This window comes from Chromobacterium aquaticum (genome assembly GCF_021129195.1).
Lineage (GTDB): Bacteria > Pseudomonadota > Gammaproteobacteria > Burkholderiales > Chromobacteriaceae > Chromobacterium > Chromobacterium aquaticum.
This window is the reverse complement of the sequence record NZ_JAJOHW010000053.1, coordinates 1-54,623: the sequence shown is the minus strand read 5'-3', so window position 1 is coordinate 54,623 and position 54,623 is coordinate 1. Positions and strand designations below refer to the sequence as shown.

Genomic DNA, 54,623 nt, shown 5'->3' with positions numbered 1-54,623 from the left:
TGACCGGGCCCATCGTGCGCGGCGACGCGTCGACGGTGGCGCTGCATCTGCAGGCGATGGACGATGCCGGCTTGCGCGCCGCCTATCAAGCCTTGGGTCGACAGACGGCGGCGCTGGCCGGCGAGCGCCTGTCCGAGCCGGCGCGCCGGCAAGTGCTGAACGCGCTGGAGCCCGCCGAGGACTCAGGCCGGTAGCGCCACCTTGAACACTTGGCGCAGATAGGCGAGAAAGGTCTCGTCGCTGCACATGGTCTTGCCGGGGCTGTCGGACAACTTGGCCACCGGCTGGCCGTTGCAACTGACCAGCTTGAGCACGATCTGCAGTGGCTCCAGGCCCATGTCGTTGGTGAAATGGGTGCCGATGCCGAAGCTGATCTGGATGTGCGGGCTGAAGTGGCGCTGCAGGTCCAGCGCGCTGTCCACGCTCAGGCCGTCGCTGAAGGTCAGCATCTTGGTGGCCGGGTCGATGCGCAGCTTGCGGTAATGCGAGATCGCTTTCTCGCCCCATTGATAGGGATCGCCGCTGTCGTGGCGCAGGCCGTCGAACAGCTTGGCGAAATAGAGATCGAAGTCGGCCAGAAAGGCATCCATGCCCACCACATCGGTCAGCGCGATGCCGAGATCGCCGCGGTATTCCTGCACCCAGGATTCCAGCGCCGCCTTCTGGAAATCGCGTAGCCGCACGCCCAGCGCCTGGAAGGCCTGGAAGAATTCGTGAGCCATGGTGCCAATGGGGGTGATGCCCAGCTTCCAGGCCAGGTAGACATTGCTGGTGCCGCGGAAGATGTCCGGTAGCGCGCTGTTCAGGCGCTCCACCACGTGTTGCTGCCATTCCCGGCTGAAGCGGCGGCGGGTGCCGAAGTCGGCGATCAGCAAGGGAAAGCGCTGCTGCGCGGCCTCGCTGTCGCGGAAGCGTTCCAGCACGGCGATCTTGGCGTCCAGCCGGCGCAGACCCTCGGCGCGGACTTCAGCCGAATCCAGGCGGCGGAAATACAATTCGTTGACGATGGCGAGCACGAAGATCTCGAAGAACATCGCCTGCACCAGCGGGCCCTTGATGCGAATCGCCAGTTCTCCGTCCTCGCAGGACACGGTGATGAAGCGCCGCTGCAGGTGAAACAATTCCAGGTAATCGACGAAGTCGCTCTTGATGAAGCGCAGCGTGCGCAGGTAGGCCAGTTCTTCCTGGGTGAAGTGCAGCTGGCACAGCCAGTCCAGCTGCGCTTCCAGTTCTTTCTTCAACTGGGTCAGCGGCATGTCCGGGCGGTTGCGGCATTTGAACTCGTACTCGCCGTGCGAGGCCGGGAATTGGTGCAGCACCACTTGCAGCATGGTGAATTTGTAAAGATCGGTGTCCAGCAGGGAGTGTATCAGCGGCGGAATCTTGGCCATGGTGGGTTCAGGCGGCGTGAATGATGAAAATGGCCGGGCGCTTGTGCAGGTCCGGCGCGTCCTTGGACCAGTCCTTGACCCGGCGGCTGACGATGGTTTGGCTCGGCAGGGTTAGGTCGCAGGCCACCGCCAGCCGGGTGGCCGGGGATAGCGTGTCGCGCAATTGCTGCAGCAGCGCGTTGTTGCGGTACGGCGTTTCGATGAAGACTTGGGTCTCGTTGCGCTGGCGCGAGCGCAGCTCCAGTTCCTTGACTATTTTGGCCTTGTCGGCGGCGTCCACTGGCAGATAGCCATGGAAGGCGAAGCATTGGCCATTGGCGCCGCTGGCCATCAGCGCCAGCAGAATGGACGAAGGGCCGATCAAGGGTTCCACCCGGATGCCGCGCTCATGCGCCAGTGCCACCAGTTGCGCGCCGGGGTCGGCCACCGCCGGGCAGCCGGCTTCGGAAATCAGACCCAGATCATGGCCGTCCAGCAGCGGCTGCAGCAGGGCGGCGACGTCGGTCGCGGCGGTGTGCTCGTTCAGCGTGCTCATGGCGAGTTCACGAATGGGCGTGTTGATGCCCAGCGCTTTCAGGTGTTTGCGCGCGGTTTTTTCCGCTTCCACCACGAAATGGGTGAGATGCAAGACCTTGGCGCGCTCGCTCTCGGGTAGCCAGGCGATGGACTCGTCGCCCAGCGGGGCGGGAATCAGGAACAGGGTGCCGCTCATTGCAAAATCTCCACGCCTTCGTTGGCAAGCATCGTGATCAGTTTGAACAAGGGCACGCCGATCAGCGCATTGGGATCGTCGGACTCCACGCGCTCCAGCAGCGCGCCGCCCAGGCCCTCGCTTTTGGCGCTGCCGGCACAGTGCAGCGCGTCCGGCTCGCGTTCCAGATAATTGCGAATTTGCGCTTCGCTCAATGGACGCAGGGTGACGCGGGTGATGCCCACCGCCTCCTGCAGCCGGCGCTCGGCGCTGTTGTACAAGGCCAGCGCCGAGTGGAACACCACGGTGCGGCCGCTCATCCATTGCAGCATCTTGACGCCGTTTTCAAACGATCCTGGCTTGCCGATCTGCTGCCCGTCAAGCAATGCCACTTGATCTGAGCCTATGATCAGCGCTTGCGGATGCTTGTCCGCCAGCGATTGCGCCTTGGTGCGCGCCAGGCGCACCGCGGTTTCCAGCGCGGTTTCGCCCGGCAGCGGGGTTTCATCGCACACCGGCGGTTCGGCGTGGAAGGGCAGGCCCAGACGGGCGATGATTTCTTGGCGGTAGCGGGAGGTGGAGGCCAGTACGATCTGCATGATGTGGACGTCGCTTGTTGCGGAGCCGGGGCGGCCTGGCGGCGCGCGCGGAGGGCCCCTTGTTTCTTTTGACAAATCAGGGGAATGGATTGTACCATGCGAGGTTTATGTCTAAACCGATTTTGATCGATCCGCTCAAGTTCGCCCGGGAAGGGCGTTCGCAGGCCGGCAAACTGCCGGTTGGCGAGCTGGATGAGCGTGTGCACAGCGATCTGTCCGACACCTCCGGGGATGTGGAATACACCCTGGATGGTTTTCGCGACAGCTTGAAGCGTTTGTCGCTGCGTCTTCATTTGTCGGCGGAACTCAAAGTGACCTGCCAGCGCTGCATGGATAGCATGCCGTACAGCCTGGACACCGATTCGGTGATCACTTTGTTTACCGACCCCGACAAGCTGGAAGAGGCTTGCGAGCAGGACGAGGAGCTGGACGCGGTCATCGCCGAACCGGAATTGAACCTGACGGCGCTGATCGAAGACGAAATCATTATGGGCTTGCCGCTTTCGCCGAAACACGACGACTGCGGCAGGGAAACTCTCTCGCTCGCCAAGGCTGACAAGCCCAATCCGTTTGCGGTGCTGGCGGCGCTTAAGAGACCCAAGTCCGAGTAAAACCCGGATTCGAACCGAATCTACTTGAATTTCTTAGGAGTCGACCATGGCTGTTCAACAGAACAAAAAGTCCCCGTCCAAGCGCGGCATGCATCGTGCACACGATTTTCTGACCGCTCCGGCCCTGGCAGTAGAAGCCAGCACCGGCGAAGCGCATCTGCGTCACCACATCAGCCCGAACGGTTTCTACCGCGGCCGCAAAGTTGTGAAGACCAAGGGCGAGTAATCTCCCCGTCTTCCTACTTTCCCCACTGATTAGGCAGCACTATTACCGCACTCGTTGATGACTATCACCGTCGCGGTTGATGCAATGGGCGGTGACGTTGGCCTCAAGGTTACCGTCCCTGCATCGATCCAATTCCTGCAAAACCATCCCGACACCCGTTTGATTCTTGTTGGCGACCAGCCAGCCCTAGAGGCGGAACTGGCCGCGCATCAAGGCGTCGCGCGTGAACGCATCCGCATCCAGCATGCCACTCAGGTGGTGGGCATGGATGAGGCGCCTCAGCTCGCCTTGAAGAACAAGAAAGATTCGTCGATGCGGGTGGCCATCAATCTGGTCAAGGAAGGCGAGGCCCAGGCCGCCGTGTCCGCCGGCAACACCGGCGCGCTGATGGCGACCGCGCGTTTCGTGCTCAAGACCATTCCCGGCATCGACCGTCCCGCCATCGCCAAAATGCTGCCCACCGTCAAGGGCTCATCTTGCGTGCTCGATTTGGGCGCCAACGTCGATTGCACCCCGGAACAACTGTTGCAGTTCGGCATCATGGGGTCCGAACTGGTGGTGTGCCTCAGCGGCAACGCCTCTCCCCGCGTCGGCCTGCTGAACATCGGCTCGGAAGACATCAAGGGCAACGACAATATCAAGAAGACTGCCGAACTGCTGCGCCAGTCCGAGCTCAATTTCCACGGCAACGTGGAGGGCGACGACATCTGCAAGGGCACGGTGGACGTGGTGGTCTGCGACGGTTTTACCGGCAACGTGGCATTGAAGACAGCTGAGGGGCTGGCTCACATGTTTGCCGTATTCCTGCGAGAAGAGTTCGGCCGCAGCTGGTGGACGCGCTTGTGCGCGCTGGCCGCGCTGCCGGTGTTGAAACTGTTCAAGAAGCGCATCGATCCTCGCCGCTATAACGGCGCCAGCTTGCTGGGGCTGCGCGGCATCGTGGTGAAAAGCCACGGCGGGACCGATGTCACAGGATTCCGTTACGCGCTGGAACAGGCTTGCGAGGAAGCCGGCTCCGACGTGATTGGTCACATCGCCGACCGGATTGCGCACCAATTAAATAATCTCAAGCAGTCCGAGGCGGAAGCGAACTGACAACCATGGGCTATTCCCGCATTCTAGGCACCGGCAGTTTTCTGCCCGAGCAGGTGCTCACCAATGCGCAATTGGCCGAACGCGTGGATACCAGCGACGAGTGGATAGTCTCGCGCACCGGCATCCACGCGCGCCATATTGCCGCAGATGAACACAAAACCAGCGATCTCGCGCTCAAGGCGGCGGAAGCCGCGATCCAGAGCGCGGGCATCGACAAGCACGAGATCGATCTGATCATCGTGGCCACCACCACGCCCGACATGGTTTTCCCCAGCACCGCCTGTTTGCTGCAGGAAAAGCTGGGTATTCCCGGCTGTCCGGCTTTCGACGTGCAGGCGGTATGCGCCGGCTTCATGTTCGCGCTGGTGACCGCCAACAACTATATCAAGAGCGGCATGGCCCGCCGCGCCTTGGTCGTGGGCGCGGAAATCATGTCCCGGGTGCTGGATTGGGACGACCGGCGCACCTGCGTGCTGTTCGGCGACGGCGCCGGCGCGGTGATCCTGGGCGATTCCGACGAGCCCGGCATTCTGCACGCCAAGCTGGCGGCGGATGGCCGCTACAAAGACATCCTCAATACCCCGGCCCAGATTTCCGGCGGCAAGATCCAGGGCATGCCCTATCTGCACATGGACGGCCCGGCGGTATTCAAATTCGCGGTCAAGGCCCTGTCCGACATCGCCGCCAAGACCCTGGCCGAAGCCGGCGTCGACAAGAGCGAAGTGGACTGGCTGGTGCCGCATCAGGCCAATCTGCGCATCATCGAATCCACCGCCAAGCATTTGGGGCTGCCGATGGAGCGCGTGATCGTCACATTGCCGCAACAGGGCAACACCTCGGCTGCGTCCATTCCGCTAGCGCTGGACTGCGCGCTGCGCGACGGACGCATTCGCCGTGGCCAGACTGTCCTGCTGGAAGGAATTGGCGGCGGTTTCGCCTGGGGCGCGGTGCTGTTGAAGATCTGATCCCTTATCCGGCGCAAGCGGCGGACGGCTGACCGTGGGGTCACTAGCCAAGGCGATATTTGATCGCTAGGCTTGGCAGAGGCCGCCGATTTGCGTCATTCTTGCGTCGAATTCTCAGGAGTCGACTATGTCGTTTGCTTTTCTGTTCCCGGGCCAAGGCTCGCAAAGCTTGAAAATGATGGACGGCTTCGCCGATCTGCCCGTGGTGAAACACACTTTTGACGAAGCATCGGACGCCCTGAGCGTCGACCTGTGGGCGATGCTGCAGGCGGACTCGGCCGACGAGATCAACGCCACCGTCAATACCCAGCCCATCATGCTGGCCGCCGGCTATGCCACTTATCTGGCCTGGCAGGAACTGAACGGTCGTCAGCCTTCGCTGGTGGCCGGCCATAGCCTGGGCGAATATACCGCCTTGGTCGCCGCGGCGGCGCTGCCGTTCGCGGAAGCGGTCAAGCTGGTGCGCTTGCGCGCGGAAGCGATGCAAGCCGCGGTGCCGGCAGGCATCGGCGCGATGGCGGCCATTCTGAATCTGTCCGATGACGATATCCGCGCCGCCTGCGCGGAAGCGGCTCAGGGCGAAGTGGTGGAAGCCGTCAATTTCAACTCGCCGGGCCAGGTGGTGATCGCCGGTCATAAAGGCGCGGTGGAACGGGCGATGGAGCAATGCAAGGCCCGCGGCGCCAAGCGCGCGCTGCCCTTGCCTGTGTCGGTGCCCTCGCACTGTTCGCTGATGCGTCCGGCGGCTGAGAAGCTGGCGGCGGCGCTGGAGCAAGTGCATATCGGCGCGCCGGCCATCCCGGTGTTGCATAATGCCGACGTCGCCAGCTACGGCGAACCGGCGCAAATCCGCGACGCCTTGACCCGTCAGCTGTACATGCCGGTGCGCTGGACCGAAACCATCCAGAAGCTGGCCGCCGACGGCGTGACGCAGATGGCGGAGTGCGGACCGGGCAGAGTGCTGGCCGGCTTGGCCAAGCGCATAGACGGCAACGTCAAGTGCCTGGCGCTGACCGATGTGGCGGCGCTGGAAGCCGCCCGCGGCGAACTGAACTGAATACAATGCGGTTGCGCCATGGCGCGGCCGCGATAAAGGCAAGGAGACAGCAATGAGCCTGCAAGGCAAAGTGGCCCTGGTCACCGGCGCGTCGCGCGGCATCGGCGCGGCGATCGCGGCGGCGCTGGCGGCCGAAGGCGCCATCGTCATCGGCACCGCCACCAGCGAGGCCGGCGCGGCCGGCATCCATGAACGCTTGTCCGCCCACGGCGGCGCCGGCCGGGTGCTGAACGTGACCGAGGCTGGCGCGATCGAGGCGCTGGTTGAATCGATCGAGAAAGAATTCGGCGCGATCGCGGTGCTGGTCAATAATGCCGGCATCACCCGCGACGGTCTGCTGATGCGGATGAAGGACGAGGACTGGGACGACATCATGGACACCAATCTGAAGTCGGTGTTCAAGACCTCCAAGGCCGTGCTGCGCGGCATGATGAAGGCGCGTTTCGGCCGCATCATCAATATCGCCTCGGTGGTGGGCGTGTCCGGCAACCCGGGCCAGACCAACTACTCGGCCGCCAAGGCCGGCATCATCGGCTTCACCAAGTCGATGGCGCGCGAAGTGGGCAGCCGCAACATCACCGTCAACTGCGTGGCGCCGGGCTTTATCGACACCGATATGACCCGCGCGCTGCCGGAAGCGCAACGCGCGGCGCTGGTGGAGCAGATCGCCCTGGGGCGCCTGGGTGATGCCAAGGATATCGCCGACGCCACCGCGTTTTTGGCGTCGGATCGCGCTGGCTACATCACTGGCCAGACGCTGCACGTCAACGGCGGCATGTTGATGCCGTAAACAGGCTTGCAGCCCTCCTGGAGATTTAGGTAGGCTGCTCTAATTTTTTTTTGTAGAATACCGGGGTTTTGTTATCCCGAATCAGAAAGGTCATGGGTTTAAACAAATGGAAAACATCGAAGCGCGCGTTAAGAAGATCGTTGCCGAACAACTGGGCGTGAACGAAGCCGAAGTCAAAATCGAGTCTTCCTTCGTGGACGATCTGGGCGCCGACTCCCTCGACACCGTTGAGCTGGTAATGGCTCTGGAAGAAGAGTTCGAGTGCGAAATTCCGGATGAAGAAGCCGAGAAGATCACCACCGTTCAGCAGGCCGTTGACTACGTCAGCGTTCATCTGAAAAAGTAATTCCTTCCCTTTCGAGGGGGTATTAGGACCTCTGCCCGGAGCCGTTCTGGTCTCTTTGCAGAGGTCTTTTGCCAAGAGGATGCCAAACGCGCGTTTGATCGTCGGTCTAAGAGCCAGCGCATCGCGGCGCGCGGGTGGTCTCTCGGGAGACTGCCCTCCCATCTCTCACGGAGATTCTTCGTGTCAAAACGCAGAGTTGTAGTAACCGGCCTGGGTCATGTGTCCCCGGTCGGCAATGATGTCGCCACCGGCTGGGCCAATTTGCTGGCCGGCAATAGCGGCATCACCAAGATTACCCGTTTCGACGCCAGCGACATGGCTTGCCAGATCGCAGGCGAAGTGAAGGGCTTCGAGATCAGCGACTATATCTCGCCGAAGGAAGCCCGCCGCAACGACCTGTTCATCCATTACGGCATCGCCGCGGCCTTGCAGGCGGTGGCGGACGCTGGGCTGGATGATATTCCGGGCCTGGACAAGACCCGCGTCGGCGTCAACATCGGTTCCGGCATCGGCGGCTTGCCGCTGATCGAGGACACCGGCGTGGCGCTGATGGAGGGCGGCCCGCGCAAGATCGGCCCCTTCTTCATTCCGGGTTCGCTGATCAATCTGATTGCCGGCCAGGTATCCATCCTGAAAGGCTATCAGGGTCCGACCTATGGCATCGTGTCCGCCTGCACCACCGGCGCGCACTGCATCGGTGACGCTGCGCGGATGATTCAGTACGGCGACGCCGATGTGATGGTGGCCGGCGGTTCCGAAGGCGCGGTTTCGCGCTTGGGCATAGGCGGCTTCGCCGCGATGAAGGCGCTGTCCACCCGCAATGACGATCCGGCCACGGCCTCGCGTCCTTGGGACAAGGGCCGCGACGGCTTCGTGATGGGCGAGGGCGCCGGCGTGCTGGTGCTGGAGGATTATGAGCACGCGGTCAAACGCGGCGCGAAAATCTACGCCGAGCTGATCGGCTTCGGCATGAGCTCGGACGCTCACCACATCACGGCGCCCAGCGCCGAGGGTCCGGCGCGCGGCGTGGCCAATGCGCTGCGCGACGCCGGCATCAACGCCGACCAGGTGCAGTATGTGAACGCGCACGGCACGTCGACGCCGCTGGGCGACGCCAACGAGACCACGGCGATCAAACTGGCGTTTGGCGACCATGCCAAGAAACTGGTGGTCAACTCCACCAAGTCGATGACCGGCCACTTGTTGGGCGGCGCCGGCGGCGTGGAAGCGATCTACACCATCCTGGCGGTGCACAATCAGGTTTCGCCGCCCACCATCAACCTGCAGGAGCAGGATGTGGAGGCTGGCTGCGATCTGGACTACGTGGCCAATACCGCGCGCGACATGAAGATCGAGGTGGGTATTTCCAACTCCTTCGGCTTCGGCGGCACCAACGGCACCCTGGTGTTCAAGCGCGTTTGATCGTCGTAGCCGGCGATTGACAGCCAAGACCGCTGCGTTACACTCGCAGCGGTTTTTCTTTATTGTCGCCTGGAGTCTTTCATCTTCTCGCCGACAAGGCTTTGAACCGCTTCTCAAGGTCGGCCGCGAGCATGGCGCAGGGCTTGGCTTTCGCGGCAAAAAATATTATCAATTCAGAATCAGCGCCGGGCCTTGCCGGCCCAGGATCATAGATGTTCACCCAGAAACTCGATTTCATCCCCGATCTGTTGGCATTGCACGCGGCGGATCGCGAGCATTTCCCCTACCTGATGCAGTCATCCGGCGACAGCGGCTGGGACCTGCTGCTGATGCAGCGCGAGCGGCGCGTGTTCATGGCGGGCGAGGGACAGGACTTCCTGGCCCAGCTACGCGCATTCCAGCCGCAGGCGGTGTCCAATCCGCACGGCCTGCCTTTCGTCGGCGGCTGGTTCGCTTATCTGGCTTACGATCTGTTGTCCGAGTTCGAGCCGCAAGTGCCGGCCGCGCTGGACGACAGCTTCCCGCTGGCGGTATGGGCGCGCACGCCGGCCGCGGTGCTGGTGGATAGAGCCAAGCAGGCGGCCTGGCTGGTAGGCGAAACCGCCGAGGACTGGCACGCGCTCGAGCAGCGAGTGACCGAACAGCCCGGCTTCCAGCCCAAGCCGGTGGTCTTGGCCGCGCTGGAGGAAGATCCGCCGCAGTGGTATACCGACGCGGTGCTCCGCCTCAAGCGCTATATCTACGAAGGCGATGTGTTCCAGGTGAATATATCGCGTGGCTGGCGTGCCGAACTGGGCGAGGGGCTGAGCGCGCCGGATCTGTTCGCCGCTCTGCGCCGCGCCAATCCGGCGCCGTTCTCGGCGCTGGCGGATTTTGGCGATGCGCAGATCGTCAGTTCCTCGCCGGAGCGGCTGGTGCGGGTGCGCGACGGCTGGGCGGAGACGCGGCCTATCGCCGGCACTCATCCGCGTTCACAGGACACGGTCGAGGACGCGGCATTGAAGAAGCGCTTGATCAGCAGCATCAAGGAACGCGCCGAGCACGTGATGCTGATCGACCTGGAGCGCAATGATCTGGGCCGCATCAGCCGGCCGGGCACGGTGGAGGTCAACGAACTGATGGCGGTGGCCAGCTACGCCTATGTCCATCACATCGAATCCAATGTCCGCGGCCAGCTGCGCGACGATGTGACGCCTGCGGATGTGCTGCGCGCGCTGTTCCCCGGCGGCACCATCACCGGCTGTCCCAAGGTGCGCACCATGCAGATCATCCGCGAGCTGGAAAACAGCGCGCGCCGCGCCTACACCGGCAGCCTGGGCTATTTGAACCGCGACGGCACCATGGACTTCAACATCTTGATCCGCAGCTTCATGCAAGAGGGAAGCAAGCTGCGCTTCCGTGCCGGCGGCGGCATCGTCGCCGACTCCGATCCCGAACGTGAACTGCAGGAAACCCGCCACAAGGCGCGCGGCCTGCTGCGGGCGCTGGGCGTGGAGCAGGGCTGATGGCGATGTTGATCAATGGCCGTCCCGACGAGCGCATCGCGGCGGCGGACCGAGGCCTGTCTTACGGCGACGGCGTGTTCCGCACCCTGGAGCTGCTGAGCGGCCGGCCGCGCTTGTGGGCCTGGCAGTTTGCGCGGCTGTGCGATGACGCGCGCCGGCTGAGCCTGCCGCCGCCCGAAGAGGCGCTGCTGCTGGCCGAACTGGCCGTGGCCGGACACGGTCTGCCGCGCGCGGCGGCCAAGATCGTGCTGACCCGCGGCGCGGGCGCGCGCGGCTATGCGATGCCGGAGGCGCCACTGTGCACCCGCATCGTCAGCGCCGCGCCCTGGAACGGCTATCCGTCGGAGCATGCCGAGCAGGGGGTGGCGGCGCGCTGGTGCGAAACCCGCTTGGCCTTGCAGCCGGCGCTGGCCGGCATCAAGCACCTGAATCGGCTGGAGAATGTGCTGGCGCGCTCGGAATGGCAAGATCCGGCCATCGCCGAAGGCCTGATGCTGGATATGGAAGGCTGGGTGGCGGAGGGCACGATGAGCAATGTCTATGTGCTGGAAGGCGAGGCCATCGCCACGCCCAGGCTGGACCGTTGCGGCGTGAACGGCGCGGTGCGGGATTGGTTGACCGTGCATTGTTTGGATATCGGACGCTCTTTTACTGAAACGCGACTTTCCATGCAGCGCTTGATTGACGCCGATGCGGTGTTTCTCTCCAATAGCCTGATGGGTATCTGGCAGATTACCCGCTTGGGCGAGCGCCGCTGGAGCCCTCATCCGCTGCTGCGCGCCCTGCAACACAGCCTGTCGCTTCAAGCCTGAAGCTAGACGTCGGGAGGGCAGTTCCCGGCGTCGACGACAGACCTGCCCAGACCGCGTCTGCATTTTTGCTCCTCGCCGCCCTGGCCGGGCGGATCTCCATTCTTCCGACTGGCGCCGTGCCCGGACCGGACATGGGGCAAGCGCATGCGCGGATCGCGAACAACATTAGACCAAAGCTCAGAGAGGTTGCCGTGAAATTGATTCTTAAACTACTGGCCGGCATGGCGGTGGGCCTGGCGCTGGGGCTATGGGCCCCGGACGGCCCGCTGGCCCTGCTGATGACTTTCAAAGCCCTGTTCGGGCAATTCATCGGCTTCATGATTCCGCTGATCATCGTGTTCTACATCATGAGCGGCATCGCCGCGCTGGAATCCAATTCCGGCAAGATGCTGGGCTGGACCGTGGGACTGGCCTATTGTTCCACCATCCTGTCAGGGCTGGCGGCTTTCGCCGTCGCCTCCGGCGTATTGCCGTCGCTGATCGCTCAGGGTGTGCACGCCACTGACAAGCCGGCGGCGATCAAGGCCTTGTTCACGCTGGAGATCAAGCCGCTGTTCGATGTGATGACCGCCTTGATGCTGGCCTTCGTGTTCGGCCTCGGCATCGCCGTCACCCGCGCGCTGCGGCTCAAGGAGGTGGTGGACCAGGGCAAGGACATCGTGGAACTGGTGTTGGCCAAGGTGCTGATTCCGCTGCTGCCGGCCTATATCGCCTGCGTTTTCGCCGAGATGGCGGCCGATGGCTCGGTGTTTTCCACGCTGAAGACCTTCGGCGTGGTGCTAGTGCTGGCCATAGCGATGCACTGGATCTGGCTGACCTTGCTGTACACGGTGACGGGTCTCGCCAGCGGCCGCAATCCCTGGTCCTTGATCCGCAATATGTTGCCGGCCTATCTGACCGCGCTGGGCACCATGTCCTCGGCGGCGACCATTCCGGTGGCGCTGCGCTCGGCCAAGCAGATGAAGGTATCCGGTCCGGTGGCGGATTTCGTGATGCCGCTGTGCGCGACCATTCACTTGTGCGGCTCCACCATCACGCTGGTTACCTGCGCCACCGCGGTGATGCTGATGACGGCCGGTCTGGACGTGCCCAGCTGGGACGTGATGTTCCCCTTCATCCTGCTCCTGGGCGTGACCATGGTGGCGGCGCCGGGCGCGCCGGGCGGCGCGGTGATGTCGGCGCTGGGCATCCTGGCCAGCATGCTGCATTTCCCGGAAGCCAGCCTGGCCTTGATGATTGCGCTCTACCTGGCGCAGGACAGCTTCGGCACCGCCTGCAATGTCACCGGCGACGGCGTGATCGCGTTGTGGCTGGACCGCATCATGGGCCGGTCGGCGGAAGAAGTGGAAGCCAAGCCGGCATCGCAGCAGGCCTGAGTTCGACTCTTAGATTTATGTGAACTATATAACGAGCATTTAATTATTTTTAGAGATAAAGAGAGCCGGGTATATTGAGCGGGTCTTTCTGGCGCAGTAGAGCGCTGGCGGCTATTGGCGGCGCTGCCGCCGGGAAGCCGGCCTCTTTCTGTCTGCCGGTTTTGCGGAACCGCATGCAGGTTTCTCTCGTATCTTGTTTGGGCCGAACGATGTTCGGCCTTTTTTCTTGTTTGCTTGGCGCAGGCCGGGAGGCGCGATGTCGGCGATGGCGGAGTGTGAAGTGGCGATGGCGAATCCAGGCGTGCAAGCGGCGCTGCCGGAGCTGAACCTGATGCTGGCGAGGCATGGCTTCGAGGCGGAGCCGCTATGCTGGCGTGAAGGCCGCGTGCGCGGCCGGCACGAGGATTGGCGCTTCCGCAGCGTGTTCCAGCCGGTGTACCGTCTGCAGGACGGCGAGCCGCGTTTGTGGTCGGTGGAGGCGCTGGCGCGGGTATCGGACCGCTTTGGCGGCCAGTTGATTCCCACGGTGCTGTTCGCCGCGGAAACCACGCCGCGCCGCACCGTCTATGTGGACCGGCAGCTGCGCTGTCTGCATCTGCTCAATTTCCTGCTGCAGTCGCCGCCACCGGGCCTGGTGCTGTCGCTCAACGTCAATGCCCAGCACCTGGTGAATGTCAGCGAGTCCCACGGGCAGTTCTTTGCCGAGGCGCTGCAACTGCTGGGGGTGGAGCCGCGCCATGTCTGCCTGGAAATCGTCGAGGACGCGGTCAGCGACCCGGTGCGGCTGCACGGCGCGGTGCAGCGCTACCGCGATCTGGGCTTTTTGATCTCCTTGGACGACTTTGGCCAGGGCGCGTCCAATCTGGAACGGGTGTGGCTGCTGGAGCCTGATTACGTCAAGCTGGACAAGGTGTTGATGCGGCGCGCGCTGATGCGGCCGGCGCTGCGCGATAAGCTGACCGAGCTGGTGGCCATCCTGAAGCTGCACGGCGCCAAGGTGGTGGGCGAGGGCATAGAGAGCGAGATGCAGCTGGACATCGCCCGCGCCGCCGGTTGCGACTTCGTCCAGGGTTTTCACTTGGCGCGGCCGGCGGACTGCTTGAACTGGCCCGTTTCTCAAGCCAGCGGCTGAAACCACTCTTCATGGCGGCTCAGCGCCGCCAGACCACATTCGACGCTGATCTCGAGCCAGGCGTGGAGGAACGCGTCGGCGTCGCTGATCCCTTCATACACTTCCATCCAGGTGCCGGCGTCGTCGCGACGGCGCAGCAGGCGGCCAGGGACGCCGGTACGCGCCTGCAACGCCGACTGCAATGCCCGCAAGCGGGATAGCAGCGCGGCGTCATCGGCGTCGGCCTTGAAATAGCAATACAAGCAGTGATTCATCGCTGGTCCTTGGAGGCGTGGGCGTCATCGCGCCGCAACGGAAGTGGTTGTCAGCCATCGTTAGGCAGGTATGATAACCGTTCTGTGTTCCAAGGCCATGGATGGGGAGAAGCGGTGCAGCAAGGGATAGAAACCCTGGTAGTGGTGGGCGTGGGTCTGATTGGCGGTTCGTTCGCCTTGTCGCTGAAACGCGCCGGGCTGGCGCGGCATGTGATCGGCGTCGGCCGCACCCGGGAAAACCTGGAGCGGGCGCTGGAGCTGGGGGTGGTGGACGAGATCAGCCAGGACTTGGCCGCGGTGGCCGTGCGAGCCGATCTGGTGTTGCTGGCTTCGCCGGTCGGCCAGATGGGCGGCTTGATGGCGGCGCTGGCGCCGAGGTTGCGGCCGGGAGCGATTGTCACCGATGCCGGCAGCACCAAGGGCGACGTGGTGGAACTGTACCGCCGGCATCTGCCCGGCCAATTAATGCATTGCGTGCCGGCGCATCCCATCGCCGGTTCCGATTTGTCCGGCGCCGCCGCCGCCCAGTACGGCCTGTACGAAAACCGCAAGGTGGTGCTGACGCCGCTGCCGGAGACATTGCCTGCCGCCGTGGAGCGGGTGGCGGCGCTATGGCGCGCCTGCGGCGCGGAAATCCACGAGATGACGGCGCAAGAGCACGACGCGGTGTTCGCCACCGTCAGCCATCTGCCGCATCTGCTGGCCTTCGCCTATGTGGACATGGTGGCGGGCAAGGCCGATGCCGAGCGCTGCTTCGATTTCGCCGCCACTGGTTTCCGCGATTTCACCCGCATCGCCGGCAGCCATCCGGAAATGTGGACCGATATCAGCCTGGCCAATCGCGACGCGCTGCTGCAGGAGCTGGACCGCTACCGCGCCGGGCTGGAGCAACTGCGCCAGATGCTGGACGCCGGCGACGGCGAGCGGCTGGCGGAGCGCTTCGGCGCGGCGCGTGCCGCGCGCACGCGCTGGCATCAGCAATTCATGCGCAAGGGTTGAAGATGGACGATAAGGTGGTGTTGATCACCGGCGCTTCGCGCGGCATAGGCGCGGCGACGGCGCGGCTGGCGGCGGCGGAGGCTTGGCGCGTCGCGGTCAATTACCGCAAAGACCTGGCCGGAGCGGAGGCGGTGGTGGCCGAGTTGCGGCGCGCGGGCGCGGACGCCGAGGCGTTTTGCGCAGATGTCTCGCTCGAGGCGGACATTGTGGGGCTGTTCGACGCGGTGGCGGAGCGCTTCGGTCGTATCGACGCCCTGGTCAACAATGCCGGCGTGACCGCGCCTATCGGCCGGTTGGAGGATTACTCGGCGCAACGGGTGGAGCAGGTGCTGCGCAGCAATGTGTTGGGGCCCATTCTCTGCTGCCGCGAGGCGGTGCGCCGGATGTCCACCCGCCATGGCGGCAGTGGCGGCGCCATCGTCAATGTGTCTTCCGCCGCCTCGCGGTTGGGCTCGGCCGGCGAATACATCGACTACGCCGCCAGCAAGGGCGCGATCGATACCCTGACCCTGGGCCTGGCGCGCGAAGTGGCGGCCGAGGGCATCCGTGTCAACGCGGTGCGGCCGGGGCTGATCAATACCTCCATTCACGCCAGCAGCGGCGAGCCGGGCCGGGTGGCGCGCCTGGCCGACAGCGTGCCGATGCGGCGCGGCGGCGAAGCCGAAGAAGTCGCTGCGGCGATTCTGTGGCTGTTGTCGGATGCCAGTTCCTTCTGCACCGGCAGCTTGCTGGACGTCAGCGGCGGGCGTTGAGCCAGCGCTCGCGCATCAAGTTCAGAAACTGGATCACCAGCGGCGAGTCTTCGTCCAAGCGCGTGGCCAGGCCCATCGCCAGATAAGCGCCCTCGTCCAGCAGCGGCAGATAGCGCACGCCGGGAAGCCGGACGCATTCCAGTGGCGAGGGCAGGATGGCGATGCCTAGCCCGGCGGCGACCAGGCCGATCTGGGTGATGGCCTCGCCGGCCTCCTGCCGCGGCCGCCAGTCCATGCCTTGGCGGCTCGCCAGCTCGCGCAGCACCGTGTTCAAGCCGGTGCCGGCTTCCTGCGGATAGCCGATCAGGCTTTCTCCGCGCAATTGCCCCAGCCGCAGCGCCGGTTGACCGGCCAGCGGATGCTCGGCGCTGATCACCACCCGCAGCGCGTCCCGCTGCAATTCCACCACCGCGATATCCGCCATGGGCTCCAGGCCGTTGAAGCGCACGAAGCCGATGTCCAGCCGCCGTTGCTGCAAGGCCTGGTATTGGTCGGTGGTGAACATCTCGCACAGTTTTAGCCCGACTTCCGGAAAGCGCTGACGATAGTCGTGCAGGCCGGCGTGCAGGATGGGGGACAGCGGCAACGAGGAGGTGAAACCTATGCTCAGTTCGCCGATCTCGCCTCGCGCGGCGCGCCGGGCTTCCATCGCGGCCAATTCCGTGTCGGCGAGAATGCGCTGAGCGCGGCTCAGGAATTGGCGGCCGGCCTCGGTCAACTCCACTTTGCGCTGGTGGCGGCGCAGCAGCCGCACGCCCAGCTCGGCCTCCAAGGCCTGGATCTGCTGGCTGAGCGGTGGTTGGCCAATGTGCAGCCGCTGGGCGGCGCGAGTGAAATGCAGTTCTTCGGCGACCGCGACGAAGTAGCGCAGATGGCGTAGTTCCATGATTGATATTTTAAAAGTATCAAATGACGGTTAAATATATATTGGACTGCGAATTTGGCCAAGACTAAGCTCAAGCATATATTTCGTGTTGAAAGATTTTCATGTCCGCCGATTCGCCGTCTTCCTGCCTTCGCTCTGTGGTATCGCCGTCGTCCGCCTCGTCACTTTCTCCGGCCAAGCTGCACGCCGGCACCGCCGAATTCCGCGCCACCGCGTGGGCGATGTTCGCCGGTGGTTATTGCACCTTCGCCATGCTCTATGGCGCGCAGCCATTGATGCCGCTGTTTTCCCAGGATTTCGCCTTATCACCGGCCGAGTCCAGCGGCGTGGTGTCCTTGGCCACCGGCAGCCTGGCGTTGAGCCTGATTCCCGCCGGCCTGCTGGCGGATCGCCTGGGACGACGTCCGTTGATGAACGCGGCGCTGGCGCTGGGCGCGCTGCTGATGCTGCTGTCGGCGCTGGCGGACAGTTTCCAGCATCTGCTGTGGCTGCGCGCGGTTTTTGGCGTGGCCTTGGCCGGCCTGCCGGCGGTAGCGATGGCGTATCTGAGCGAGGAGGTGGACGCCAAGTCGCTGGGCCATTCCATGGGCTTGTACATCGCCGGCAATGCGCTGGGTGGGATGAGCGGCCGCTTCATCGCCTCCTTGCTGGCCGACCATTTCGGCTGGCGCTGGGCCTTGCTGACGTTGGCCTTGCTCGGCGTGCTTGGCGCGTGGTTGTTCTGGCGCAATCTGCCGCCGTCACGGCACTTCCAGCCGCGCCGGCATGATCTGGGCCGCATGTGGCGAGAGGCCAAGGCCTTGTTCGGCGATGCCGGTCTGCCCTGGCTGTTCGTGTCCGCTTTCCTGTTGTCCGGCTGCTTCGTCAGCCTATATAACTACCTGGGTTTCCGCCTGCTGGCGCCGCCGTTCAATATGAGCCAGAGCCTGTTGGGGCTGGTGTTCTCGCTGTATATCGTCGGCGTCTGGTCATCGGCCTGGGTCGGCAAGCTGTCCGACCGTCTGGGCCGACGCAATGTGTTGTGGCTGATGGTGCTGGCCATGTTGCTGGGACTGGCGCTGACCTTGAGCGATCGCGTCGTGCTGCTGGTGGCCGGCATCGCCCTGTTCACCTTCGGTTTTTTCGCTGGCCATTCGGTGGCCAGCAGTTGGGTGGGATTGCGCGCGCGCCAGGGGCGGGCGCTGGCTTCCGCCATTTACCTGAGCGCCTATTATCTGGGCTCCAGCCTGCTGGGCTCGCTGTCCGGCCTGATGTGGGGGCGCGGCGGCTGGAACGGGGTGGCGGGGGTGTTGGTGCTGTGCCTGACGGCGATGCTGGCGATCAGCCTGGGCCTGCGGCGGCTGCAACCCTTGCCGCAATCTTGATGATGACAATGGAAAAGCCCCGCGGCGATGATTCGGCGCGGGGCTTTTTGACTAGCGGTGGGCTTATTGAATGATGCCGCCGCCCAGGCAGATGTCGCCGTCGTACAGCACCGCGGACTGACCGGGAGTGACCGCCCATTGCTTGTCGCGGAAAGTCAGCGTGGCCTGGCCGTCGACGATGGCGGACAGATTGCAGCCGGCATCGGCCATGCGATAGCGGTTCTTGGCCGCGTATTCGCCGGCTGCCGGCGCCGATGGCAGCGTCCAGCTCAGGTCGGCCATCGCCAGCGTCGGCTTCAGCAGCAGCGGGTGATCGTGGCCTTGCACCACGATCAGCCTGTTGCCGGGGATGTCCTTGCCGGCGACGAACCACGGTTCGCCGGTGCCGTCGCGCGCGCCGCCTATATTCAGGCCCTTGCGCTGGCCCAAGGTGTAATACATCAGGCCGATATGCTCGCCCACCACCTTGCCGTCCGGCAGTATCATCTCGCCGGGCTTGGTGGGCAGATAGCGTTGCAGGAATTCACGGAACGGCCGTTCTCCGATGAAGCAGATGCCGGTGGAGTCCTTCTTGGCCGCGGTGGGCAGGCCGGCTTCCTCGGCCAGCTTGCGCACCTCGGTCTTGCGGATGTCGCCGAGCGGGAAGATGGCCTTGGCCAACTGATGCTGCTGCAGCCGATACAGGAAGTAGCTCTGATCCTTGGTGTGGTCCACCGCCTTCATCAGGTAGTGGGTGCCATCCTGCTCCAGCTTGCGCGCGTAGTGGCCGGTGGCGATGCAGTCGGCGCCCAGTTCCATCGCGTAGTCGAGGAAGGCCTTGAACTTGATTTCGGCATTGCACAGCACATCGGGATTGGGCGTGCGGCCGGCGGAGTATTCCTTCAAGAAGTAGGAGAACACGCGGTCCTTGTACTCCTTGGCGAAGTTGACGATCTCCATGTCGATGCCGACGATGTCGGCCACGCTCATCGCGTCCAGCGCATCCTGCTTGATCGAGCAGTACTCGTCGTCGTTGTCGTCTTCCCAGTTCTGCATGAAGACGCCGATCACCTCGTGTCCCTGCTGTTTCAGCAGCGAGGCGGTTACCGAGGAGTCCACGCCGCCGGACATGCCGACGACAATTCGTTTCTTACTACCCGTCACGGGGAAAATCCTTCCATCCAAATATCGAGGGCAATCACCACCGGGGCTTGCCCAAAGTCCTTGAACCAGCTGTCCACCGCCCAATCCCGGCCGGAAAGCATGTCGCGCAGCACCGCGGTGTAGTGCAGGTCCAGCAATAGCGGCGCGCGCCAAGCCGGCTTGCCCACCGTGTGGTATTGCAGCCAGCCGTGGTCCTGCAGATAAGTGAGGAAGGTGCTGACATTGCTGCTGTGGTCCACGCAGTCCATGCGGCCTTCGGCCGGCCCGTCGCGGAAATTGCCGCCCTTGTCCTGCCAGATCGGCAGCGTGCGCGCGGCGATGTGATAAAGCGCGGTGACGGCGTCGCTGACGGCGGAACGTTCGGTTTCCGGGCTGTTGGCGGCGGACAGGCGGGCGGCGAGCCAGGCATCGGCCTCGGCGGGGATGTCTACGTAGGCATGTCTGGAGCAGCCGTAATGGTAGCAGATATTGATGGCGCTGGCTTGTGCCGCCCACGGGAGGCCGGCCAGCAGCGCCAATAGGAAAGACAATAATCTCAAGGACATGCAGACTCCGGGGCCGCGGCGCTTAGCGGCCCAGATGGTGGATCATGGACAGAGGGTGGCGTTTGCCGGCGCGGAAATCGTCCAGGCACTGCTGCACCACCGGGCTGCGGTGCTGCGCGCGCAGCGCGACGATTTCCTCGTGGCTCAGCCATTGCGCCGACAGAATGCCGTCGTCCAGCCGCGGATAATCCTCGCGTCGTAGCGGGTGGCCGTAGAAGGCGAAGCGCAGATAAGTGATGTCGCTATTGGGGCGGTCCACCAGATAGATGCCCACCAGCCCCAGCGGGCGGAAGTGCCAGCCGGTTTCCTCCAGCACCTCGCGCTTCACCGCGTCTTCCAGCGTCTCGCCATACTCCAGGTGGCCGGCCGGCTGGTTGAAGCAGATGCCGTCGCTGGTCACTTCCTCCACCATCAGGTAGCGCCCGTCCAGTTCGATGACTGCCGCAACTGTCGCATTTGGTTTCCACTGCGTCATGGTCTGCGCTTTCTTGTTGACAATGATTCTTGTTTGAATCTATATTCTTGATAACGATTCTCGATTACTTTAACGCAATCCCGCGCCACATTACACCACCGGAACTGCCATGTACGTTTGCCTGTGCCATGCTGTAACTGACAAGCAAATCCGCGAAGCGGTGCACAACGGAGCCACCCGCATGTGCGATTTGAGCCGCGAGCTTGGCGTGGCGACCGATTGCGGCAAATGCGCCTGCATGGCCAATCAACTTCGCAAGGAGGCTGTTCAAGCGCTTGGTCCGGCTTCGACCGCGCGCAGCGCCGCTTGATCTCATCCTTCGTTTCCTGCTTAGTCTCGGCCAAGGCCGGGCAGACTGCAAATCCCCACGCGCCGTATTCTCGCGGCGCGCATATCCTCTTTTCGACCTTGATGCCTTGAGACTGGCGCGCGCTATGTCATAATGGAAGAATCATTTCTTCCGGAGAGCGCGATGCAAGGCGATAAAAAGGTCATCAAATACCTGAACCAGATTCTCAAGAACGAACTGACCGCGATCAACCAGTATTTTCTGCATGCCCGCATGTACAAGAACTGGGGCTTGAAGAAACTCAACGAACACGAGTATCACGAGTCCATCGACGAGATGAAGCACGCCGATGCGCTGATTGAGCGCGTATTGTTTCTGGAAGGGCTGCCGAATCTGCAAGACTTGGGCAAGCTGCATATCGGCGAGAATCCGAAGGAAATGCTGGAGTGCGATCTGAAGCTGGAAATGGACGCGCTGCCGGTATTGCGCGAAGCCATCGCCTACTGTGAGAGCGCCAAGGACTACGTGACCCGCGACCTGCTGGAAGACATCCTGGAGAGCGAGGAAGAGCACGTGGATTGGCTGGAAACGCAGTTGAGCCTGATTGAAAGCGTTGGCCTGCAGAATTATCTGCAAAGCCAGATGCACGACGAGGACTGAGTGTCGAGCTGAGGCCCGCACTGGTCGGCAAAGAAAAAGGGCTGTCGCGAGACAGCCCTTTTCACATGGCGAGCGCGTCGTTATTTCTTCTGCGTCGTGGCAGGCTGAGACGCGTCGTGCGGCGGCTCCAGGTCGATTTCCTCCCAGGGCAGCGCCACCTTTTTCTTGTTGATGGTCAGCACGCCGGCACCGTAGTTGAGCTCGGTGTTGATCTGGCCCTTGTCCTCGACGATGTACTGCTCGCTCTTCCACTGCGCCAACTGGCTGTCCAGCAGGTTCTTGGCCAGGTCTTCCACTTCCTTCATGTTCGGCTGGTCCTCGGCGCTTTGGTCGACGGTGAACAGCGTGCGCGCCTGAGCGATCACCAGGTCTTCCAGCGTCTGGCGCGGCAGGCTGAGCTTGGCGTCCACGTCAAAGCGCTTGAGGAATTGCGATGCGTCGTTGAGGTCGGCCGGCTGCAGGCCCTTGACGCCCAGGCTGCCTTCCAGCTTGGCTTCGCCGCTCGGCATCTTGAGATAGAACTCGTTGATCACCACTTTGGGATCGTTCTGCAGCAGCGGGATGCCATTCTTCTTGATGGTATCGATGTATTGCTTGCGCAGCAGCGCCGGGTCCACGCCTTCGAACGGGATCTGGCCTATGGCCTGGTCCAGCTTGACCAGGGTGGGGCCATGCAGGTGATTGGCGGAGATGTCCAGCCGCATCGGGCCGTAGCGGTGGTCGTTGAAGTTGAACTCGGCGAAGTTCAGCTTGCCGCGGGTATTGACGTAGTCGTCCTGCTCGCTGGTGACGATCTGGTAGCGGAAGTCCTTCAAGGTCACCGCGGACGGCTTGAACTCGCCGGACGGATTGATGAATTCGCCGATGCGCACGCGGGTCATCAAATAGACCAGTTCGTTCAGCTTGATGCTGTAGGGCACGCTTTCGCGCGAATTGAGGCGGACGTTGCCCACGGTCAATTCGCTGGTGCCCAGCTTGACGCCGGTGTTGCCGGGGCGGATGTCGGACAGGTAGCGCACGCCATCGAAGGCGATGCTGCCCTTGCTGGCGGCTTCCAGCAGGAAGCCGGGCGACAGCGCCTCGGTCTTGTATTCCTTGTAGCCGTCGGCGTAGTCGAGCTTGAGGTCGAAGCCCTTCCATTTCATCTTCACGCCGGACAGCGCTTCTTCATAGTCGAAGGCCGGCACCGTGACGCCTAGCTCGCCGCCGCCGCCAAAGCCCAGGCGGTTGACGATGGTGATGGGTTCCTTGTCGCCGAAGAAGCTGGCCAGCGTCTTGCGGGTGGAGTCGCTCATCGCGAACTCGGTGCGCACCAGCGCGCGGCCCGGGCGGAAGTCGAAATCGCCGATGCCGGGGAAGGGGCCGTGCTTGACGTGGTTGGTGAACTTGATGGTGGCGTTCAGCAAGGGCTTCACATTGTCGGGCAGCATGTTTTCATACGGGCCGGACAAATGGCGGTTGAACACCAGCTCGGTGGTTTCCGTGGAAGAGAACCAGCCGCGTTGATAACTGTGGGATTTGACTTTGAACAGCGGCAGGTCGGCCAGCATCTTGTGCTGTTCCTGCAAGGTCTGCTCCGCCTTGACGCCGGCCCACAGGGTCGCGCCTCCATACAGAACGAACAGGCCACCGAGGGTGGCGCCGGCAATGATCAGACGACGATTTGGCAACACTAGCGCTTTTTCTTAACTAGGATGGAATGAGGCCCTATGGTACACCATCGCCTGCTGCTTGCGTTACTGCCGGCGCGTGAACCGGGGGGCGTCGGCGGGGTCCAAGTTTGGCGTTTGCGGCGGCGGCTTGCCGGCGCAACAGCAAAACGGTCTGACATCGGCAGGCCGCTTGTATAGAATAGAGTCTTTCTTCTAGATTGCTTTACGAGGCGCGATTAGTACATGAATTGGATAAACGGCGTGCTAGACCTCCCGTGGTGGGGCTATATCGTGGTGGCCTTGGTGCTGACCCACATCACCATCGCATCGGTCACCATCTTCCTGCATCGTCACCAAGCGCACCGCGCGCTCGATCTGCATCCCATTCCCAGCCACTTCTTCCGGTTCTGGCTGTGGCTGACCACCGGCATGGTCACCAAGCAATGGGCGGCCATCCATCGCAAGCACCACGCCAAGTGCGAGACCGCGGACGACCCGCACAGCCCGCAGGTGCTGGGCATCAAGAAGGTATTGTGGGAAGGCGCGGAATTGTACCGCGGCGCCTGCAAGGACCAGTCCATCATGGACAAGTTCGGTCACGGTACGCCGGACGACTGGCTGGAGCGTAATGTCTACACCCGCCACAGCGCCAAGGGCATCGTGCTGATGCTGCTGATCAATCTGGTGCTGTTCGGGCCCGTCGGCCTGACGATCTGGGCGGTGCAGATGGTGTGGATTCCGTTCTGGGCGGCCGGGGTGATCAATGGCATCGGCCATTTCTGGGGCTACCGCAATTTCGAGAACGAGGACGCGTCCACCAATATCTTCCCCTGGGGCATCCTGGTGGGGGGCGAGGAATTGCACAACAACCACCATACCTTTGGCACCTCGGCCAAGCTGTCGTATAAATGGTACGAGTTCGACATCGGCTGGATGTATATCCGCATTCTGGAAATCCTGGGCCTGGCCAAGGTGCGCAAGGTGGCGCCGCGGCTGGCCGAGGACGCGTCGCGCCCGCAACTGGACCTGGAGCATTTGCAGGCCATCATCTCCAACCGCTACGCCATCGCTTCGCGCTATGCGCGCGAGCTGAAAGAGGTGTATCGCGGCGAGCTGGACAAGATCAATCTGCCGGACTTTTCCGGCAGCAAGCTGAGCCGCAAGATGAAGGTGTGGCTGAAGCAGGACGCCAAGGACACGCCGGAAACCGAGCGCATGCAGCTGGCCACCTTGCTGGAGCATAGCCAGGTGCTGGCCACGGTCTACTCCATGCGCCAGGAATTGACCCGTTTGTGGGAACGTTCCACGCTGAGCCGCGAGCAGCTGTTGAAGGAATTGCAGGACTGGTGCAATCGCGCCGAAGCTTCCGGCATTGCCGCGCTGCAGCGTTTCTCCATGAGCTTGCGCCAATCCGCGATGCTTTAAGCCTGTTCCAGGCTAAGCCGAAACCCGCAGCGTGCTGCGGGTTTTTTGCATTTGGCGTTAGCGGAGATTAGATTTGTTCTTTATATAAAAATAAGAAATAAAATTTATATTTTTAATAATGATTGGGAATATAATGCGGCGATGTTGATGTAAATCGTGAGATGAACATGGCCACATTGCAATTGACCGACGGGGCGAGCGAGCTGCCCTATATTCATGGTTTTTCCGCTAGCGAGCAGGCGCGCCTAGTGCGTCAGGCGCGTTTCTCCGAGTCCGTGGTGTATCGAGACATCGATTTCTCCGGCGTCGGCCAGTTGCTGGAAGTGGGCTGCGGCGTTGGTGCGCAGACCGAGATCCTGCTGCGGCGCTATCCCGATCTGGAAGTGACCGGCGTCGACTTCAGCCAACGCCAGCTGGCGGTGGCGCGGCAGCGCCTGCAGGGCAGCCCGTGGCAGGACCGTGCCCGGCTGTTGCATATGGACGCCGAGGACCTGGATTTCCAGCCGGCCAGCTTCGACGCCGCCTTCCTGTGCTGGGTGCTGGAGCACGTGCTGTCGCCGGAACGAGTGCTGGCCGAGGTACGCCGCGTGCTGAAGCCGGGTGCGCGGCTATACGCCACCGAGGCGATGAACGCCTCCTTCTTTCTATCGCCTTATTCCGCGAATCTGCAGCAGTACTGGCTGGCTTTCAATGATCACCAACTGGCGGTGGGCGGCGATCCCTTCGTCGGCGCCAAGCTGGGCAATATGCTGCTGCGGCTGGGCTTCCGTCATGTGGAAACCCAGGTCAAGACCTGGCATCTGGACAGCCGCGACCCGCATCGCCGCCAGCAGGTGCTGGACTATTGGACCGAGCTGCTGCTGTCGGCGGCGGATCAACTGATCGAGGCGGGGCGGGTGGACGCGGCGCTGGTGGCGGCGATGACGCGGGAGTTGAGGCAGCTGCGCAGCAATCCGGAGCTGGTGTTTTTCTATAGTTTTCTGCAGGCGACCGCCGTGGTGTGAGGCGGAATTTTTTTAGTTTCAATATAACAAAAAGTTTTTAAAAACAATATTTATATGTTGTAGCTAGGAGATTTCAATATGCAAGACCAATCCGTTCTGTCCTTGATCGGCAATACGCCGCTGGTGAGGGTGGCGCATCTGGACACCGGCCTGTGCGAGTTGTATCTGAAACTGGAAAGCCACAATCCCGGCGGCTCGATCAAGGACCGGGTGGCGCTGTCCATGATTGCCGCGGCCGAAAGCGAAGGCAAGCTGCGACCGGGCGGCACCATCGTCGAGGCCACCGCCGGCAATACCGGCCTGGGCCTGGCCTTGGTGGCCGCGCAAAAGGGCTATCGCCTGGTGCTGGTGGTGCCGGACAAGATGAGCCGCGAGAAGATTTTGCACCTGCAGGCGCTGGGCGCGGAGGTGGTGTTGACCCGTTCCGACGTGGGCAAGGGGCACCCGGAGTATTACCAGGACCTGGCCGCGCGCATCGCCAAGGACACGCCGGGCGCTTACTACATCGACCAGTTCAACAATCCGGCCAACCCGCTGGCGCATGAAATCGGTACCGCGCCGGAAATCTGGGCGCAAATGAACCACGAACTGGACGCGGTGGTGGTGGGCGTCGGCTCCAGCGGCACGCTGACCGGGCTGACCCGTTTCTTCGGCCGCGAGGCGCCGCAACTGGAAATCGTGCTGGCGGACCCGGTGGGCTCGGTGCTGGCCGATCATGTCGAGACCGGCCGTCACGGCGAGGCCGGCAGCTGGCTGATCGAAGGCATAGGCGAGGACTTCATCCCGCCGCAGACCGATTTCAGCCTGGTCAAGCGCGCCTACCGCATCAGCGACCAGGAAAGCTTCGACAGCGCCCGCCTGCTGCTGAGCCGGGAGGGCATTCTGGCCGGTTCCTCGTCCGGCGCGCTGCTGGCGGCGGCCTTGCGCTATTGCCGCGCCCAGACCACGCCCAAGCGCGTGGTGACGCTGGTGTGCGACAGCGGCAACAAGTATCTGTCCAAGATGTACAACGATGACTGGCTGGTGGACAACGGCCTGGTGGAACTGCCGCGGCTGGGCGATCTGACCGATCTGATCGTGCGCCGTCACGCCGACGGCAGCACCGTCTCCTGCCACCCGGACGAGCCCTTGAACGTGGTCTACCAGCGCATGCGCTTGCACGATGTATCGCAGCTGCCGGTGCTGGCCGACGACAAGGTGGTCGGCATCCTGGACGAATGGGATCTGTTGCTGTCGGTGCACGGCGAACCGGAGAACTTCCGCCAGAACGTGCGCAGCGCGATGACCAGCGAAGTGCGCACCCTGTCGCCGCAGGCCTCGCTGCAGGACTTGCTGCATATTTTCAACGATGGCCATGTCGCGCTGATGGTGGACGGCGAGCGCTATCTGGGCCTGATCACCCAGGCCGATCTGCTGGCGTTCTGGCGCCGCCAGCCGCGCTCGCGTTCCATTTAGCTCCACTCGATCCAGGCCGGTCCAAGCGGGACCGGCCATCCGCATTGCGAGAAAAGACCATGACTGATTTCAATACTTTGTCCATCACCGCCGGCCTGCACCAGGATGCGTTCGGCGCGGTGATTCCACCCATTTACGCCACCTCCACCTACCGGCAGCACGCGCCGGGCGAGCATAGCGGCTACGAGTATTCCCGCTCGCAGAACCCGACGCGCGAGGCATTGGAGCGCGCCTTGGCCGAGCTGGAAGACGGCGTGCGAGGCTACGCCTTTCCGTCCGGCCTGGCGGCCATCGCCACGGTGCTGGAGTTGCTGCCGGCCGGCAGCCATCTGATCGCGGTCAACGATCTGTACGGCGGTACCTACCGCTTGTTCGAGCAGGTGCGCAAGCAAAGCGCGCAGCTGGAGATCAGCTATGTGGCGTCGGAAGATCTCGCCGCCTTGCAGGCGGAGATCCGGCCGAACACCCGCATGATCTGGGTGGAAACCCCGTCCAACCCGCTGAACCAACTGGTGGACCTGGCTGCGGTGGCCGATTTGGGGCGACGGCACGGCCTGATCACGGTGGCGGACAATACCTTCGCCTCGCCGGTGGTGCAGCGCCCGCTGGCCTTCGGCTTCGACATCGTGGTGCATTCCGCCACCAAATACCTGAATGGCCATTCCGACGTGATCGCCGGCGCCGCGGTGGTCAGCCGCCAGCGGCCGGAGCTGGCCGAGCGGCTGGCCTTCCTGCACAACGCGGTGGGCGCGGTGCTGGACCCGTTCGCCAGCTTCCTGGTGCTGCGCGGCCTGCGCACGCTGGCCTTGCGAATAGAACGTCACAACAGCAATGCGCTGGCGGTGGCGCGCTGGCTGGAAAGCCAGCCGCAGGTGGAGCGGGTCTTGTATCCGGGCCTGACCAGCCATCCGCAGCATGAACTGGCGCGCAGCCAGATGCGGGGCTACGGCGGCGTGGTGTCCTTCTATCTGAAAGGCGACGCCGAAGAGACGCGGCGGGTGCTGGCGCGGCTGAAGCTGTTCACGCTGGCGGAGAGCCTGGGCGGCGTCGAGAGCCTGGTGTGCCTGCCGGCGGCGATGACGCATGCGTCTATTCCGGCCGAGCGCCGGCGCGCGCTGGGCATTGCCGACAATCTGATCCGCCTGTCGGTGGGCATAGAGGGCGAAGCGGCGCTGATCGAGGACTTGCGCCAGGCATGGCAATAGCCGGCGGCGCCGGGTTAGAATTCCGTCATCGCTTCGATACACACAGAAGGGGAGTCGCATGAGCATTTATCGTCACAAGCAGGGCGCGCGTCTGGCCGAAGCCGTGGTCACCAATGGCTTGATCTTCCTGGCTGGCCAGGTGCCGGAAAACACCGAGGCCGATGCCAAGGCGCAAACCGAGAACGTGCTGGGCCAGATCGACGCGCTGTTGGCGGAGCTGGATTCGGACAAGAGCAAGATCGTCGATGTCACCATCTTCCTGGCCCATCTCGCTGACTACGATGCGATGAACGCCGCCTGGGACGCCTGGGTGCCGGCCGGCAATGTGCCGGCGCGCGCCACGGTGGAAGCCAAGCTGGCCAACCCGGCCTGGAAGGTGGAAATCAAGCTGGTGGCCGCACGCTGAGCAAGCCCCCATTCGATGAAAAGCCCACGTCATGCGACGTGGGCTTTTTTTATCGATTTTCGCGGGCTGTCTGCTGGGCCAAAGGCCAGCAGGAAATAAGGACGGGCGTTTCTATAACCTTAGTGTTTGCGACGTAATGCTGATGGCATTGCGTCGCTTTGGTTTTTCCCCAACCCATACGGAGCCCGAAATGAAACAAGCAGCTTTAGCGATGGCGGTATTGGCGGTGCTGGCCAGCGGCGCGCAGGCGGAGTCGAAACAGCCCGATCCGATGCTGCGCCAGGCGGCGGTCAAGGCCTTGCAGCCTTTGTTGCCGCTGGCCAAGGGCGAGCAGCTGGACATGCTGGTGGAAATCAACCGCGACAGCGTGGACGGCGACTGGGTGTTGGGCTCGGTGACCCAGCCCTTGCCGGTGATGACGACGATAGCGGCGATGGATCATGTGCCCTTGTCGCGGCTGTTCCTGGCGCGGCGCGATGCGCAAGGCTGGACGCTGGAGCTGGAAAGCAGTTCGGGCTTCGCCGCGATGCTGGAGCAGGCGCCGGCCGGCTGGCTGAGCGCGGAAGAACGACAGGCTTGGCGCAGTCAGCTGGCCAGGCCGGGGCAGCCGTTCGCGCCCAATGCCACCAATCTGGGCCTGCCCTGGCGCCAGGGCGCGGCCTGGCGCATGACCGGGGGGCCCCACGGCTATAGCGGCGAGAGCCAGCCTTACGATTCCATAGACTTCGCCGGCGGCGACGGCAGGGTGCTGGCGCCTCAGGCCGGGGTGATCTACAAGAGCTGCGTGCGCGGCGGCAGCGGCTTGGTCAAGCTGGTGCACGACAACGGCTTCTCGTCCACCTATTACCACATGATCAATCTGAATACGCTGGCGGACGGGACGCGGGTCAATCCGGGCGCGTATCTCGGCACCATAGGCAATGGCCTGCCGTGCGGCGGCAGCACCACCGGCCCGCACGTGCATTTCTCCCTCTTGTATCAGGGTCGAGCCGAGCCGGTGAACGGCAAGCTGTTCGGCGGTTGGCAGTTCTTCGCCGGCAGCCGCGCCTATCAGGGTTATGCGCTGCGTAACGGCACACGGGTCAATGTCGGCGGCTTGCTGAACAATTACGGCGGCGGAGGCGCGCCGACCGGCGCCAGCGGCGTGGCGACGCCGGCGAAGGGAGAAGGGCAGGTGAATCTGCGCAAGGCGCCCAGCCTGAGCGCGGGCATCACCGGCTCCGTCAAGCGCGGCGACAGCGTCGCCTTGCAATGCCATGTGCGCGCCGAGGCGGTGGATGGAGTGTGGGGGCGCACCGATGTGTGGAACCGCACCCGCGGCGGCGACTGGATCAGCGACGGCTTCCTCGACACCGGCAGCAACGCGCCGGTGGTGCCGCTGTGCGCGTCGGCCAGCCGGCCCTGGTGAGTCGGGCGCGGCCGGCTTAGTAGGCGCCGTCGAAACGCAGGCCGGCGGGCAAGGGCTCGCCGGCCTGGAAGGCGGCGACGGCGGCGCACAGCTGCTCGGCCAGACCTGGCTGCTGGGCATTGATCGGCACCAGGTCCAGGCTGCGCATCCAGGTCAGTTGGCGCTTGGCCAGCTGGCGGGTGGCGGCAATGCCTTTGTCGATGAAGGCTTGTTCATCGCCGACGCCGTCCAGGTATTCCCAAGCCTGGCGATAACCGACGCAGCGCATCGACGGCAGCTCCAGCGTCAGCGCCGGATACTGTTCGCGCAAGCGCCTGACTTCGGCCAGGAAATCCTGTTCCAGCATCAGTTCGAAGCGCTGCGCGATGCGTTGATGCAGCCAGGCGCGCTCCGCCGGCACCAGGCCCAGCGACAGTAGGCGGAAGTCGGCCGCGGCTTCCTTGCCGCGCGCCAGCAGCCGCGACATCGGCTCGCCGCTGAGCAGGCAGACCTCCAGCGCGCGGTGAATGCGCTGCGAATCATTGGGATTGAGGCGGGCGGCGGTGTCCGGGTCCAATTGCGCCAGCCGCGCATGCATCGCCGGCCAGCCGGCTTGCGTGGCGTCGGCGTCCAGTTGCGCGCGCAGCGTCGCGTCGGCGCGCGGCAGATCGGACAAGCCTTCCAGCAAGGCCTTGTAATACAGCATGGTGCCGCCCACCAGCAAGGGCAGCCGGCCGCGGCCGTTGATCTCGCGGATCAGGCGGTTGGCGTCGGCGTGGAACTGGGCGGCGGAATAACTGTGCAGCGGGCTGATGATGTCGATCAGGTGGTGCGGGCATTGCGCCATTTCCGCCGCGCTGGGCTTGGCGGTGCCGATGTCCATATCGCGATAGACCAGCGCGGAGTCCACGCTGACGATCTCCACCGGAAAATGGCGGGCCAGCTCCAGCGCCAGGCCGGTTTTGCCGGAGGCGGTGGGGCCCATCAGCAGGATGGCGTGCGGGATGTCGTTCATGGGCGGGTCTTGCGGTTCAATCATCGGATTGTCGCATAAGCGGCCCATGCCCGGACAGTCCACCCAAGGTTCAGGAGCCGGACTCCGGCGCCGGCAGCGCCCGCCGCCGGCTGGCGCGCCACCAGCCGCCCAGGGTGATCAGGAACCACATGCACTGGTTGACGAAGGAGGCCAGGTTGAAGTGGTTGGACAAGGAAACCAGGATGCAGACCGGGCCGAGCAGATTGAGGACGAAATAGCGCGGGTCCGATGTGCGCAGGCCCAGCAATTGATGGCCGACATAGGCGGTCAGGTAGCTGATGACTCCAATCAGGCCGATGAAATCGTACATGGCGGCGGCTCCTGGGATAGGGGGGCGCTACAAGGACAGCGCTGGCGACGCGGCGGCGGCCTGGTGGAAGGGCGCGCTGGAGCGTGGCAATGGCGGCCGCCGGCGAATGTGATCGGCGATTTTCTCGGCGATCATGATGGTGGGCGCGTTCAGATTGCCGGTGACGATGCGCGGCATGATGGACGCGTCCACCACGCGCAGGCCGGACACACCGTGTACCCGGCCTTGATGATCCACCACCGCCATCGGGTCGTCGGCGGCGCCCATCTTGCAGCTGCCGGACGGATGTAGCGCGGTTTCGGCGTGGGTTTGGACGAAGCGGTCGATCTCCTGATCGCTGCGCACCGCGGCGCCCGGCTGGATTTCCCTGCCGCGGAAGGATGCGAGCGCGTCCTGGCCGATGATGTCCCGCGTCAGCCGCACCGCGGCGCGGAATTCGCGCCAGTCGGTGTCGTGCGCCATATAGTTGAATTGCAGCAAGGGTTTGGCGCGCGGATCGCGGCTGGCCAGCTTGACGTGGCCAGTGCTGGGCGAGCGCATCGAGCCGACGTGGCACTGGAAACCGTGCATCTTGACGGCGTGGCTGCCATCGTAATTCACCGCCAGCGGCAGGAAGTGGTATTGCAGATTGGGATAGGCGAAGTGTTCACCGCTGCGGATGAAGCCGCCGGCCTCGAAGTGATTGCTGGCGCCGACGCCGCTGCCGTCCAGATACCATTGAGCGCCGATGCGGGCCTTGTTCCACCAGCGCAGGGACGGGTACAGCGACACCGGCTGCCGGCATTCGTATTGCAGATACATTTCCAGGTGGTCCTGCAGATTGGCGCCGACGCCGGGCAGATGGGCGACGATGGCGATATCGTGGCGGCCGAGTTCGGCGGCGTCGCCGACGCCGGAGCGCAGCAGCAACTGCGGCGAAGCCACCGCGCCGTTGCAGACGATGACTTCGCGCAAGGCGCGGGCCTGGTGGCTGCGCTCGCCCTGAAGGTATTGCACGCCGGTGGCGCGCGCGCCGTCGAACAGGATGCGGTCCGCCAGCGCCCGGGTTTGCACCGAGAGATTGGCGCGGTCGCGAGCGGTGTCCAGATAAGCCAGCGACACGCTGCAGCGCCGTCCTTTAGCGGTGGTGGTGCGGTCCATGGGGCCGAAGCCCTCCTGGCGATAGCCGTTCAGATCGTCGGTGCGGCCGTGGCCGGCTTGTTCGCCGGCCTGGATGAAGGCTTCGAACAAGGGGCTGATGCCGGCCTTGGGCGTGGTGACGTGCAGCGGCCCGTCGCCACCGTGATAGTCGTTGGCGCCCTTGTCGTAGCTTTCCGCCTTGCGGAAATAGGGCAGGCAGTCGGCATAGCTCCAGTCGCCCAGGCCGGGCAGCTCGGCCCAGCCCTGGTAGTCCAGCGCATTGCCGCGGATATAGACCATGCCATTGATCAGCGAGGAGCCGCCCAGGCCCTTGCCGCGCGCCTGCGCCATGCGGCGCCCGCCCATATGCGGCTCCGGCTCGGTCAGATAGGCCCAGTTGTAGGTGCTGCCTTGCAAGGGATAGGCCAGCGCCGCCGGCATCTGGGTGCGCCAGTCCAGCCGCCAGTCCGGCCCGCCGGCCTCCAGCAGCAGCACGCGGACATCGCTGTCCTCGCTCAGCCGCGCCGCCAGCACGCCGCCGGCGGAACCAGCGCCGACGATGATGTAGTCGTATTCCTGAGTGGTGCTCATCTTGACTCTCCTAGGACGTGAACGAAGGCGGGATCGGGCGAAGCGGCGCTCAAGCGCCAAACCAGCCCATGGGCTTGGGCGCCAGATTGATGTAGCTGTGCTTGAGCTCGGTGTATTCTTCCAGGCCGATGCGCGACAGCTCGCGGCCGATGCCGCTGGACTTGAAGCCGCCCCATGGCGCTTCCGGGAAGTAGGGGTGATAGTCGTTGACCCAGACGGTGCCGAAGCGCAGCGCGCGACTCATGCGGCTGGCGCGCTCCAGATCCCGCGTCCACACCGCCGCCGCCAGGCCGTATGGCGTGCCGTTGGCGAGACGCAGCGCCTCGGCCTCGTCGTGGAAGCGTTCCACGGTAATGACCGGGCCGAAAATCTCCTCTTTGGCGATGAGCATGTCGGCGTGGACATCGGCCAGCAGTGTCGGCTGCAGCCAATAACCGTTGCGGTAGCGCTCGCCGTCCGGACGGCCGCCGCCGTAGACCAGGCGGGCGCCTTCCTTCACCCCGGCGGCGATCAGGCTCAGGATCTTGTCGTGCTGCTGGGCGGATTGAACCGGTCCCATCTGGCTGTCCGGCAGCTGGCCGGGGCCGATGACGATGCGCGGCAGCCGTTCCGCCAGCCGGCGCACGAACTCGTCATGAATCTCTTGCTGCAACAGCAGCCGCGAACCGGCGGAGCAGACCTGGCCGGCGTGGAAGAAGGCGGCGTTCAGCGCGTAGTCGACGGCGGTGTCGAGGTCGGCGTCGGCGCAGACGATGTTCGGGTTTTTGCCGCCCAGCTCCAGCCCTATGCGTTTGAAGTTGCCGCTGGCGGCGCGCATGATGCTGGCCCCGGCCTGGGCGCCGCCGGTGAAGGACACCAGGTCTACATCGGCGTGCTCCGCCAGTTCGGCGCCCACCTCGGCGCCGCCGCTGACCAGGTTGAACACGCCGGGAGGCAGGTCCAGCTCGGTCAGCAATTGGGTGAAGCGCCAGCTGCTCAGCGGGGTCAGGCTGCTGGGCTTGAGCACCACGCAGTTGCCGGCGCCCAGCGCTGGCGCGATCTTCCACGCCGCTTGCAGCAAGGGGTAGTTCCAGGGCGTGATCAGGCCGCAGACGCCCACCGGTTCATGCAGGGTGCGGCTGATTATGTGTTCGGGCGCGGCGTTGGCCTGGCCGCTGTCGGTGGCCACCAGGCCGGCGAAATAGCGGAAGGTGGCGGCGACATCGCCCATATCGGTGCGGCTTTCGGCCAGGGTCTTGCCGGTGTTCAAGGTTTCCAGCGCGGCCAGGTCTTCGCTGTCGCGTTCCAGCAACTGGGCGATGTCCAGCAGCAGGCGGCTGCGCTGGCGCGGAGTGCTGCCGCGCCAGGAGCCGGTGTCGAAGGCGGCGCGCGCGGCGGCGATGGCGTCCTGGGCGTCGCGGCGGTCGCCATCGGCGGCAAGCGCGATCACGGTTTCGTCGCAGGGATTGAGAATCTGGCGGGTTTGCCGCTTGGCGGCGTCGCGCCATTGGCCATCGATGAAGAGCTGAGTGTGGATCATGCTTGGCCTTTCGGATGCAGTTAATGTAATTAACCATTGGTAAATTAATTTACCTTTGGTTTAATTGTAGTGTTGCTTTGCCGCGAGCTGCAATCCGGAAACGGCTATGGTTATGACGAATCTATTTGCTTTGGCTATATCAGCTATGGTCAAGCCGGGATGGAGGCCGATGCCGGCTTGCCGGTATCGAGGGCAATGGTCCGCTTCGGGATTTTTCCACCCTGGGTTAACATGCCGGCTGACGGCCGCGGGGTTGCGGCTTGGGCGCGTCGCCGCGCCATCATCGTCATGCGTCCAACTAGCCAGGAGGCGCGGCCAGCCGCCGCGACCAGTTCCGTGTTGCCAAACCAAGTCAGTCAAGCCGCTGTAGCCGCCGGGGATGAAACTTTCGCCCTTCGCCTGAAAGAAGTGCTGGGGCGCAAGCGCATCATGCTCAAACAAGTGGCGGAGGCCTTGGGCGTGTCGTCCGCCGCCGTGCACAAATGGACGCGCGGTGGCGAAATCGAATATCGCAAGCTGCGGGTGTTGGCGGATTTTCTCGGGGTCAACTGGGTCTGGCTGCGCTATGGCGAGCAGGCGGTGCTGGATCTGGCCACGGCGGCGGGCAGCGATGAGCAACTGACCGAAATACGACGCAAGCATCTGGCGGAGATCATGGAAAACGAAGCGCGAATGAAGTTCGCGCAGAATGTGTCCGGCATCGTTACTTGGGAGTGGAACATCCTGACCGATGCGGTGGCCTATTCCGCCAATGCCGAGCAATTGTTTGGCCGCCCGCTGCGCCTGCTGAATGATTTCTGGGCCGCGCTGGAACCTGCCGACGCGCCGGCCTTGCGGGCGCGGCAGGAGGAATGCTTGCGTTCCGGCGCCGCTTACGAGGCGGAGTTCCGCGTGCGCTGGCCGGCGGGCGACACGCGCTGGATCGCGTCGCGCGCCACCTGCGTGCTGGATGCCGACCGCCGGCCGGTGAAGATGATAGGCGTCAGCTTCGACATCACCCAGCGCTGCCTGGCGGAGCAGGCCTTGCGCCAGAACCAGGCCATCCTGGACAAGGCTCAGTCCATCGCCCATCTGGGCAGTTGGTTCTGGGACGTGGGCAAGGACGATTGCATCTGGTCGGACGAGGCCTACCGGATTTTCGGCTGGCAGCCGCAAGCCTTCAAGGTGACGATGGAGCGCTACTTCGCCGCCATGGTGTCGGAGGACCGCGAGCGCATCGATGCCGCCATCCGGCGGGCGATAGGCGAGCGCCAGCCTTACCGGGTGGAATACAGCATTCTGTTGCCGGATGGCCGCCGCCGCCATATTCACGAAGAGGGAGAGGTGCTGTACGGCGAGGGGCGGGCGGAGGCGATGATAGGCGCGACCCGGGACGTGACCGACAGTCGCCAGGCCGCGGTGGCCTTCAGTGAAAGCGAGGAACGCTTCCGCGAGATTTTCGAGCAGGCGGCTCTGGGTCTGGCGCATTTGGACCTGGACGGGCGCTGGCAGAAGGTGAACCGCCGGCTGGCGGACATGGTGGGTTATGCGCCGACGGAGATGGAGGGCTTGAGCTTCCAGCAACTGACTCATCCGGAGGACCTGGAGGACAATCTGCTGCGGCTGGATCAGTTGTTGAGCGGGGAGATCGCCCATTTTTCGCTGGAGAAGCGCCTGCTGCGCAAACAGGGCGGCCATGTCTGGGTGAATGTCAGCGCCTCGCTGAGCCGGCATCCCGTGAGCGGCGAGCCCTGGCATCTGATCGCGGTGGTGGAGGAGGTGGCCGAGCGCCGGGAGGCGCGCCGCGTGTTGGAAGCGGCCGGGCAGCGCAGCGAACTGGCGTTGCAGTCCATCGGCATGGCCAGCTGGGAGTGGGATCTCGCCGCCGGGCGGCTGCGGCTGTCGCCGCCGGCCGCGACGCTATTGTTCGGCGCGCCCCAGGAGGAGGTGGCGGAGCAGCGCTTTCTGGACGGCTTGCGCGCCGCGTCGCGGCAGCGCTGGTTGGATAGCCTGGAGGCGATTTTCAATATTTCCAGTCGCGCGCAATTGGATGTGCTGTGGCATGGCGAAGGCGGCAAGACCCTGCCTCTGGCCCTGTCCCTGGTGGCGCAGCGCGATGAAGGCGGCGTGCTCTGCCGTCTGATCGGAGCCTTGGGCCCGCGCTGAGCAGTACTCTGCAGTCACGGAAGCCAGCCGTTTGTCGGCTGGCTTTTTTCATGGTCAGTGTAAATTTTATTTACTATTGGTAAAAAAATTAACTTGTGGTAATTTTTAGGCCTAGTCTGGCAAGGCCGATGAATGTCGTCTTGTTGCGTTCGAACCAAGAATAGGCGCCGCGTGTTGCTCTGCGGCGTCCGAAACCAGAAGCTGACCGCTATGAGCAGCATGCACAGACAGCAGTATCTGCGCCGCCGGACCCGCTGGGGTTATGGCTGGGCCTTATGGGCGGCGGTATTGTGGGGCGCGTGGTATGTGCCGGGCACCGCGATCTGGCACGAGACGCCGCTATCCGGCCTGAGCCAGGGCTCGCCGGCGAACTTCCTGATGGCGGCGGCGGTGCTGACCGCCTTTCATGCCTGCCTGGTGGTGGTGTTTCAATTGTTCTGGCTGGCGGCCTTGGGCAAGCTGGCCGACTTCTTTCGCACGCTATGGCGGTTTGGCGGCATTTCCAAATGGTATTTCCTGGCGGCGGTAATGGGCGGCTTGCTGGCCAATTTCGGTTCCTACCTGGCCATGGGCTATGTGGGCGCGGTGTTCGCCGCGGTGGCCGGCTTGTTGTATCCGGTGGTGGGCGCGACGCTGGCGCGGCTGTGGTACCGCGAGCGGATAGGCCGCCGCGCGGCGCTGGGCATCGCGGTGATCGTGTTGGGCGGCGTCGCCATCTATCTGCCGGCCTTGCTGGGCGAATTGGACACGGAGGGCGGCGCGCGCTGGCTGGGGTATCTGGGCGGCGCGCTGGCGGCGCTGGGTTGGGGCATGGAAGGCGCCATCGTCGGGCGGGCGATGGATGTGACCGACCCCGATTGCGGGGTGACGATACGCTATCTCGCCGAGGCGCTGTACTGGGTGTTGCTGATCCTGCCGGCCCTGGCCTGGCTGACGCCGCTGCCGGTGTACCGCCTGGCCGGCGAGCTGTGGGCGTGGCGGCCGCTGCTCTACCTGGCGGTGGGCGCGCTCAGCTTCGCTTTCTGCGCGGTGGCCTGGTACAAATCGTTTCCGCTGATAGGCGTGGGGCGCGGCCAGGCGATAGGCGCGTTCTACGCGATGTTCGCCACGCTGTTCACCGCCGCGTTCACCTTGAATTTTCCCGAGTGGTATTTCCTGATCGGCCTCGCGCTGGTGATTGCCGGCGGCTTTGTGATGGTGTCGGACAGCGAGCGCAACGTTGGTGCGGTGCGCCTGGTGGAGGAGGGGGCATGAAGATCCATATCAAGGGTTTTATCCTGCAGGCCTTGGCCAGGCAGCCCGGCTTGTGGGATATCGAACTGGCCGGCCGCATCTGCCGCGAATACCGCAAGCCGGAGGACGCTTATTGGCTGGGCATGGTGCGAGCCAATCTGGCCGATTTGAGCGCCAGCGGCCTGGTCGTGGCACTGAGCGAGCGCTGGCGTGCCGAGGATGGGCGCTTATTGTTCAATTACCGGATCAGTGCCTTCGGTCTGGAGCGCATGCGCCAGACCGGCCTGGCTTGAGGAGATGGCGATGTCCGGCTACTGGGCCTACGAGGGCGCATGTGTCTTGGCCATGGCGCTGATCGTGGTTCTGAGTTTGGCGGCCTTGCTCGTTGCCAGGCGCTATGTGCGCCGGTTGTGAGAACCTGCCCAAAGTCCGCCGCGCGCATTGGTTTTTGAAATGCTCGGCCCGCAGCCGAGCATTTCACGCTGACGGCCGCAAGGCCTGGTTTCGTCGTGGCGGGCGTTGAACAGGCTCTTACAGCTGAGCGGCGTAGGCTTCCAACTGCTCCAGGATGTGCTGGGCCTTGGTGTCAAGCTCGCCGGCGCGGGCCTCCGCCAGCTCCTGGCGGAACTGCGGGAAGCCGCGTCCAGCTTCGCCGTTCAGCTTGGTTTGGCGCCAGGCTTGCCAGCGCTGTTGTTCCTCACCAGATAGCGAGCGCGGAAAATTGCGCGCCCGGTAGCGGAACAGCAGCTCGGCCAGTTGCGCGTCTTCGAAAAAGGCCATCTCGCCGCTGAGCTGATCGGCCGACATCCGGCGCAGCTTGGTCAGCACCTTGCGGTCATTATTGGAAACAAAGCCGCCGTAGAGGTTTTCATCGACATCGCGGACGTCCCCGGCTTCGCGCTTGTAGACCTGGCGCCAGATCGGTGTCAGTTCCGGCAGCGCGCGCGCGTAATCGGCATGGCGCTGGATCGCGTCCATGTCCATGCTCCAATGCGCGGCGCGCTCCGGACTCAGCACCTTGAGATTGGCGACCACGAACGGCGATTTGTTGATGTGCACGGTCTTCAGCGGCAAGCGCTGCACGCCTTCCGGCAAGTCCTCGCTGCGGGTGTATAGGCGCTGGCGGATGGCGTCCGGTCCCAGGCCTTGCAGTTCGCGCGGATCGTGGGCCAGGTCCCAGACAATCACTTCATTGGCATTGTAGGGATGCGCCGCCAGCGGCCACACCACCGCCATATTGCCGCGCTCGGCGCCGTACATGCCGGAGATGTGCAGCGCCGGCTTGGGATCGTGCAGGCTGAGCTGGACCTTGACCGCGTCCTTCTTGCGCAGCGATAGATAGAAGTCGAACAACTTGGGCTGGCGCTGTTTGATCAGGCGCGCCAGCGCGATGGTGGCGCGCACGTCGGACAAGGCGTCGTGGGCGGCTTCGTGCGCCAGGCCGTTGGCGGCGCTCAGGTGCTCCAGCTTGAAGCTGGGGCGGCCGTCCTCGTGCTGCGGCCAGCTGATGCCTTCCGGCCGCAGCGCGAAGGTGGCGCGCACCAGGTCCAGCAGATCCCAGCGGCCGCACTGGTTTTGCCATTCGCGCGCATAGGGATCGATCAGATTGCGCCAGAACAGGAAGCGGGTGACTTCATCGTCGAAGCGGATGGAGTTGTAACCGACGCCTATGGTGCCCGGCGTCGCCAATTCGCGTTCGATCACGCCGGCGAATTCGTGCTCGGCCACGCCGTGTTGCAAACACCATTGCGGGGTAATGCCGGTCAGCAGGCAGGCCACTGGGGTGGGCAGGTAATCGGGCGCCGGTCGGCAGTAGAGCATCACCGGTTCGCCGATTTCATTGAGGTCGGCATCGGTGCGAATACCGGCGAACTGCGATGGGCGGTCTTGACGCGGCACGGCGCCGAAGGTTTCGTAGTCGTGCCAGAAGAAGCTGTGATTGGACATGGCGGCAACAATGCGGTGAAGTTGGCCGCATTGTCGCATCCATGGCGCGGCAGGGCCAGCCGCGCTGGCCTGCGTGTCAGTGCGGCTTCAATCCATCCACGAAGGCTTGCGTTTTTCCAGCATGGCCTGCACCCCCTCGCGGCCCTCCTCGCTCAGGCGAACGGCGACGATGCGCTGGATGCAGGTTTCCACCGTGGCCTCGCTGACCTCCTGGCCGGCGATGTCGGCCAGCAACCGCTTGGCTTCCAGCATCGCGGCCGGGCTGTTGATCAGCAGGTGATTGATCAGGAAGTCCACCGCCATGTCCAGTTCGTCTCCTTCCACCACCTGATGCACCAGCCCCAGGCGCTTGGCCTTGCCGGCGTTGAAGCGCTCCGCGGTCATGAAGTAGCGGCGGGTGGCGCGTTCGCCGATGGCGCGCACCATGTAGGGCGCCACCAGCGCCGGGATCACGCCCAGCTTGACGTCGGAAAAGCTGAACAAGGCTTCCGAAGCGGCGATGGACACGTCGCAGCAGGCGACCAGCCCTGCGCCCAGACCGAAGGCCGAGCCCTGGATCTTGGCGATGGTGGGCTTGGGCAGGGTGTCCAGCGTGCGCAGCAGCCTGGCCAGCAGCCGGGCATGGCGTTCCAGCTCCTCGCGGCCGAACTCGGCCATGCGCCGCATCCAGTCGATGTCGTGGCCGGCGGAGAAACTGATGCCGTTGCCGGTCAGCACCACGGCGCGCACGCTGGCGTCCTCGGCCAGGGTTTCCAGCATGGCGGTCAGCAAACTGACGCCGCTATCGTCCAGCGCGTTCAGTCGTTCGGCGCGGTTGAGGGTGACGGTGGCGATTCCCTTGGGGTCAACGGCAAGCAAAACGGACTCGGCGGTCATTGGGTTTTCCTTGTTCTGATGGTGGAGGTTTCAGCCTTGGCCGAAACGGATGATGCTGCGGACAAACGCGTCGGCCGCCTCGATGTGCAACACATGGGCGACGCCCGGCAGGATTTCCAGCTGCGCGCCGGGCAGGCGCTCGTGTAATAGCTCGGCTTGATATAGCGGCGTCAGGCGGTCCTCGTCGCCAACCAGTATATGGCAGGGCATGGTCAGCTCGTGTAGCCAGGTGCGCGCGTCATGATCGGCGACGCCCGCGATCAGCCGGATCACCGCATCCCAGTCCACCATGCCGGCGATCAACTTCATATCGTCAAGCAGGGTGGCGTTGCTGGCGAGGAAGCGGCTGGAAAACAGCCAGGGCACGCTGACGGCGTAACGCAAGTCCAGGCCGCCGCTGAGATTTGCTGCCAGCCAGCTGTCGCTGATGCGGTTATTGACGCTGTCGGCCCACGCCAGCGTGGCGGCCAGCAACAGCCGCGACACGCGTTGCGGATGACGGTGCGCGAAATGCTGCGCCACCATGCCGCCGTAAGACAAGCCAGTCAGATAGACCTGATCTATGCCCAAATGATTCAACAGACCGGCGGCAAGATCGGCCTGTTCGCTCAGCGGATATTTGTCCCCGCCGGGATGGTCGCTTTGCCCCTGGCCCAGGAAGTCGAAGCGCAGCAGCTGGAAATGGGGCTCCAGCTGCGGCTGCAGCAAGGCCCAGGCGGCGGTGGACATGGTGATGCCGTTGAACAGCGCCAGCACCTGGGAGCCCTGGCCGCTCGTTTCGTAATAGACATCGTGTCCGGCGATTTCGGCATAGGGCATGGCGGAGCTCCTCGGTTCTGGCCTTGCGCGGCGTCAATTCATTCTAGAGCGTGGCGGCGCTTGCTGGGTAGCCGGCAAGCGCCATGACGGGTTTCTAAGCCGCGTGGACAGGATGGGTGTTTGACGAATTAAACAATTCCGAATCAGGCGCTGCCGCTGAACGCAAGCGGTTCGGCAGAGGAGTTCTTTGTTTGACAGGCATGGCGGGGTGATGTGCGCGCGCCACAGCTGTGATGATTTTCTGATGGCGCTGGAGCTAGATGTTGTCAAATTTATTAAACGTGACATAGTCTTCTAGACAGGACTAAAACGACAAAGGCGCTTGCCGGCGCCGCGGCAGCCGAGCCGCGCGGATGGCGGCCATACAGAGGAGACATCATGTTGGCAACAGGCATGGCTGCGGCGGCATGGCCGCGCGCGCTTGCGGCGGGCCCGCCCGGCGGTCCTTAGAACCTGTTCATAGTCTGCTGTGCTTCGGCGATACGGCGTTGAAAACGACTTCGAAATGCTCATGTACCGTGTGTACATTCCGCTTTCTCAGCCGTTTTCGCCTTGTCTCGCTCTTGCTCGCGAGACTTTGAACAGGCTCTTAGACGCCGGGCATCAGGCCCGTCAGCGCGTCGGTCTGGACCGGCGCGATTTCAAGCAAGGAATCGACCGCTGCCGTGACGATCTATATAAAAGTGTCACAGGCAGCCGCAGCCGGCTCCCGCCGCTGCAAGATCGCAAGAGAGGAAGCCCATCATGACGCAAGCTGTTGCCGCCAAGCCGGCCCAAGCCGCTGTGGCCGCCCAGAGTCTCCAGGCCGCCAATGCCCGTTCCGACGACAAAGCCTATCTGCGCATTGCCGGCGTGCTGAAGAAATTCGGCGACCATGTGGCGGTGGACCATGTCGACCTGGATATCCGCAAGAATGAAATCTTCGCGCTGCTCGGCAGCTCCGGCTGCGGCAAGTCCACCTTGCTGCGCATGCTGGCCGGCATGGAAACGCCGACCTCGGGCCGCATCATCCTGGACGGCGAGGACATGCAGGGGCTGCAGCCGTATGAGCGGCCGGTCAATATGATGTTCCAGAGCTATGCGCTGTTTCCGCACATGACGGTGGAGCAGAATGTGGCGTTTGGCCTGAAGCAGGACAAGGTGCCGCGGGACGAGATCGCCGAGCGGGTGGGCAAGATGCTGGACCTGGTGCAGATGCGCAAATACGCCAACCGCAAGCCGCACCAGCTGTCCGGCGGCCAACAGCAGCGGGTGGCGCTGGCGCGCAGCCTGGTGAAGCGGCCCAAGCTGCTGCTGCTGGATGAGCCATTGGGGGCGCTGGACAAGAAGCTGCGCCAGCAGACCCAGCTGGAGCTAGTCAATACCATCGAACAGGTGGGCGTGACCTGCATCATGGTCACCCATGATCAGGAAGAGGCGATGACCATGGCCAGCCGCATCGGCATCATGAGCGAAGGCTGCCTGCTGCAAGTGGGCACGCCATCGGAAATCTATGACTACCCCAACTGTCGCTTCACCGCGGAATTCATCGGCGAGAGCAATATCTTCGAGGGCGCGGTGGTGGTGGATGAGCCGGATCTGGTGGAGATCCGCTCGCAGGAACTGGGCGGAGACATCCGCGTGGATCACGGCATCACCGGCCCCAAGGGCATGCATGTCTGGGCCAGCATTCGTCCCGAGGATGTGAGACTGGACGTGAAGCCGCTGCCAGCGGGGCCGAACACCGCCGCCGGCGTGGTGGAGGATATCGCCTATCTGGGCAGCTATTCCATCTATCACGTGAAACTGGCCAGCGGCAAGGTCGTCAAATCGGTGGTGCCTTCGTCGCGCTGGTACGATGCGGCGGAAACCGCGCCGACCTGGGGAGATCCGGTCTTCGTCAGCTGGCGCCAGGATGTGCCGGTGGTGTTGACGCGCTAGCGCCCACGCACGCGCCGCAGCGGATGCCGCATGGCATCCGCTTTTTCTTCTCTTCCCCGAGGCGTTTGATCCGCCCGGCTTTGGCCGCCATTCCTGTTTTCATTGAGAGGTCTTCATGCTTAGCTTTGCCCATCAGGCTCACGCTCCATCCTATTACGCCGCCACCGCTCTGCCCTGGGAGCCCGGAGCGGCGTTGCAGGGGCGTGTCGATTGCGATGTCTGCGTGGTGGGCGGCGGGCTGGCTGGGCTGTCGGCGGCGCTGAATTTGCGCGAGCGCGGTTTTTCGGTGGCGCTGCTGGAAGGCGCGAGCATCGGCTTTGGCGCATCCGGGCGCAACGGCGGGCAAGTGATTGCCGGCTACGCCTGCGGCATCGACACCTTGAGTGCGCAGCTAGGCGATGGCCTGGCCAGGCAGATGTGGGACATGTCGGTGGAGGCGGTGGAAATCATCGAGCAGCGCGTCAGCCGGCACCGCATCGATTGCGACTGGCGTCGCGGCTATGTCAGCGTGGCGGTGAAGCCGCGGCATATGCGGGAGCTGGAGGATTGGCAGCGCGAGGCGGAACAAGTCTACGGCTATGGCGGCATGCAGCTGTGGGGCAAGGCGGAGCTGGGCGCACGGCTGGCCAGCGAGCGCTATCAGGGAGGTTTGTTCGATCCGCGCTCGGGTCATCTGCATCCATTGAACTACACGCTGGGCCTGGCCCGTGCCGCGCGCGAGGCCGGCGTCGCGATTTATGAGCAAAGCCCGGCATTGCGGCTGACGCGAGGGGCGCGGCCGCAAGTGGCGACCGAGCGCGGCGTAGTCAACTGCGGCCAAGTGGTGCTGGCCTGCAATTCCTATATCGGCGCGCTGGTGCCGGAGCTGGAGCGCAAGATCATGCCGGCCGGCACTTATGTGATCGCCACCGAGCCTTTGGGGAAGGAGAGGGCCGCGGCCTTGATCGCCAACGATATGGCGGTGTGCGATACCAACTTTGTGCTGGATTACTACCGCCTGTCCGCCGATCACCGGCTCTTGTTCGGCGGCAAGGTCAGCTATTCCGGACACGAGCCGGCCAATCTCGCCGCCGGCATGCGCAACGATATGCTGCGGGTGTTCCCGCAGTTGGCCGATGTCAAGATCGATTACGCCTGGGGCGGGTATTGCGATATCACGGTGAACCGAGCGCCGGACTTCGGGCGGCTGGACGGCAATATCTATTACTTACAGGGTTTCTCCGGCCATGGCGTCAATATCACTGGCTTGGCCGGCAAGGTGGTGGCGGAGGCGGTGGCCGGCGATGCTTCGCGCTTCGATCTTTTCGGCAGGATTCGCCATAATGACTTCCCCGGCGGCAAATGGCTGCGCACGCCGGCGCTGGTGTTGGGCATGGCTTATTTCCGGATGCGCGATTATCTGTGATCCAATGCCGGAGTGGAGATGTCCCGCCCGTTCAAGGCAGCCGTCAGGCTGCCTTTTGTATTAGGACTAGCTCATGGCGAAGCGGGGTTTGAGCGTACTCAGGACGCGTCAAGGTAATCGTAGCCGCCCCAATCCAGCGCATAGGCGGTATGGTTGTCGGCGGTGCGTATCGGTTTGAGCAGGCCGTTTTGCTGCATGTAGACTAGGTGCTCATGCACATCGGCGGCGCTATACTCGCCGCCCGATTCGCGCGTCAGCGCCAAAAACAGCCTGCGCTCCTCCAAATATTGAACATGCATGGTCTGCAGCAGGCGTAGGGTGCGGAAAATCAAGGTCTCGTTGCGGATCATGACAGATGGTATTTTATTTTTATGACTATTCATTTATCTGACACTTTAGTTTGGTGCGTCAAGAAATATGACATTATTGTTGCAGGGGGTGGGGCATGAGCGCGAAGCGGCCTGATTCTCCCTGCATCGCCGTGTGTTCCACCGCGGTTGGCGACGATATCTGCCGTGGTTGCGCGCGTAGCTTCGACGAGATCTCGCAGTGGTGCTTCATGGATGAGGCGGAGCGGGAGCTGGTGTGGCAGCAACTGCCGCTGCGTCAGCGCGGTCTGAAGATAGCCGCGGTGTTCGCCTGCCTGCCGCAGCTCCACCCGCGTGATGATGGCGAGTGGATGAGCGTTCCCTGCCTGCCCTGGCTGTTTCGCATGGATGGGGACTGTTTGTGGTGGCGGCGCGGAGAGGAGGCGGCCCGTCAGCGCGACTGCGCCGGCTGGGGGCCGGCGCAAGTGGCCGCGTTCTTGCGCGAGCAGGCGGAAACGGACAGCAACTGAGGAGAGGGCTTATGGCTCAGGACAGCTCTTTGACCGGATTTTGGGATGTGCGCTATCGCGATGGCGTTACCCCCTGGGAAGGGGCGCGCATGAGCGCGGCGGAGCTGGATTTTTTCCAGCGCCTGCCGCAGGGGCGAATCTTGATTCCCGGCTGTGGCAGCGCCGGGGATCTGCCGCTGCTGCTGGATTGTGGCCATCAGGTGCTGGCCATCGATTTCAGCGAGGCGGCGGTGGCGATCGCCCAGGCCCAATGGCCGCAGGCCGCAGCTTCTATCCGGCAGGCGGATTATTTCGCGCTGGCGGAGGACAAGCCCTTTGATGCGGTGTTTGAACGGGCGTTTCTGTGCGCGTTGCCGCCGCGGCTGCATGCCGATTACGCCAGCAAGATGGCGCGGCTGCTAAAGCCCGGAGGCGTGCTGGCCGGTGTGTTCTTCATTGCCGACACGCAACGCGGCCCGCCGTTCGGCTTGAGCGTGCCGGCGCTGCGGGCTTTATTGGAGCCGGCTTTTACGTTGGAGTGTCAGCGGCAGCAGGCGGATGGCGTGCCGGTATTCGGTGGCGGCGAGTATTGGATGGTGTGGAGAAGGCAACACAAGTCAGGGGATTTGTAATACATTGACATTACTGGTTTGATGGTAATCAATAGTCCACCGACTAGTGCGACAATAAGCGCGTCGTCGTTTACGATGGCGGGTTGAAGTCGATAAACAACAATAATTCCAAGCGACAGCGGTGAGCGAGGGCGGGCAGGTTCCGGCGAGCTCCCGTTGCTGAACAAGGATTGCGGAGCAAGAGGAGATGTCATGCAGTGGTTCTGGCGCGTGTATACCCTGGTGGAAAAGACTTTTTGGGATACGTTGACCAAGAAGTTGTGCAGTTTCTTTTTCATTAGCCTGTTTCAGCTGGGCATGGTGGCTTATGTCTACTACGTGCTGGAAAACATACGGGGGTCGTTGAAAGGGCAGGTCAGCTCGCCGCAAGTGCTGGCCGGCATCGAGTCCAGCATAGACGGCGCTTTGTTCTGGACCCTGGCGCTATGGGTGGTCAGCGTTGTCTTCATCGCCTTCATGGTGTGGTATCTGCGCTTCCTCATCGTCAGGCCATTGAAGATGATCATACAGATCTTCAATGAGATTGGCGCCGGCGAGGGCGATCTGTCCCGGGACATCCCCACGATCACCCATGACGAAATCCGCGAGCTATCGCTGTCCTATAACCGCTTTCTGCTGAAGATGCGCGAGATCATCAGCAATGTTCGGCTGATGACGGTGCGGATTGCAATGGATTCAGCGCGCACCCGCAAGAACGTGGTGGAGTCTCTGGACGGCGCGCGTAAGCAGGACCAATTGGCGACCCAAGTCCGCGCCGCCAGCGATCAGAGCACCGAGGGCGTGGGCCAGGTCACCGATCAGACCCAGGCGATTTCGGCGACCACGCTGGCCAATCTGGAAGTGGCGCGCGAGTCCTATGCCGAACTGAAATCAGTGGCGGAGAGCATTTACGACATCAATCTGAAGGTGGGGCATTTCAACCATACGGTGGATGATCTGAGCCAGCGTTCTTCCAGCATCAAGACCATAGTCGACCTGATCAAGGATGTGTCCGAGCAGACCAATCTGTTGGCGTTGAACGCGGCGATTGAAGCAGCGCGAGCCGGCGAAACCGGGCGTGGCTTCGCCGTGGTGGCCGACGAGGTGCGCAAGCTGGCCGAGCGGGTCAAACAGGCCACCGACGAGATCTCGCACAATATCGACGGTATGCTGGGGCTGGTGTCGGAAACTCAGGTGGAGACCGCCCAGATCACCGAGGACACCAAGTCGGCGCGTGAAATCGTGTCAAAAGCGTCCGATCACTTCAGCAAGATGATGGGGGATTTTGAAAGCACCGCCAGCAGTCTTAGCCAGATCGCAGTCACCATGTCGGAATTCGTCGCCGCCAACGGCCAGGTCAATCTGCATGTGGCGGAAATCCATGAATTGGGCCACAAGGTGACCGACCGCCTGAATCACACCGAAGACTCGGCCACCAAGCTGTCCGGTGCGGCGGAGCAGGTGCAGCAGCTGGTGGCGCGCTTCATTCTGGGCGAGGGCGAGTTCGACCAGATCATGCAGGCGGCCCGTGGCGCGCGCGATGAGCTGCAAACGATGATGGAAGCCCAACAGGGCCTGGGCGTGCCCTTGTTCGATCAAAACTACCAAGCCATCCCCGGCAGCAAGCCGGCCAAATTCCGCACTCAGTACGATGCCAAGCTGGAGAGGCTGATGCAGCCGGTGTACGATCGCGCGGCCAAATCAGTGCCAGGCGGCGTGTTCTGTCTGGCGGTGGATAGCAATGGTTATGCGCCCACTCACAATAGCTGGTACAGCCAGCCCCTGAGCGGCGATCCGGACAAGGATCTGATCAATAGCCGCGACAAGCGCAAGTTCTCGGATGTGGCCGGTTTGCGCGCGGCGCGCAGTACCCAGTCCTTCCTGTTGCAAACCTATACGCGCGACACCGGTGAAGTACTGTCGGAAGTGGTACTGCCCATCATCTTGTCCGGCAAGCACTGGGGCGGTTTCCGCCTGGGCTTCAATCCGGAGCAATTGCTGCAGTCGCTGGGACAGGGCGCGGGACGGCACTGAGGCATCGGGTAGGGTAAAAAAACGGAGGCCGCGGCCTCCGTTTTTATTTCCATGCCTGCCTTCAGAGCTGCAGCGGGGTCAGCAGGGTGATGACGCCCAGGCCCGCGAACAACAAGGCCGCTACGGTGTGCACCAGCTTTTGCGGCAGCTTCTTGGCGGCCACCTCGCCCAGTAGCACGGCGGGGACATTGGCCAGCATCATGCCCAGCGTGGTGCCGGCCACCACCAGCAGCAAGGCCTCGGGAAAGCGCGCGGACAGGGCCACGGTGGCCAGTTGGGTTTTGTCGCCCATCTCTGCAATGAAGAAAGCGATACAGGTAGTGCCGAACACACCGAAGCGCTCCAGCAAGCGACTGTCTTCGTCCAGCTTGTCGGGAATCAGCATCCAGCCGGCCATGGCCAGGAAGGAAAGCCCCAGGCCCCAGCGCATGATGTCCGGGCCAATCTTGCTCATCAGCCAGTGTCCAACCGCGGCGGCGGCGAAATGGTTGAACAGGGTGGCGACGAAAATACCAAGGATGATAGGGGTGGGCTTGCGGTAACGGCCAGCCAGCATCAGCGCCAGCAATTGGGTCTTGTCGCCGATTTCAGCCAGGGCAACGATGCCGGTAGAAATGAGAAAGGCTTCCATGAATACTCCGGGGGCTGCGCATACGCCATGACAAGCCTGCGCCGCAGCCCCGCGTTGCGCAGACATGTCATGGGTCTTGCCAAACGGAAGTCTTCGTCGCATGCACCATGACCGTGGCGGCCAAGTGTGTTGATGCATGCCGGCGCTGTCATCCGCGCCGAGGCTACTCCCCCAGAACCCGGCGATTGTAAATCAGGCGGGGGTTCGCGGCAATCGTCTTACTGCAGCTGCGATGTGCACTGCGGGCAGCGGGAAGCCTTTTCCGGAATGCTGGACGCGCAGAACGGGCATTCCTTGGTGGCGGGAGCCGGCGCCGCGGCGGGTTCTTCCCGTTTCAGCCGGTTGATGGCCTTGACCAGCATGAAAATGGCGAAGGCGACGATGGTGAAGCTGACCATGGCATTGATGAACAGGCCGATATTCAAGGTGACCGCGCCGGCTTGCTTGGCGGCCGCGACCGAGACATAGGGCCCGACCTGCTTGCTACCCTCTTTCAGCACGAAGAACAGATTGGAAAAATCGACATTGCCGATCAACAGGCCGATGGGCGGCATGATCACATCGTCGACCAGCGATTTGACGATGGCGCCAAAGGCGCCGCCAATGACCACGCCGACCGCCAGATCGATGACATTGCCTTTCATGGCAAATTCTTTGAATTCTTTGATAATGGACATGGTTAACCTCTGTTTAAATAGTGTTAAGTATTATAAGACATCAGCCTGCCGTTTCTCTATAGCCGCAAACCATCATGCGGTGGAAACGGCGCGGCTTGGCAGACTGCCTAATAAGGCGCCGCCCAGGATCAAGACAATGGCGCTGGCGGCAACGGCATTGAGCTGACCTTGTCCACTGCCTATCAGCAGCAGGGTGGACAGCAGCGGCGTGGCATAGGACAAGGACCCGATCTGCCGCGGATCGCCTTCCTTCAGCGCGCGGTCCCATAAAAAGAAAGCGCCGCCCATGGGGCCGATGCCGAGCAGGATCAAGGACAGCCATTGCGTCTGGCTTGGGGCGACGCTGGGTTCGAACAGGCTGTGGCACAACAGGGACAGCAGGCCGGACAGCAGGCAGAAACCGCCGACCGCGCTATTTGGGAAGCTGGGCAGGCGACGGGTCAGCAGGCTGAATGTCGACCATACGATGGCGGCGGCGATGGCCAGTAAATAACCACCGAGATGAGCGCCGGACAGCGCGAACTTGCCACCGCTGACGATCAGCGCGGCTCCGCAGAAACCCAGGATGCCGGCCAGGATGTGGCGGCCGTGTAGCACGGTGCCGGGTAACAGGATGGGCGACAGCATGACGATCAGCAGTGGCCATAGGTAATTCAGCAGATTGGCCTCCATGGCCGGTGCGTGCCTGAACGCGAAGAAGAGCAGGAAGTGATAGCCAAACAAGCCATATACGCCGACCAGCAAGGTACGTGGCGGAACTTTCCAGTCACGGTAGCGGCGAATGCTGAGCAGGCTGCCGATCAACAGGCAAATGCCGACGACAAAGAAAGGGGGCAGGGAGCGGGTCTGGGCGCCAAGCGTCGCCAGCGAGGCCCAGAGCAGAATGGCGCCGCCGGCAAAGGCAATCGGTCTGGAAATCATTATTATTCCAAGTAGGTGGGTGCACCGATTGTAAGGCGGAAGCTGAAACGGAAAAAGCCACAATCTGGCGATTGTGGCTTTTAAAAATCTGGCTCCCCGAGCAGGGCTCGAACCTGCGACCTGCGGATTAACAGTCCGTCGCTCTACCAACTGAGCTATCAGGGATCATCATGCGCTTGTTTTTTGGCTCCCCGAGCAGGGCTCGAACCTGCGACCTGCGGATTAACAGTCCGTCGCTCTACCAACTGAGCTATCAGGGAATAAAAAACCAGCAATTCTCAAACGAAGCCGTATTGGCTCCCCGAGCAGGGCTCGAACCTGCGACCTGCGGATTAACAGTCCGTCGCTCTACCAACTGAGCTATCAGGGATTTGAGTGAGGGCGAACTATAGCTTCAGCCCGCTTGGCTGTCAACACTTGGCGGCGGAAAATCGCAGATGGCGCTATGGCGGTGCTTGCCGGCCCTTGAGGGCGGCAAATCCCGAGTGGCGACGTGGATGGGGGCGCGTTAAAATTTCAATCATTGCCAATGCGGACAAGCCCGCGTTTTTAAGGTGGATTAAATGAATCTGGATTGGAAGCTTGCGTTGAGCGAGCGAGCGGAACTGGCGAATAATGCCGCTGGCGAATTAAATGCCCGTATCAGTCAACTGGAAGCGCTGAAAGCCGGCGCCGCGCTGGCGATTCTGGATGATCGTAAAGTCATTCAGGTGGCGGGAGAGGATGCCGAAGCCTTTTTGCAAGGGCAACTTTCCAGCGATGTGCGCGAGCTGGCTGATGAAAGCCGTGCTCAATACAGCAGCTACTCTTCGGCCAAAGGGCGGATGCTGGCCAGCTTTCTGGCTTGGCGCAGCCAGGGTGTCTTTTACTTGGCGGTTTCTGCGGATTTGGCCGACTTCGTGGTCAAGCGGCTGAGCATGTTCGTGCTGCGCTCCAAGGTCAAGGTATCCATTGCCGACGATCTGGTCTTGGTCGGTGTTGGCGGCATGGTCGCGGCGGAAGCCTTGGGTCTGGACCCGGCCTTGGTGGCGGCGGTGACGCCGCGCGGCGTGCTGCCTACGCCGTCGGGACGCTTGATCGCCCTGCCCGGAGCGGGCTTCATGCTGGCGGCGGAAGCCGAGGGCGCGGCTATCGGTGAGAAGTTGCTGCAGTCGAGCGCGCTGATCTCTTCGGAAGTTTGGGGCTGGCGCGATATTGATGCCGGCATTCCATGGCTGACTTTGTCAACGCAAGAACAGTTTGTGCCGCAAATGGCGAATATGGAATTGATTGGCGGGGTAAGTTTCAAGAAGGGCTGCTATCCGGGGCAGGAAATCGTCGCGCGTTCCCAATATCTGGGAAAAATGAAGCGCCGCCTGTTCAAGGTTTCATTCCAGCAATTTGCGCCGGTAGGGACCAAGCTTTTTAGCCCAGGCGTTGCGGGACAATCGATTGGCATGATTGCGGCGGTCTGCCAGGTGGCCGCCGAGTGTTATCAAGGCTTGGTCGTTGTTCAATTCCAGGCATGGGAGGATGGCATTTATGCCGATGAAGCTTGCACTATAAAGTTGCAGCAACTGGAACTGCCCTATTCGCTGAATGAAGACGCGGCAAATTAATTGCTGATTTCTGTTGCGCTTCCTTGACTTGATGGGAATAGCTTGGCTACATTACCATCTGTAATGCACCACTACTCTTAAAAAATATATTTGGGAACATGCTAATGGAACTGTCGAAATTGGATTTTACCCAGCTGGTGGCTTTGCGTGCCGACGTCGAAGCTGAAATCAAGCGCCGCGAAAGCGAAGAAAAGTCCAAAGCCAAGAAGCAGATCATCGAACTGGCTCGCGCCTATGGCCTGAGCGTGGAAGAAGTGCTGGGCAAAACCGGCGGCGTGCGCAAGCCGGTGGAAGCCAAGTATCGCCACCCGGCCAGCCCGGAACTGACTTGGACCGGCCGCGGTCGCAAACCGGTTTGGGTTCAGGAGTGGATTTCCAGCGGCAAGGCGCTGGAAGCTCTGGCTATCTAAGCCATCCGTCGTTTTATTCCGGATTTCGAAGGCGCCTGTCATGGGCGCTTTTTCTTTGTCCGGCCGCCTGCGGTCTGGCTTGATGCTTGCTATAAATGGATGTAGCGTTCAAGCTGTTTCGCGTTGTGATCTGGGTGTGCTGACATTGTCTTGAGAGTGGGCGGCTATGCTGGATTTTTTTTCAAGAGGGGCCAAGGGGCGTTCGGATCCACTGGCCAATGCCGAGGCGGCCAGGGAGTTTGTCGCAGCCTTGAAGCAGGAGTATGGCGCAGCCGCGCATGAGCGCGTGGTGGCTTTGCTGACGCCGTTGGAATTGGATTGGCACAATATTACAGTGGACCGCGTCGAAGCGCTGCTAGCGCTAAACCAAGAGACCGAGCCTCTGCATGAGAGTCTGTGCGCGCAATATCTATTGAATACGCGGATGCCCAAGGCGCTGGAAGCGCAGCTGAGAAATCAGATACTGGCATATGGAAAATGCTTTATCGATAGTTATCAGCATGTGCTGACAGTTGACGCCGATTCGGTGGAGGGCGCCAAAGTGCTGACCCTGCTGCCTATCGTGTTGTCCCGGATGATGTCTTATCTAGGCGAGCATGCGCGCTGGCATTGGGTGCGAAACTTTAACCCGGAGCCTGCTTTTTGGCTGGGTGTTAACCAATTGTATTGGTTTGCGGAGCACCATGGCTGTGACTCCGTTCCCGTGTTTTTATTTGGTGATGGCCGTCCGGCGACGACGGTGCAAGATCAGTTTCTGATTCTGCATATGCTTGCCGTATTGAGCGGCGGGAATCTCAGCGGTCGACAACTGCATTTCGCCTATCAGTTGCTGCAGGTATTGAGCAACCGCATGTCTTTATCGAGAGTGTGTTCGGATCATTCCAGTTTCGGCGTGTCGCTGAATGGCCCGCACTCCGCCGCTCGGGTGAGTGGCGGCTTGGTGGATGAGGCCGCGCGTTATTGGGGGACGGCCGACCTGGTTGAGATCCTGCACGGCTGGAGCATTGTGCTGGATGCGGGCAGGGTGCCGCCCGAGATCAAGCGGCTGATGGAGCCGGGGATTGATGCCAATGCCTTGCGCTTGTTGATGCGGGAATGGTCACCGCAGCAAATGCGATTTGAGCGCGCGGAGCGTGTGCCGGTTTCTGGTCAAAGCATAGAAGTTGCTTATCGCCTGCCGGTGCTGCACCGCTTGATTCGGGCTTTGGACGAAGCCAAGCAGCAGGAGCCGTCGGAAGAAGGCGGCTTCGACGATGCGGCCAATATCCGCATCTATGGGTTTGTCACCACCAGAAAAAGAGATAAAGGCGTGCCTTTGTCGATTAATGTCGGCGGCGAAGCCGCGGTGCCTCCATTGAAAGAGGAGTTCTCGCGCTGGGATGTCGACAATATCAGCCAGACCGGCCTGGGCGTGACCTTAAAGGCGATGGGGAATGAATGGGTAGGCCTGGGGGCTTTGGTTGGTTTCCGGGAGAAGTCCGTCGATAGCTGGAGCCTGGGCGTGGTGAGGCGAGTAAAGCGCACTTCGCCGGATCAGATCTATCTGGGGCTTGAAACCCTGAGTCGTCGACCAGTGGCGGCATCGCTGCGGCCTACTGATGTCCGCCTGATAGACCCTACTCTGCCTCCGGAGCAGGTGTGGCTGGCTGGCCACATCGCGCTATTCGTGCCGTGTCAGAAGGCAGGCAAGGTCATCAATGCGCTGCTGCTACCCCTCTCCTTATATGTGCACGGCAAAGAGTTTTATATGACGGCCAAAGGAAAGCACTTCCAACTATCTCTCGGCAAGGTAATGGATAAGGGAAGTGACTGGTGCCTGGTTGAGGTCGAGTTGGTGAAAGCCTTGGAGAAAATGCCTGTCGTGCTGTGATGCGCGGATGGAATACAGGAAAATGCCGACGGGCCGGAGTTGATCTCCGGCCCGTTTTGCTAGCTGTTTCGCAGGGGTGATGGGGGTTTATTAAATACCTCTTATGGATATTCGTTGCCGTATCAAGGGCTTGGGGTGTGTGGTCCGCTTTTGTTACGGTTTTTGTCGCGAAAGGTGTTGACGGGTGTGGGGTCGTGACGTATAGTTCGCCTCCT

Annotated in this window: 55 protein-coding genes, 3 tRNA genes and 1 riboswitch (1 of these 59 running past the window's edge); of the genes, 35 read left to right on the top strand and 23 right to left on the bottom strand. The window is 62.8% G+C overall.

All coding sequences use genetic code 11. The features are described 5' to 3' along the window. Positions 1-194: the 3' portion of a Rossmann-like and DUF2520 domain-containing protein gene (locus tag LQT98_RS08770; protein ID WP_231461967.1), read on the top strand. 682 nt of this gene lie to the left of the window's left edge; 194 of the gene's 876 nt are visible here — the last part of the coding sequence; its start codon lies beyond the left edge, outside the window; the stop codon is at positions 192-194. On the opposite strand, the gene pncB is transcribed toward LQT98_RS08770, so the two are convergent. Genes pncB through LQT98_RS08755 form a run of 3 tightly spaced genes read right to left on the bottom strand, consistent with a single transcriptional unit; the run spans position 183 to position 2,681 of the window. After that, positions 183-1,382, bottom strand: coding sequence for a nicotinate phosphoribosyltransferase (gene pncB / locus LQT98_RS08765; protein WP_231461986.1), 1,200 nt, complete (start codon positions 1,380-1,382; stop codon positions 183-185). The genes LQT98_RS08770 and pncB overlap by 12 nt on opposite strands. A 16-nt stretch (positions 1,383-1,398) precedes the next feature. Then, positions 1,399-2,103, bottom strand: a complete 705-nt coding sequence (locus LQT98_RS08760) for an SAM-dependent methyltransferase (protein ID WP_231461965.1) — start codon at positions 2,101-2,103, stop codon at positions 1,399-1,401. After that, on the bottom strand, positions 2,100-2,681 hold the full coding sequence (locus LQT98_RS08755) for a Maf family protein (RefSeq protein ID WP_231461964.1): 582 nt from the start codon (positions 2,679-2,681) through the stop codon (positions 2,100-2,102). The genes LQT98_RS08760 and LQT98_RS08755 overlap by 4 nt, the downstream gene beginning before the upstream one ends. Before the next feature lie 107 nt (positions 2,682-2,788). Here LQT98_RS08755 and LQT98_RS08750 point away from each other — a divergent pair, with 107 nt between their 5' ends. The 12 genes from LQT98_RS08750 (at position 2,789) to LQT98_RS08695 (ending at position 14,018) form a co-directional block, all read left to right on the top strand. Next, entirely contained in the window at positions 2,789-3,292 is a 504-nt protein-coding gene (locus tag LQT98_RS08750; RefSeq protein WP_048410553.1) for a YceD family protein, read from the top strand. 46 nt (positions 3,293-3,338) lie between these two features. After that, complete coding sequence (gene rpmF / locus LQT98_RS08745; RefSeq protein ID WP_011136965.1) at positions 3,339-3,518, top strand: 50S ribosomal protein L32; 180 nt, start codon at positions 3,339-3,341, stop codon at positions 3,516-3,518. A gap of 57 nt (positions 3,519-3,575) precedes the next feature. After that, the gene (gene plsX / locus LQT98_RS08740) at positions 3,576-4,613 is read left to right on the top strand and encodes a phosphate acyltransferase PlsX (RefSeq protein ID WP_048410554.1); all 1,038 of its coding nucleotides are present in this window, start codon (positions 3,576-3,578) and stop codon (positions 4,611-4,613) included. Between the two features lie 5 nt (positions 4,614-4,618). Then, positions 4,619-5,578: a beta-ketoacyl-ACP synthase III gene (locus LQT98_RS08735; RefSeq protein ID WP_231461962.1), complete on the top strand. Its 960-nt coding sequence runs from the start codon at positions 4,619-4,621 to the stop codon at positions 5,576-5,578. A 127-nt stretch (positions 5,579-5,705) separates the two neighbouring features. Next, positions 5,706-6,635, top strand: coding sequence for an ACP S-malonyltransferase (gene fabD, locus LQT98_RS08730; RefSeq protein ID WP_048410556.1), 930 nt, complete (start codon positions 5,706-5,708; stop codon positions 6,633-6,635). A gap of 52 nt (positions 6,636-6,687) precedes the next feature. Then, the gene (gene fabG, locus LQT98_RS08725; protein WP_048410557.1) at positions 6,688-7,425 is read left to right on the top strand and encodes a 3-oxoacyl-ACP reductase FabG; all 738 of its coding nucleotides are present in this window, start codon (positions 6,688-6,690) and stop codon (positions 7,423-7,425) included. A gap of 106 nt (positions 7,426-7,531) precedes the next feature. Then, the gene (gene acpP, locus LQT98_RS08720; RefSeq protein WP_048410558.1) at positions 7,532-7,771 is read left to right on the top strand and encodes an acyl carrier protein; all 240 of its coding nucleotides are present in this window, start codon (positions 7,532-7,534) and stop codon (positions 7,769-7,771) included. A gap of 180 nt (positions 7,772-7,951) precedes the next feature. Then, positions 7,952-9,193: a beta-ketoacyl-ACP synthase II gene (fabF, locus tag LQT98_RS08715; RefSeq protein ID WP_231461961.1), complete on the top strand. Its 1,242-nt coding sequence runs from the start codon at positions 7,952-7,954 to the stop codon at positions 9,191-9,193. Positions 9,194-9,405: 212 nt separating this feature from the next. Then, a complete protein-coding gene (locus tag LQT98_RS08710; protein WP_231461960.1) occupies positions 9,406-10,698 on the top strand; it encodes an aminodeoxychorismate synthase component I in 1,293 nt (430 codons plus the stop codon). Then, a complete protein-coding gene (gene pabC, locus LQT98_RS08705; protein ID WP_231461959.1) occupies positions 10,698-11,510 on the top strand; it encodes an aminodeoxychorismate lyase in 813 nt (270 codons plus the stop codon). The genes LQT98_RS08710 and pabC overlap by 1 nt, the downstream gene beginning before the upstream one ends. Positions 11,511-11,701: 191 nt before the next feature. After that, entirely contained in the window at positions 11,702-12,886 is a 1,185-nt protein-coding gene (locus LQT98_RS08700) for a dicarboxylate/amino acid:cation symporter (protein ID WP_231461958.1), read from the top strand. A gap of 256 nt (positions 12,887-13,142) precedes the next feature. Continuing rightward, positions 13,143-14,018 (top strand): EAL domain-containing protein, encoded by an 876-nt coding sequence (locus tag LQT98_RS08695; protein ID WP_231461957.1) that lies wholly within the window; start codon positions 13,143-13,145, stop codon positions 14,016-14,018. Here the strand turns inward: LQT98_RS08695 and LQT98_RS08690 are convergent. Further along, positions 14,003-14,272, bottom strand: coding sequence for a DUF4936 family protein (locus LQT98_RS08690; RefSeq protein WP_231461955.1), 270 nt, complete (start codon positions 14,270-14,272; stop codon positions 14,003-14,005). The two genes, LQT98_RS08695 and LQT98_RS08690, sit on opposite strands and share 16 nt — an antisense overlap. A gap of 114 nt (positions 14,273-14,386) precedes the next feature. On the opposite strand from LQT98_RS08690, the gene LQT98_RS08685 reads away from it, so the two are divergent. Next, positions 14,387-15,271, top strand: a complete 885-nt coding sequence (locus LQT98_RS08685) for a prephenate dehydrogenase (protein ID WP_231461953.1) — start codon at positions 14,387-14,389, stop codon at positions 15,269-15,271. Positions 15,272-15,273: 2 nt separating this feature from the next. Further along, a complete protein-coding gene (locus LQT98_RS08680; protein WP_231461951.1) occupies positions 15,274-16,023 on the top strand; it encodes an SDR family oxidoreductase in 750 nt (249 codons plus the stop codon). Here the strand turns inward: LQT98_RS08680 and LQT98_RS08675 are convergent. Next, entirely contained in the window at positions 16,007-16,909 is a 903-nt protein-coding gene (locus LQT98_RS08675) for a LysR family transcriptional regulator (RefSeq protein WP_048410566.1), read from the bottom strand. The genes LQT98_RS08680 and LQT98_RS08675 overlap by 17 nt on opposite strands. A 101-nt stretch (positions 16,910-17,010) precedes the next feature. Here LQT98_RS08675 and LQT98_RS08670 point away from each other — a divergent pair, with 101 nt between their 5' ends. Further along, on the top strand, positions 17,011-18,273 hold the full coding sequence (locus LQT98_RS08670; RefSeq protein ID WP_231461950.1) for an MFS transporter: 1,263 nt from the start codon (positions 17,011-17,013) through the stop codon (positions 18,271-18,273). Positions 18,274-18,336: 63 nt separating this feature from the next. Here LQT98_RS08670 and mnmA read toward each other — a convergent pair whose 3' ends face one another. Genes mnmA through LQT98_RS08655 form a run of 3 tightly spaced genes read right to left on the bottom strand, consistent with a single transcriptional unit; the run spans position 18,337 to position 20,436 of the window. Further along, on the bottom strand, positions 18,337-19,416 hold the full coding sequence (gene mnmA, locus LQT98_RS08665; protein WP_048410568.1) for a tRNA 2-thiouridine(34) synthase MnmA: 1,080 nt from the start codon (positions 19,414-19,416) through the stop codon (positions 18,337-18,339). Continuing rightward, positions 19,413-19,961, bottom strand: a complete 549-nt coding sequence (locus tag LQT98_RS08660; RefSeq protein ID WP_231461949.1) for a hypothetical protein — start codon at positions 19,959-19,961, stop codon at positions 19,413-19,415. Before LQT98_RS08660 ends, mnmA begins: the two co-directional genes overlap by 4 nt. Positions 19,962-19,983: 22 nt before the next feature. Continuing rightward, positions 19,984-20,436: an NUDIX hydrolase gene (locus LQT98_RS08655; protein WP_048410570.1), complete on the bottom strand. Its 453-nt coding sequence runs from the start codon at positions 20,434-20,436 to the stop codon at positions 19,984-19,986. 109 nt (positions 20,437-20,545) lie between these two features. On the opposite strand from LQT98_RS08655, the gene LQT98_RS08650 reads away from it, so the two are divergent. Both LQT98_RS08650 and bfr read left to right on the top strand, forming a co-directional pair. Further along, complete coding sequence (locus tag LQT98_RS08650) at positions 20,546-20,746, top strand: bacterioferritin-associated ferredoxin (protein WP_082151095.1); 201 nt, start codon at positions 20,546-20,548, stop codon at positions 20,744-20,746. A gap of 162 nt (positions 20,747-20,908) precedes the next feature. Further along, positions 20,909-21,385: a bacterioferritin gene (gene bfr, locus LQT98_RS08645; protein WP_048410572.1), complete on the top strand. Its 477-nt coding sequence runs from the start codon at positions 20,909-20,911 to the stop codon at positions 21,383-21,385. 80 nt (positions 21,386-21,465) lie between these two features. Here the strand turns inward: bfr and LQT98_RS08640 are convergent, their stop codons facing one another. Next, the gene (locus LQT98_RS08640; protein ID WP_048410573.1) at positions 21,466-23,058 is read right to left on the bottom strand and encodes a YdgA family protein; all 1,593 of its coding nucleotides are present in this window, start codon (positions 23,056-23,058) and stop codon (positions 21,466-21,468) included. 240 nt (positions 23,059-23,298) lie between these two features. Between LQT98_RS08640 and LQT98_RS08635 the strand changes: the two genes are divergently transcribed. From LQT98_RS08635 to LQT98_RS08610, 6 genes are all read left to right on the top strand, one after another. Continuing rightward, positions 23,299-24,462 carry a DesA family fatty acid desaturase gene (locus tag LQT98_RS08635; RefSeq protein WP_231461948.1) on the top strand — a complete coding sequence of 388 codons (1,164 nt, stop codon included), beginning with the start codon at positions 23,299-23,301 and terminating at the stop codon, positions 24,460-24,462. 167 nt (positions 24,463-24,629) lie between these two features. Next, the gene (locus LQT98_RS08630) at positions 24,630-25,466 is read left to right on the top strand and encodes a class I SAM-dependent methyltransferase (protein WP_231461947.1); all 837 of its coding nucleotides are present in this window, start codon (positions 24,630-24,632) and stop codon (positions 25,464-25,466) included. Between the two features lie 78 nt (positions 25,467-25,544). After that, positions 25,545-26,921: a pyridoxal-phosphate dependent enzyme gene (locus LQT98_RS08625; RefSeq protein WP_231461946.1), complete on the top strand. Its 1,377-nt coding sequence runs from the start codon at positions 25,545-25,547 to the stop codon at positions 26,919-26,921. 59 nt (positions 26,922-26,980) lie between these two features. Beyond that, the gene (locus tag LQT98_RS08620; protein ID WP_231461945.1) at positions 26,981-28,126 is read left to right on the top strand and encodes a trans-sulfuration enzyme family protein; all 1,146 of its coding nucleotides are present in this window, start codon (positions 26,981-26,983) and stop codon (positions 28,124-28,126) included. Positions 28,127-28,184: 58 nt separating this feature from the next. Beyond that, on the top strand, positions 28,185-28,532 hold the full coding sequence (locus LQT98_RS08615; protein WP_048410578.1) for a RidA family protein: 348 nt from the start codon (positions 28,185-28,187) through the stop codon (positions 28,530-28,532). Positions 28,533-28,722: 190 nt separating this feature from the next. Next, positions 28,723-29,940 (top strand): M23 family metallopeptidase, encoded by a 1,218-nt coding sequence (locus LQT98_RS08610; RefSeq protein ID WP_231461944.1) that lies wholly within the window; start codon positions 28,723-28,725, stop codon positions 29,938-29,940. 16 nt (positions 29,941-29,956) lie between these two features. On the opposite strand, the gene miaA is transcribed toward LQT98_RS08610, so the two are convergent. The 4 genes from miaA to LQT98_RS08590 form a co-directional block, all read right to left on the bottom strand. After that, positions 29,957-30,934, bottom strand: a complete 978-nt coding sequence (gene miaA, locus LQT98_RS08605; RefSeq protein WP_231461943.1) for a tRNA (adenosine(37)-N6)-dimethylallyltransferase MiaA — start codon at positions 30,932-30,934, stop codon at positions 29,957-29,959. Between the two features lie 70 nt (positions 30,935-31,004). Beyond that, positions 31,005-31,265, bottom strand: a complete 261-nt coding sequence (locus LQT98_RS08600; protein ID WP_231461942.1) for a CBU_0592 family membrane protein — start codon at positions 31,263-31,265, stop codon at positions 31,005-31,007. Between the two features lie 27 nt (positions 31,266-31,292). Further along, on the bottom strand, positions 31,293-32,975 hold the full coding sequence (gene betA / locus LQT98_RS08595; RefSeq protein WP_231461941.1) for a choline dehydrogenase: 1,683 nt from the start codon (positions 32,973-32,975) through the stop codon (positions 31,293-31,295). Between the two features lie 49 nt (positions 32,976-33,024). After that, positions 33,025-34,494 carry an aldehyde dehydrogenase family protein gene (locus LQT98_RS08590; RefSeq protein ID WP_231461940.1) on the bottom strand — a complete coding sequence of 490 codons (1,470 nt, stop codon included), beginning with the start codon at positions 34,492-34,494 and terminating at the stop codon, positions 33,025-33,027. Positions 34,495-34,923: 429 nt separating this feature from the next. On the opposite strand from LQT98_RS08590, the gene LQT98_RS08585 reads away from it, so the two are divergent. From LQT98_RS08585 to LQT98_RS08575, 3 genes are all read left to right on the top strand, one after another. Next, positions 34,924-36,639: a PAS domain-containing protein gene (locus LQT98_RS08585; RefSeq protein ID WP_231461939.1), complete on the top strand. Its 1,716-nt coding sequence runs from the start codon at positions 34,924-34,926 to the stop codon at positions 36,637-36,639. Positions 36,640-36,849: 210 nt separating this feature from the next. Next, on the top strand, positions 36,850-37,893 hold the full coding sequence (locus LQT98_RS08580; RefSeq protein WP_231461938.1) for a DMT family transporter: 1,044 nt from the start codon (positions 36,850-36,852) through the stop codon (positions 37,891-37,893). After that, positions 37,890-38,165, top strand: a complete 276-nt coding sequence (locus tag LQT98_RS08575) for a hypothetical protein (protein WP_231461937.1) — start codon at positions 37,890-37,892, stop codon at positions 38,163-38,165. The genes LQT98_RS08580 and LQT98_RS08575 overlap by 4 nt, the downstream gene beginning before the upstream one ends. 238 nt (positions 38,166-38,403) lie before the next feature. On the opposite strand, the gene sbcB is transcribed toward LQT98_RS08575, so the two are convergent. From sbcB to LQT98_RS08560, 3 genes are all read right to left on the bottom strand, one after another. Then, the gene (gene sbcB / locus LQT98_RS08570) at positions 38,404-39,819 is read right to left on the bottom strand and encodes an exodeoxyribonuclease I (protein WP_231461936.1); all 1,416 of its coding nucleotides are present in this window, start codon (positions 39,817-39,819) and stop codon (positions 38,404-38,406) included. An 87-nt stretch (positions 39,820-39,906) separates the two neighbouring features. Beyond that, positions 39,907-40,695 carry an enoyl-CoA hydratase-related protein gene (locus LQT98_RS08565; protein WP_231461935.1) on the bottom strand — a complete coding sequence of 263 codons (789 nt, stop codon included), beginning with the start codon at positions 40,693-40,695 and terminating at the stop codon, positions 39,907-39,909. A gap of 30 nt (positions 40,696-40,725) precedes the next feature. Then, positions 40,726-41,514: an alpha/beta fold hydrolase gene (locus tag LQT98_RS08560; RefSeq protein WP_231461934.1), complete on the bottom strand. Its 789-nt coding sequence runs from the start codon at positions 41,512-41,514 to the stop codon at positions 40,726-40,728. A 744-nt stretch (positions 41,515-42,258) separates the two neighbouring features. Between LQT98_RS08560 and LQT98_RS08555 the strand changes: the two genes are divergently transcribed. Together LQT98_RS08555 and LQT98_RS08550 are read left to right on the top strand one after the other, a co-directional pair. Next, positions 42,259-43,434, top strand: coding sequence for an ABC transporter ATP-binding protein (locus tag LQT98_RS08555; RefSeq protein ID WP_231461932.1), 1,176 nt, complete (start codon positions 42,259-42,261; stop codon positions 43,432-43,434). Positions 43,435-43,549: 115 nt separating this feature from the next. Next, on the top strand, positions 43,550-44,839 hold the full coding sequence (locus LQT98_RS08550) for an NAD(P)/FAD-dependent oxidoreductase (RefSeq protein ID WP_231461930.1): 1,290 nt from the start codon (positions 43,550-43,552) through the stop codon (positions 44,837-44,839). 98 nt (positions 44,840-44,937) lie between these two features. Here LQT98_RS08550 and LQT98_RS08545 read toward each other — a convergent pair whose 3' ends face one another. After that, complete coding sequence (locus LQT98_RS08545) at positions 44,938-45,189, bottom strand: hypothetical protein (protein ID WP_048410589.1); 252 nt, start codon at positions 45,187-45,189, stop codon at positions 44,938-44,940. A 95-nt stretch (positions 45,190-45,284) separates the two neighbouring features. Between LQT98_RS08545 and LQT98_RS08540 the strand changes: the two genes are divergently transcribed. The 3 genes from LQT98_RS08540 (at position 45,285) to LQT98_RS08530 (ending at position 48,301) form a co-directional block, all read left to right on the top strand. Continuing rightward, positions 45,285-45,677, top strand: coding sequence for a DUF1289 domain-containing protein (locus tag LQT98_RS08540; protein ID WP_231461929.1), 393 nt, complete (start codon positions 45,285-45,287; stop codon positions 45,675-45,677). Between the two features lie 29 nt (positions 45,678-45,706). Beyond that, positions 45,707-46,288 (top strand): methyltransferase domain-containing protein, encoded by a 582-nt coding sequence (locus tag LQT98_RS08535; protein WP_231461928.1) that lies wholly within the window; start codon positions 45,707-45,709, stop codon positions 46,286-46,288. A 192-nt stretch (positions 46,289-46,480) separates the two neighbouring features. Continuing rightward, positions 46,481-48,301, top strand: a complete 1,821-nt coding sequence (locus LQT98_RS08530) for a methyl-accepting chemotaxis protein (protein WP_231461927.1) — start codon at positions 46,481-46,483, stop codon at positions 48,299-48,301. Between the two features lie 61 nt (positions 48,302-48,362). Here LQT98_RS08530 and LQT98_RS08525 read toward each other — a convergent pair whose 3' ends face one another. From LQT98_RS08525 to LQT98_RS08500, 6 genes are all read right to left on the bottom strand, one after another. Beyond that, on the bottom strand, positions 48,363-48,932 hold the full coding sequence (locus LQT98_RS08525) for a TMEM165/GDT1 family protein (protein WP_048410593.1): 570 nt from the start codon (positions 48,930-48,932) through the stop codon (positions 48,363-48,365). A 9-nt stretch (positions 48,933-48,941) separates the two neighbouring features. Next, positions 48,942-49,116: riboswitch (yybP-ykoY riboswitch) on the bottom strand. 34 nt (positions 49,117-49,150) lie between these two features. Beyond that, positions 49,151-49,609, bottom strand: coding sequence for a large conductance mechanosensitive channel protein MscL (gene mscL / locus LQT98_RS08520; RefSeq protein ID WP_231461926.1), 459 nt, complete (start codon positions 49,607-49,609; stop codon positions 49,151-49,153). A gap of 72 nt (positions 49,610-49,681) precedes the next feature. Further along, on the bottom strand, positions 49,682-50,530 hold the full coding sequence (locus LQT98_RS08515; protein WP_231461925.1) for a DMT family transporter: 849 nt from the start codon (positions 50,528-50,530) through the stop codon (positions 49,682-49,684). A gap of 89 nt (positions 50,531-50,619) precedes the next feature. Next, positions 50,620-50,695 (bottom strand) — tRNA-Asn (locus LQT98_RS08510). 19 nt (positions 50,696-50,714) lie between these two features. Then, positions 50,715-50,790 (bottom strand) — tRNA-Asn (locus LQT98_RS08505). A gap of 34 nt (positions 50,791-50,824) precedes the next feature. Next, positions 50,825-50,900: transfer RNA gene (locus LQT98_RS08500), tRNA-Asn, on the bottom strand. A 193-nt stretch (positions 50,901-51,093) separates the two neighbouring features. On the opposite strand from LQT98_RS08500, the gene ygfZ reads away from it, so the two are divergent. From ygfZ to LQT98_RS08485, 3 genes are all read left to right on the top strand, one after another. Beyond that, complete coding sequence (gene ygfZ, locus LQT98_RS08495; RefSeq protein WP_048410596.1) at positions 51,094-52,128, top strand: CAF17-like 4Fe-4S cluster assembly/insertion protein YgfZ; 1,035 nt, start codon at positions 51,094-51,096, stop codon at positions 52,126-52,128. Between the two features lie 104 nt (positions 52,129-52,232). Beyond that, positions 52,233-52,538, top strand: coding sequence for an H-NS histone family protein (locus LQT98_RS08490; RefSeq protein WP_048410597.1), 306 nt, complete (start codon positions 52,233-52,235; stop codon positions 52,536-52,538). A 166-nt stretch (positions 52,539-52,704) separates the two neighbouring features. Next, positions 52,705-54,408, top strand: coding sequence for a hypothetical protein (locus LQT98_RS08485; protein ID WP_231461923.1), 1,704 nt, complete (start codon positions 52,705-52,707; stop codon positions 54,406-54,408). The last annotated feature ends 215 nt before the right edge of the window (positions 54,409-54,623 follow it).

What these genes read in the sequence shown, in the direction of transcription:
- LQT98_RS08695 (WP_231461957.1), top strand. Translation starts at nt 13,143, where the DNA reads ATGTCGGCGATGGCGGAGTGTGAAGTGGCGATGGCGAATCCAGGCGTG.
- betA (WP_231461941.1), bottom strand. Translation starts at nt 32,975, where the DNA reads ATGAGCACCACTCAGGAATACGACTACATCATCGTCGGCGCTGGTTCC.
- LQT98_RS08710 (WP_231461960.1), top strand. Translation starts at nt 9,406, where the DNA reads ATGTTCACCCAGAAACTCGATTTCATCCCCGATCTGTTGGCATTGCAC.
- LQT98_RS08585 (WP_231461939.1), top strand. Translation starts at nt 34,924, where the DNA reads ATGCTCAAACAAGTGGCGGAGGCCTTGGGCGTGTCGTCCGCCGCCGTG.
- LQT98_RS08625 (WP_231461946.1), top strand. Translation starts at nt 25,545, where the DNA reads ATGCAAGACCAATCCGTTCTGTCCTTGATCGGCAATACGCCGCTGGTG.
- bfr (WP_048410572.1), top strand. Translation starts at nt 20,909, where the DNA reads ATGCAAGGCGATAAAAAGGTCATCAAATACCTGAACCAGATTCTCAAG.
- LQT98_RS08610 (WP_231461944.1), top strand. Translation starts at nt 28,723, where the DNA reads ATGAAACAAGCAGCTTTAGCGATGGCGGTATTGGCGGTGCTGGCCAGC.
- LQT98_RS08655 (WP_048410570.1), bottom strand. Translation starts at nt 20,436, where the DNA reads ATGACGCAGTGGAAACCAAATGCGACAGTTGCGGCAGTCATCGAACTG.
- LQT98_RS08620 (WP_231461945.1), top strand. Translation starts at nt 26,981, where the DNA reads ATGACTGATTTCAATACTTTGTCCATCACCGCCGGCCTGCACCAGGAT.
- LQT98_RS08485 (WP_231461923.1), top strand. Translation starts at nt 52,705, where the DNA reads ATGCTGGATTTTTTTTCAAGAGGGGCCAAGGGGCGTTCGGATCCACTG.
- LQT98_RS08550 (WP_231461930.1), top strand. Translation starts at nt 43,550, where the DNA reads ATGCTTAGCTTTGCCCATCAGGCTCACGCTCCATCCTATTACGCCGCC.
- plsX (WP_048410554.1), top strand. Translation starts at nt 3,576, where the DNA reads ATGACTATCACCGTCGCGGTTGATGCAATGGGCGGTGACGTTGGCCTC.
- LQT98_RS08750 (WP_048410553.1), top strand. Translation starts at nt 2,789, where the DNA reads ATGTCTAAACCGATTTTGATCGATCCGCTCAAGTTCGCCCGGGAAGGG.
- LQT98_RS08540 (WP_231461929.1), top strand. Translation starts at nt 45,285, where the DNA reads ATGAGCGCGAAGCGGCCTGATTCTCCCTGCATCGCCGTGTGTTCCACC.
- LQT98_RS08580 (WP_231461938.1), top strand. Translation starts at nt 36,850, where the DNA reads ATGAGCAGCATGCACAGACAGCAGTATCTGCGCCGCCGGACCCGCTGG.
- sbcB (WP_231461936.1), bottom strand. Translation starts at nt 39,819, where the DNA reads ATGTCCAATCACAGCTTCTTCTGGCACGACTACGAAACCTTCGGCGCC.
- LQT98_RS08490 (WP_048410597.1), top strand. Translation starts at nt 52,233, where the DNA reads ATGGAACTGTCGAAATTGGATTTTACCCAGCTGGTGGCTTTGCGTGCC.
- LQT98_RS08590 (WP_231461940.1), bottom strand. Translation starts at nt 34,494, where the DNA reads ATGATCCACACTCAGCTCTTCATCGATGGCCAATGGCGCGACGCCGCC.
- LQT98_RS08675 (WP_048410566.1), bottom strand. Translation starts at nt 16,909, where the DNA reads ATGGAACTACGCCATCTGCGCTACTTCGTCGCGGTCGCCGAAGAACTG.
- fabD (WP_048410556.1), top strand. Translation starts at nt 5,706, where the DNA reads ATGTCGTTTGCTTTTCTGTTCCCGGGCCAAGGCTCGCAAAGCTTGAAA.
- LQT98_RS08630 (WP_231461947.1), top strand. Translation starts at nt 24,630, where the DNA reads ATGGCCACATTGCAATTGACCGACGGGGCGAGCGAGCTGCCCTATATT.
- LQT98_RS08690 (WP_231461955.1), bottom strand. Translation starts at nt 14,272, where the DNA reads ATGAATCACTGCTTGTATTGCTATTTCAAGGCCGACGCCGATGACGCC.
- LQT98_RS08525 (WP_048410593.1), bottom strand. Translation starts at nt 48,932, where the DNA reads ATGGAAGCCTTTCTCATTTCTACCGGCATCGTTGCCCTGGCTGAAATC.
- LQT98_RS08755 (WP_231461964.1), bottom strand. Translation starts at nt 2,681, where the DNA reads ATGCAGATCGTACTGGCCTCCACCTCCCGCTACCGCCAAGAAATCATC.
- LQT98_RS08670 (WP_231461950.1), top strand. Translation starts at nt 17,011, where the DNA reads ATGTCCGCCGATTCGCCGTCTTCCTGCCTTCGCTCTGTGGTATCGCCG.
- LQT98_RS08735 (WP_231461962.1), top strand. Translation starts at nt 4,619, where the DNA reads ATGGGCTATTCCCGCATTCTAGGCACCGGCAGTTTTCTGCCCGAGCAG.
- miaA (WP_231461943.1), bottom strand. Translation starts at nt 30,934, where the DNA reads ATGAACGACATCCCGCACGCCATCCTGCTGATGGGCCCCACCGCCTCC.
- LQT98_RS08600 (WP_231461942.1), bottom strand. Translation starts at nt 31,265, where the DNA reads ATGTACGATTTCATCGGCCTGATTGGAGTCATCAGCTACCTGACCGCC.
- LQT98_RS08565 (WP_231461935.1), bottom strand. Translation starts at nt 40,695, where the DNA reads ATGACCGCCGAGTCCGTTTTGCTTGCCGTTGACCCCAAGGGAATCGCC.
- LQT98_RS08760 (WP_231461965.1), bottom strand. Translation starts at nt 2,103, where the DNA reads ATGAGCGGCACCCTGTTCCTGATTCCCGCCCCGCTGGGCGACGAGTCC.
- LQT98_RS08650 (WP_082151095.1), top strand. Translation starts at nt 20,546, where the DNA reads ATGTACGTTTGCCTGTGCCATGCTGTAACTGACAAGCAAATCCGCGAA.
- pabC (WP_231461959.1), top strand. Translation starts at nt 10,698, where the DNA reads ATGGCGATGTTGATCAATGGCCGTCCCGACGAGCGCATCGCGGCGGCG.
- LQT98_RS08680 (WP_231461951.1), top strand. Translation starts at nt 15,274, where the DNA reads ATGGACGATAAGGTGGTGTTGATCACCGGCGCTTCGCGCGGCATAGGC.
- LQT98_RS08555 (WP_231461932.1), top strand. Translation starts at nt 42,259, where the DNA reads ATGACGCAAGCTGTTGCCGCCAAGCCGGCCCAAGCCGCTGTGGCCGCC.
- fabG (WP_048410557.1), top strand. Translation starts at nt 6,688, where the DNA reads ATGAGCCTGCAAGGCAAAGTGGCCCTGGTCACCGGCGCGTCGCGCGGC.
- acpP (WP_048410558.1), top strand. Translation starts at nt 7,532, where the DNA reads ATGGAAAACATCGAAGCGCGCGTTAAGAAGATCGTTGCCGAACAACTG.
- LQT98_RS08615 (WP_048410578.1), top strand. Translation starts at nt 28,185, where the DNA reads ATGAGCATTTATCGTCACAAGCAGGGCGCGCGTCTGGCCGAAGCCGTG.
- mscL (WP_231461926.1), bottom strand. Translation starts at nt 49,609, where the DNA reads ATGTCCATTATCAAAGAATTCAAAGAATTTGCCATGAAAGGCAATGTC.
- ygfZ (WP_048410596.1), top strand. Translation starts at nt 51,094, where the DNA reads ATGAATCTGGATTGGAAGCTTGCGTTGAGCGAGCGAGCGGAACTGGCG.
- rpmF (WP_011136965.1), top strand. Translation starts at nt 3,339, where the DNA reads ATGGCTGTTCAACAGAACAAAAAGTCCCCGTCCAAGCGCGGCATGCAT.
- LQT98_RS08515 (WP_231461925.1), bottom strand. Translation starts at nt 50,530, where the DNA reads ATGATTTCCAGACCGATTGCCTTTGCCGGCGGCGCCATTCTGCTCTGG.
- LQT98_RS08560 (WP_231461934.1), bottom strand. Translation starts at nt 41,514, where the DNA reads ATGCCCTATGCCGAAATCGCCGGACACGATGTCTATTACGAAACGAGC.
- LQT98_RS08545 (WP_048410589.1), bottom strand. Translation starts at nt 45,189, where the DNA reads ATGATCCGCAACGAGACCTTGATTTTCCGCACCCTACGCCTGCTGCAG.
- LQT98_RS08660 (WP_231461949.1), bottom strand. Translation starts at nt 19,961, where the DNA reads ATGTCCTTGAGATTATTGTCTTTCCTATTGGCGCTGCTGGCCGGCCTC.
- LQT98_RS08530 (WP_231461927.1), top strand. Translation starts at nt 46,481, where the DNA reads ATGCAGTGGTTCTGGCGCGTGTATACCCTGGTGGAAAAGACTTTTTGG.
- LQT98_RS08575 (WP_231461937.1), top strand. Translation starts at nt 37,890, where the DNA reads ATGAAGATCCATATCAAGGGTTTTATCCTGCAGGCCTTGGCCAGGCAG.